The following is a 57,081-nucleotide window of genomic DNA, read 5'->3' as shown; positions in this document are numbered from 1 at the left end:
CGGCCGCGGAGCTTCGAGCGAGCACGGCCGCCGCCCAGCAGCGCCAACTGATCCGGCGCAACGCGGATCTGGCGATCGCGGCGGCGCAGCAGGCCGCCGCCGACGCGGAACGGCAGCGCGAACACCGCCGACTGTACGCGGAGGCGCGCACCGCCGACGCGGCCGCCGCGAACGCCGACCTGCGGGCCCGCCTCACCGACCTCGACTCCCTGCTGCTGTCCACGTTGGACGTCGATGACCACATCGACCTCGACCGGTTCAAGAAGCCGGTCGCCGCGCCGCCCTTCGACCCGGGACCGCTCGGCCGGGCGGCGCCCGAACCGTCCTGGCAGAGCTACGCCCCGCCGGAGCCGCGCGGCGTCGGCAAGATCCTCGGCGGCGATCGGATCCATCAGCAGCAGCTCGCCCAGGCGAAACGGGCCTTCCAGCAGGCCCAGGCGCAATGGGCCGAGCACGAGCTGCGCCGCACCCGCCAGCTGGCGGCCCGCCGCGAGCAGTACGAGGAGAACCGCCGCCGCTACGAGGCGAAGCTGGTCGCGTACAACGCGGAGGTGGACCGGTTCGCGGCGGCGGTGGCGAGCGCGGATCCGGCCGCGGTGGTGGAGTACTTCGCCATGGTGCTCGGCAACTCCGTGTATCCGGACGACTTCCCTCAGCACTTTCGGCTCGCGTTCCAGCCGAAGAAGCGGCGCCTGCTGGTCGAGTACCACCTGCCGCCGGTCGAGGTGATCCCGGTGGTGAAGGAGTACCGCTACGACCGGGTCCGCGACGACCTGATGGCCGTGCCGCGCGACGAGGCCGAGGTGCGGCGCCGCTACACGGAGATCATCGCGATGGTCACTTTGCGTACGGTGCACGAGATCGTCGAGGCGGACCGCGGCGGCCTGGTCGCGGAGGTGCTGTTCAACGGGATCGTGGACACGATCGACCGGCGTACCGGCCGCTTCGTGCGGCCCTGCCTGGTGTCGCTGCGCACCGAGCGGGACACCTTCGCGGAGATCAAGCTTCGCCGCGTCGATCCGGTCGCCTGCCTCAGGCACCTGCGGGCCGGGCTCTCGGACTCACCCGACCAGCTCGACGGCGTGACCTCGGCCCTCGACTTCGACCGCGAGGCCGGCAAGGACTTCACCGAGGAGTTCAACGTGCTGGCCGACATCGACCACCGCCCCAACCTCGCCACGATGCCCCCGGCGGAGTGGGAGCAGACCCTCGCCGACCTGTTCAGCAACATGGGCCTGGCGATGGGCGCCGCCACCGACGGCCGCTGGCAGGCGGTCGACCCGCGTCCCGTCTTCGGTGGGCAGGTGGTGATCCAGGCCGTCCGCGGGCGGGTCGTCCCGGCCGGCACGGCGGTCGCCCTGGCGGCCACGGTCGCCGACAGCGGCGCCCTCAAGGGCATCCTGGTGGCGACGGACGGCTACGAGCCCGAGGCGTACGAGGCGGTGGCGGGCCGTCCCCTGGAGCTGCTGGACGGGCCGGCCCTGCTGAACCTGCTGGCGGAGCACTCGGGGGTCAAGGCACGGATAGAGAAGGAGGAGGCTTAGGGGGTGATGCCGAGCTCGTCGATCCGCTGCCACAACGGACGCAGGGCCGCCTCCGGCTCCCGCGCGAAAATGCTCCCCCGGATCCGGACGAACACGCAGTTGCCCACCCGCTCCAGCACCGCCTGCCGCCGCATGTCGCTCGCCCACTGCTCCGGCCCGTGGTACGCGTCCCCGTCGCATTCGATCGCCAGCCGGCGGCCGTCCGGCGCGTTGAGGACGAAGTCGATGCGGTAGCCACCGATCCGGAACTGCGGGGTGGGCCGGTAGCCCCGGGCCGCCAGGTGGCGCAGCACCGCGCGTTCGAAACCGCTCTCGCAGAGCAGCTCCGAGTCGGCCCGCGCCCCGAATGTGGTCAGGTTCAGCGCGTAGTTCAGCAGCAGCGCGCGGGCGTCGTCGGCGAGCAGGGACTCGGGGCGTACCGAATGGAAGATCCAGAGTTGGTCGCGGGCCCGGGAGGCCGCGACGTTGACCCGGCGGTGATAGTCGCGCTTGGTGAACGCGGCCGGCCGGCCGTCGTTGTCCGAGACCACCATGGACACCAGCACCACGTCACGCTCGTCGCCCTGGAAGGTGTACGCGTCGCCGACCCGGAGCCGGCGCGCCTGGATCTCGTCCTCCCCAATCGTCTCCCGCAGCCTCGACAGCAGGTAGGACGCCTGGCCGCTGCTGCTCAGCAGGCTGATGACCCCGAGCGACCTGTCCCGATAGGCCGGGTCCGCCACGATCGCCGCGACCCGGGCGACCAGGGCCTCCGCCTCGGCCACGTTGACGTCGCCGAAGGACGCCAGGGGCTGGCGTACGCCATCGGTCACGAAGACGGCCTTGACCGGTTCGAAGGCCGGACGGTCCGCGCGCAGCGGCTGGATCTTGCCGTCGTAGTAGTGCCGCGACGAGAACTCGATGATCTGGGGCACGCACCGGAAGTGCTCGGTGAGCAGGATCCGCTCGGGCGAGCGCCGCACGGCGTGGTCGTACAGCGACGATTCGGGGTCGAAGTGCTCCGCGGACGGCACGTCGCCGAGGTGGCTGTGGATAAGCCCCGAGACCGAGCCGACGAAGCCGAGCTGCGGCCCGATCTGCTGGTCGTCGCCGACCACGACGGCCCGTTCGGCGAGCGACAACACCGGCAGGGCGAACAGGTCCGCCTGCGACGCCTCGTCGACGATCACGACGTCGAAGCGGGCGCCGCCGGCGAACTGCTCGATGGCGCGGTCCACCGACATGACCCACACCGGCACGGCCTCCACAGCGGACTCCATGGCCCGCTGGGCGTGCGCCTGCCAGGCGGCGGCGCTGCGTCCGGTGCCCTTGCCGATCTTGCGCAGCGCGGTCGTCCAGTCGGCCAGCGCGGCACGCCGCCGGTCGTCGAGAGCGCGGGCGACCTCGAGCCAGGCCGAGGCGACGACGAGGTCGCCGGTGAGCGTGCGAATCCGCTCCCGGCCCTGCTCCACGCGGCGGTTCAGCACCGCCGGGTCGACGCTGCCCACCACCTGGTCGAACCAGGTCTGCGCCTGCCGCCACCGCCACGCCCGCGCACAGGCGGACGCCGAGACGGCCGGCACGATCCCGTCCTCGATCTGCGCGGCCCACTCCGGCGCAGCCGCGGCGAGCCGGTTCCGCAGCTCGACGTAGCGGGACACCCGCGGCCGCAGGGCGCGCAACCGCTCAACCTCCGCCACCTGCTCGTCCCAGCCCTCGAGCGTGCGCCACGCCGTGGCCAACGCCGGCCAGGGCGCGAGGCCGTCGGCCACCGCCCGATCGGCGGCGTCCAGCCGATCAAGAACGAAGACCACCGGGCCGTCGTCGAGCAGGGCCGCGATCTCCGCCAGCCGGGCGGCGTCAAGGTCAAGTTCTTCCTGGGGTACGACGGCAGCGAGCCGGGCCGAGAGCACGGGCCACTCCCGGGCGTCCCAGGCCAGCGACTGCGCCGCCTCGGCCAGCAGGCTTCCCGCCCACACCTCGGGATCGCCCTCGCGCGGCGGGATGCCGAGGCGCGGAATCCACTCGGACCAGTGCCCGCCGAGGCGCCGCTGCGCCTGCGCGCGCCGCACCCACGCGGAGGCGACGTCCACATCGTCCACGGATCGCAGCGGTTCGTCGTCGACGCGCACCTCGTCGGCGATCCTCCACAGCGACGCCTGGAGCAGCCGGTTGACGCCCTTGCCGGCCGCGAACCGCTCGCGCAGCTCGGCGAGGCCGGCGAGCAGCCGCTTCGGCTCCGCGCCGAGCTGCGCCGAGGCGACGACCCGGTGACCGGCGAGCCTGCGGGCTAGGTCGGCCAGCGACTGCTGCAGTGCCTCGGTGGCGGTGACGTGGTCGGTCCACACTGCCGCCCAGTGCGGGTCGGCGAGCAGGCGGCCCAGCCGGTCCGTCCACGTGCCCTCGCGCCGGCGTAGCCACGTCACCGCGTCCCGGAGCCCGTCGAGCAGCTCAGCCAGGGCTTCCGAGCCGTGTGCCCGTACCGAATCGGGGTCGACGCCGGCCGACGCCAACCGTGACACCCGCTCGGCGGCCGCCGCCCGGTCGGCCCGGTTCTGTTTCGCCTGGGCCGCGTCGGGCAGGGCCGCGACCTCGGGCAGATCCCGTGGCGCCGCCGCCCGGTCCGCCGGCGAGAGCGTGGCGGCCGACTCCAGCAGCTCGGCGAACTCGTCCGCGGTCAGCGGCGGCGGCGCGTAAGGATCGACGGCGTCCGGGATGCCGCCGTGCACGGCGGCATGTTCCCGCAGCCAGGTGCCCACGTCGGCGGGCGACAGGTCGACGTCGTCGATGGAGAAGGTGGCGGCCTCGCTCTCCGCGATCGCGCGCAGTCCACCCAGCGCCCGGGCGAGATCCCGCTCGGCCTCCTCGAGCCGGCGGGTGAGCCGCTCGACCCGCGCCGCCTCGGCGGGCTTGTCCAGCGTGGCGGCCCGGTCGGACAGCTCGCGGGCGGCGAGCTGCAACTGCACGAGCTGGTCGGTCGTGCGCCCCAGAACGGCCAGGCACAGCGCCCGTACCTGCTCGGGAAGCCCGTCGCGGAGCACCCGCAACGGATCCTCCTTCTGCGCGACCACCAGCACCCGCTTGCCGTTGGCCATGAGATGGCAGATCAGGTTGCGGATGGTGTGCGTCTTGCCGGTGCCCGGCGGACCCTGCACCGCGACGTTGCGGTGCAGGGCGAGCCGCCGGGCGATGGACTCCTGCGCCTCGTTCGTCGGCAGCGGCATGAGCAGTCGCTCGCCCACCCGCTGCCACTCCTGCGGCCGGTCGTCGGGCATCCGCAGCTTGCTCGGCTCGTGCGCGACGATCGCGGCGAGCGCACCGACGCTCGCGAGGTCGCCAGCGAGCAGACGGTCGCGCAGGTTCTCCAGGAAACCCCGGAGCAGCCGTTGCTTCGGCCGCGCGAACAGCACGCCGGTGTCCACGATCCGCGGCCCGACGCCCGCGTCGCCCGGCGACACGACGACTCGGTCGTAGCCGAGGCGGCCGAGCGCCCGCTCGAACAGCTCGCGCCGTTCGACGTCGTCCCAGAGGTCGACCTCGAGCGTGCCGGCCGGCCCCGCCAGCGCGACCAGCTGAGCGAGATAGCGCTCGTCGAGTCCGGCGAGGGCGTCGGTCTGGAGCCGGGACGGGCCCTGCGGGGAGACGGTGATCAGCGAACGGTCGGGCGTGTACTCGATGATGATCGGCGTCGCGACCAGCGGGTAGCGCACCCGCTGCCCGTCGACGACCGTCTCGAGGATGCCGTGGCCCCACACCAGCTCGGTGGTGGCGGCCGACATGTCGATCTGGTGCATCAGGTCGAAGAGGCGGCGGTGCAGGCCGCGGGTCTGCTCCGCGCCGCGGCTGAGGAGAGACCACGGCCGCCACACCTCGTCGCGCCAGGCCGCGAACCCGCCATCCCCGACCGGCCCTGACTCCCCGACCGGCCCTGACTCCCCGACCGGCCCTGACTCCCCGACCGGCACGGGTCCGTAGGCCAGCACGGGCTCGTCGGCCGGGGTCACCTCGGTGAGCCGGCGGCGCAGCTCGGCCGGGACCGGCGGGGAAACCGGCAGGTCGGGCAGGCCCACCCGCAGCCACGTCGTGTCATCCCCGGCCGGGCCGACTCCACAGGCGGGATGCGCGGGGAGGTCGTCGAGCCACCACGCCTCCGCCGGCACCGTGCGCGCCGGACGCTCCAGGTGCGCCCGCACGCCGAGCAGATAGTCGGCGACGGAGACGGCCCGGTCCCGGATGACGGTCGGCGACTCTGGCTCGGGCATTCTTCGCAGACTATCCGATGTGCGCCGCCGCACCCCGTGCCGCCGCGGTCCGCAGGATGTGGGCGCGGGACTCCTCGACCTCGGCGCGGAGCGCGACGAGGTTGACGTCGAGCACCTTGCCATCCCACTTGCGGGGCTCGCCGTCGATGAGGACCGCGCTGATGTTGCGGGCGTCGGCGCCCAGGACGACGGTGCCGATCGGGTCGTTCAGCGGCAGGTTGTTGAGGTCGTCGGCGCGGATGACCTGCAGGTCGGCCTTCTTGCCCACGGTCAGCGTGCCGGTGACGTCGCCCAGCCCGTTGGTGTGTGCGCCCTGGCGGGTCGCGAAGTCGAGCACGTCGTGGGTGGTGACGCGCCGCGGTTGCCGGTCGGTGCCGTACCCGGCGTTGACCGCGCGCATCCGCTGGATGGCGTGCAGCGCCCGCATCTGGGTGAACATGTCGCTGGCGAGGGCGACCTCGACATCGATGCTCAGACCCGGCCGTACGCCCACGGCCAGCGCCTCGTCCACCGCCGGAATGGCCGTCTCGAGACCGATCTGGGCGTCCGACGTGGGCGCCAGGGCCACGGTCGCGCCGGTGTCGCCGATCGCGCGCCACGCCCGCGACGTCAGGCCGGTGGCGTGGATCAGCGTGACGGTCGGATCCAGGAGCCCGTCGGCGGCCCAGCGCAGCACCGCCTCGGAGGAGCTCTGTCCGAACACGGCGTCGATGCTGACGCCGATGCCCAGCTCCCGGGCCACCCGTGCCAGCGACGGCCCGTACGCGATGTCCGGTCCGGCGATCTCGTCGGTGGCCAGCGCTCCCAGCCTCAGCGTGAGCAGCTGGTCCTTGCCGCCGAAGTACGTCTCCCGCAGCCGGGTCAGGTCGGCCGGCCACTGCCGGTCCCAGTCGCCGAAGTGCGGGGCCATGCCGGCGTGCACGCCCCGGATGCCGGTGTCCAGCAGCGCCCGGATCGCGGACTCGGAGTGCTCGCGGGACCGCGAGTTGTGTGAGAAGTCGAGCATGCAGGTGATGCCGCTGTCGATCGCGGTGAGGGCCGCCAGCCTGGTGCCGACGTACATGTCCTCGGGGCGGTAGGCCGGGGCGTAGGAGACGAGGGTGTCCGTCACGTACGCCATGAGATCGTCGACGTCCGGCATGATCCGTCGAAGTTGCGCCTGCCAGGCGTGGCGGTGTGTGTCGACGAAGCCGGGGGCGAGGATGGCGCCGGAGGCGTCGACCGTGATGGCGTCCTCGACGCCCAGGTCGGTGCCGATCGCGGCGATCCGGTCGCCCTCGACGAGCAGGTCGGCCCGGTCGAGTACGCCCAGCGCGTCGTCCATCGTGACGATGGTGGCGCCGGTGAACAGGATGCGACGCCGGCGGTCGCCCGCGTGTCGCCGAATGTGGTCAAGCATCAGCTGGCAGCTTTCTCGAGGATGTATTCGGCGTGGAACAGCTCCTCGCCGATGACGTCTCCGAAGGCGTAGAAGCCCGAGTCGTCGAGGTAGTCGATGCGGTCGCCGTCGACCCAGTAGCGGCCCGTGTACGCGTGCCGGCGCCCGCCCCGGGTCTCGTCGTAGCGGCCGTCCGGGCGCAGTTCCTGGTGCAGCCAGCCGGCACGGTCGACCCACACGCCGGTCCACGCCGGGTCCGGGCCCGCCGCACGGTCGAGCGGCTCGCCGTTCCAGATCACCGGCTGTCCCCGCGTCAGCAGCGCGCGGACGTCGCCACGGCTCAGCACCACCCGCCACCACAGGGTGCCCGGACGCGGCATGACCCGCTCGGGCACGACGAGCAGATCGGCCGGTCCCGGCTCGACCGCACCGACCTGGTGACCGCCCTGGCCTCCCGGCCGGGGAACCACGGCCGCCATGGCCAGGCCGGTCCCGTCGACCACCTCGCCGTCCGGACCGGTCCGGGTGACATGTCCGTCGTGCACCCGTACGTCGGTGATCACGGTCCCGCTCGGCGTAAAGACGCGCACGCCCTTGAAGAGCACAGGTCCTCCCTGGTTCGTCGGTCCCATCACGGTGCGCGAGTGCGGCGCGCGGTGCCAGGCCCCGCGTTCGTGGCCCTGACAGGGCCACCCACCGGCGGCGTCGCGGCCCTACCCTGGCTCGGGTGGGCGCGACGGAGATGGGCGAGTTCCTCAGGGCGAGACGGGCACGGGTGAGTCCCGAGGCGGCCGGACTGCCGCCGGGAGGCGGGCTGCGGCGGGTGCCGGGCCTGCGCCGGGAGGAGATCGCGGTGCTGGCCGGGGTCAGCGTCGACTACTACCGGCGGCTGGAGCAGGGCCGCGAGCACCGGCCGTCGACCGCCGTCCTCGACGCGCTGGCCCGCGCGCTCGACCTGGACGAGGACGCCCGCGCCCACCTGTTCCGCCTTGCCGGGGTGCAGCCGCCGTTGCTGCGTGCCAGACCCGCGCGCCGGGTCAGCCCTGAGTTGCTCAGGCTGCTCGGCTCGTGGCCGCACACGCCGGCGGTGGTCATCGACCGGACGCTCGACGTGCTGGCGCTCAACGAGCTCGCGTCGGCGCTCTACCGCGACTTCGACAGCGTCGACAACTTCGCCCGGATGACCTTCGTCGACCCGGTCGGCCGCGAGTTCTTCGTCGAATACGAACGGGCCGCCCAGTCCTGCGTGGCGAACCTGCGAATCGCCCAGTCCGACGACTCCCTCGACGCAGCTGTGGCCGAGCTGGTCGCGGAGCTGAGCGCGGCCAGCGCGCTGTTCGCCCGGCTCTGGGCCGGGCACGAGGTGCGCGGGAAGACGCGGGCGGCCAAACGGTTCCAGCACCGCGCGGTCGGCGTCCTGGAGCTCGACTTCCAGGCCTTCGAGGTGCGCGGCGCCCCGGGTCAGGAGCTCGTCGTCTATTCGGCGGCACCGGGGAGCGAGAGCGCACAGAAGCTCGCACTGCTCGGTTCACTCGGCGCGACGGACCGCGCCGCACGCCGCTGAAAGCCGTGCGCTCTTCGAGAAGCCGTGATCAGGGGAACTGCATGCGGCGTGGTCGCGGGATCACCGGCGGCGGGAGTGGCAGGTCGTCGAGGTGGCTCCAGTGCAGCGCGCCGTTGTCGGTGGACTTGAGCTCGCCGAGGCAGGCCCGCAGCAGCCCCAGGTTCGGCGCGCCGGCGAAGCCGGCGATCACCACCTCCGGGGTGGGCACGATCCGGGCGATCGCGGCACAGATCTTGGCCACCTCGCGCTCGTCGACGGCGTCGAGCGGCAGGGGGGCCTCGGCCTGCGACCGGCGCCACGGCGGGCCGAAGCGGCGCAGCAGCTCACGGGCGAGCCGGCCGAACGAGCGGCCGACCTGGGCGTCGCGCATGGAGTCACGGGCGGACTGTCCGTAGCACCAGGGAACGACGACGTGCCCGTTGATGACCACGAGCTGATAGACCGACTTGGGGACGCTGATGATCTCAGCGCCGGGAAGTGTGCCGAGGAAGAGCACGAGTTCTTCGTACGGCAGGGGCCACCGCGGGTTGGCGAGGACTCGTTCCGTCGTCTGCGTCGTCGCGGGGTGTGCGTTGACTTCACGGTCGATGGCCGTGCTGAAAGCCTCGGGCACCCGGGTCCAGAGCTCGGCGGCGACCTTGTCACCGAACTGCTCGACCACCCACTCGCTGGGACCGACAAGAACGTCTGGACGCATCCGGTACCACCACCGTCCGTGTCGCTGGCGCTACGTCTGGCTAGAAGAGTTCCATCTCCGGAGATCGACAGGAAGGGTCTCGCGCCGACATCTCAAAAACGTCCGTGAATGAACCTTGCGGAATGTTCAAACTGTTGCAAGGGCACCGGCGATGCAGGTCCGTGACCCGCGAACATGCAACTTGCACGGCGAACCGCACGTGCAAGTTGCATGTCAGCTCGTGGATCAGTCCTCTATTTGACAGTTAACCGGGCCCATATTTCGAGCGCATTGCGGCGGTGCGAACATCGTCGCGATCCTCGACGGACGGTGATCACCGGCGCCGCGAGAGATGGGCGAGCATCGCCTGGTTGGCCTCCCAACCATCGGGAAACTTCACCGGCACGCCCAACTGCACCGGCTCGGTCGACGGGTGCGCGTCGAGCAGTTCGGCGATGCCGGCCCGGGCCACCACCACGCACGCGTGCCGGTGGCGGGAGGTCAGCACGCACAGCCGCCCCGACTCCAGGTGGAAGGCGGTCGCGTCCTGCCGGCCGGAGAGCGGGTGGAGCACGACGGTCAGGTCGTACTCGCGGCCCTGGAGGCGGTTGGCGGTGTCGACGGTGACGTCGGCCGCCTCCGCGGGCAGGAACGAGCGGATGGCGGCCACCTGGTCGCGATGCGCCGCCCCGATGGCGACGCGCTCGGCGGTCAGCGGGTTCGTCCCCGCCTCCGAGACGGTGCGGCCGTCGCGGGACAGGGCGCGGACGGCCAGACCCGCGCACGCGGCGGCCGCCTCGGCATCCGTGCGCACGGTGAAGCGCGCCGGCAGCTCGTGCAGGCCCCAGCCCGTCGCCGCAGCGGTGTCGAGGACCTCATCGAGCTCCGAGGTGGCCGACCCGTCGAAGGTCAGGACGCGGTCGCCCGCCTCGGTGCCGGCGCGGAACCCGGTGAAGGGGTAGAAGGCCTCCGCGACCACGGGCGCCGCCGACGCCGGGAGCCGCCACGACACCGGCAGGCGATGCACCGGCAGCTCGGGGTTGTGCCGCAGCAGGACGGCCACGGCGCTCTGCATCGGGTCCCACGACAGGCCGGTCCAGCGGTCGACCTCCACCGTGGAGAACGGGTCGAGCTGGCCGGGGTCGCCCACGAACAGCGCGCGCTCGAAGCGGGAGGCCACGCGCAGCAACGCGTCGGAACGCATCTGGTAGGCCTCGTCCACGATGGCCCAGGGCCACGTGCCGTCGGTGACCGTCGCCCACTTCGCGGCGGTGCCGATGACCACCTGAGCCCCGCCGAGGTCGGCGACCTTGGGGGCGACCCGGCACGACGGATGCGCGCGGACCCGCTCGGTCGCGGCGTAGTCGACCGCCGACAGCCGGCCCACACCCAGCTCCGGCGAGGCGATGCCGAGCCGGGCGATGAGGTCGTCCACCTGCTCATTGGTCTGCGCCACGATCATCAGCGGCGTGCCCGACGCGGCGAGCACGCCGGCCGCCTTGACCACCAGGGTGCTCTTGCCCGCGCCGGGCGGCGAGTCGACGACGATGCCCCGATGCGGCGAGTTCGCGAGGTCGCGCAGCACGGCGTCGACGACCCGGGCCGCCTCGACGGCGGGACTGTTGCGTGAGGTCACGGTCACGGCGACCACCGTATCGCCGGCCCCCGGGACAATCCGCTAGGCGCAAACTTCACCTGAAGTGAGGAACGGATCGCACATCGGCCCGGCTGGGCGAGATGCGGCTACTTTGAGTGAATGACCGTATTCACGGGGGCCAAGGCCGTGGAGGACGGTGTGTACCGGCCGATCCTGCGACCCCGGCGGGGCGAGTTCGCCGCCCTGCATCACCTCGACGCGGCCGCCGCCCGGCGGGTCACCCCCATCATCGAGGCCTCGCCCCGCGAACGGCTGCTCCAACTCGTCCGCCAGCTTCCGCCGCGCACCGGCGCGATCGCCGTGGACCTCGGCGCCGTGCCGGACCCGGCGGACTCGCTCGTCTCCCCGCCGCTCGACCTCGCCGAGGACCTGGCGGCGCTCGGTGTGGCGATGCTTCCGGTGCTCCGGGCGAGCGACAGCCGTCGCCGCCTCGTGGAGAACGGCCTGGCCGCTCGCATGCACCTGATGCGGGCGGTCCTGCGGCTTCAGCCGCATGTCGACGTGCGCAACGCGGCCGAGGCCACCGCCACCACCGACCGGATGCTGGCCGCGGCGGGCCTCGAGGCGGATCGGGTCGACCTGCTGATCGACCTCGCCGAGACGGCCTGCGCCGCGCACGCCCACCGCTTCGAGGAGCGGGCCCGCCACGTGCTGCGCTGGGCCCGGGCGACGCCGTGGCGATCGGTCACCGTCGCGGCCGGCGCCATGCCGCCCAACCTCGACGACCTGCCCACCGACGAACCGGTCACGGTCGGCCGCCTCGACGCGCGCATGTGGTCCCGGCTGTGCGAGCCGGGCGTCGGCTACGCGGACTACGGAGTGACATCTCCGGTACGCCGCGACGGCATCAATCACCGCCAGCTCCCCACGCTGCGCTACACAACGGAGCGTGACTGGTGGATCTATCGCTGGGCCCGGCGCGGTGGTCGCAGCGACGACCGCTGCCACGACCTGTGCCGCACCCTCGTCGACTCACCGCAGTGGCCGACGGCGGGAGCCCGCTTCTCCTGGGGCGACGCGGAGATCGCCCGGCGAGCCCGCAGCGCTCGCGGCGGCGGAAGCCCGGCGAGTTGGATGGCGTGGAGCACCTCGCACCACATCGCCCACGTCCTGGCGACACTGAGCGGCCCTCAGTAGTACATTTGTGCTAATGCTGCTCGACGCCGCCCTCGCGTATGCCCGGCACGGCATCCCCGTCCTGCCGGTGCACACCCCCGCGCGGGACGGTTCCTGCTCCTGTGGACGCTCCGGCTGCGACCGGCCGGGCAAGCATCCCCGGCTGCGGCACGGGCTGAACCAGGCCAGCGTCGATCCGCACCGGATCGCGCAGTGGTGGACCCGCTGGCCGGAGGCGAATGTCGGGCTGCACACCGGAATCGTCATGGACGTCGCCGACGTCGACTCGCCGCAGGGCTGGCACGCCCTGCGCCACCTGCTCGGCGGCGAGCTGCCGGCGGGGCCGCAGGTCCGCACCGGCAGCGGCGGGTGGCACTTCTGGTTCCGACCCGCGGGCTTCGGCAACCGGGTGCACCTGCTGCCGGGCGTCGACTGGCGCGGCCGCGGCGGATACGTGATAGCTCCCCCGTCCCGGCACGCGCGGGGCACGTCCTACTACTGGGTGGTGCGGCCCGGAGCCGGGCCGCCGGCGGCGCCCGACGCCCTGCGGGAGCTCATCGCCGGGCCCGATCCGCCGTTGCGCGCCGACGGCCGCGGCACCGCGCCGATCGTCGACCTGACGATGATCACCTATCCCGAGCGGTATGCCGCCGCGGCGCTCGAAGCGGAGACCCACCGGGTCGCGCACGCGGCGGTCGGCACGCGCAACGACACGCTGAACCGGGCCGCGTTCGCACTGGGTCGCCTCGTCGGGGCCGGGATGCTGGACGCGGCGACGGTGACGCGTGAGCTCAGGGCCGCCGGGGCATGGGCCGGACTCGGCCGCGACGAGATCATCCGGACGCTTCGGTCGGGATTGGACGCGGGACGCCGGTCATCGCCCCGCCGGAGTGCCATCGACCAGCGTCGCTTGGCGTGATCCCGGCACTACCGCAAGGATAGTGAGCGTGACCGATGCTCAGACGCCCAAGCCGTACGCCGTGGAGATAGCCGTCAGCGCCAGCCGGGACAGGGTGTGGGAGGCCGTCACCCAGCCGGCCGTGCTGCGCCGGTGGTTCGGATGGGACTACGACGCGCTCGACGCCGAGATCCGCCACATCTTCGTGGACGAGGCGACGTTGCTGGCACCCGAGCGGATGGGCTGGGCCGACGGGTCCTATCTGGAGGTCACCGGCGACGACGACGGCGCCGTCGTGCGCGCGGTGCGCGACGGCGGGCGCGCCCGAGACGCCGACCGCTACGACGCGATCGAGGAGGGCTGGCGTACCTTCCTCATCCAGTTACGCCACCTGTTGCAGGAGAAGCCGCAGGGCGCGCGCCGCACGATCTACCTGACCGGCATCGCGACCGGACGGCAGGCGCTCAGGCTGGCCGGCGGCACCGCCGCCCGGTCCGGGCGGCGGGTCGCGTGGCTCGTCGACTCCGACGGTCACCTCGTGGTGGTCGCCGGCCGCCAGGAGCTCGGCTGCCCCGAGGCCGGGCGCTTGGAGATCATCATCTCGACGTACGGGCTGGACGACGCGGCGTTCGACGTGGTCCGCAAGCGCTGGGCCGAGCGTTGGCTGCCCCTCGCCGGTGAAGCGCGGGTCACGACAGCAACGGATCCTGCTCCCTGAGCGCCGGCGCGTCGAGTTCCTCGTCGTCGGGATCCCGTGGGGCGGGCGGGCCGCCGTGCGTCCAAGGGGTCTGGTCCGGGTCCGGGAAGGCGCCGCCCGGACGGTACGCCTCGCTGAGCGTGGTGAGCAGCAGCCGCTCCCCCACCTCCGGCACGCTGCCGGGCTCGGCGACCAGCTTGCGGCCCATGCCGCCGGACAGCTCGAGCAGCACCTCGGTGCCGGACCCGACCGGGGTCACCGCAATGACCGTAGCCTTCTGCGCGGGCCTCGCCGGCGACGTGAGCGCGGCGCCGGGCGCCACCCGTACCGGCTCGGGGGTGGCCACCATGATGCGGGGGCGCAGCACCGGCCGCTTGCCGCTGTCGTCGACGCGGTCGGCCTTGGCCAGGGTGACCTCGCCGGCGAAGGCCGCGCCCGTGAGCCGGTGCTCGGCCATCACCAGCGGGTCGTCGAAGGCGCGTTGGACGGCGTAGCGGGCGGCGGCGTTCTCCAGGCGGGCGAGCCGGGCGGCCGCCGCGACGGCGCCGTCCCTGCGGGGCTGCGGCGGCCCTCCGTCGGCGAGGTGCTGCACGAAGGCCGAGTAGGAGTCGCGGTCGGCGTCCCATCGCCCCGGCACCCGGGAGCCGCTCGGCAGCGGCCGCAGCAGGTCGAGCGCGCGCCACATCAGGGTCCAGGTGGGCCGCAGCTGGGCGCGCAGCACCGCGGAGAGCTCGGCGACGTCCGGCTGGGCCGACGACAGCAGCGGCGCCAGCACGTGGTTGTCGAAGGCCGGGTCGGTCGCGGGTCCGGGCGGTGGCGTCACCGCCGGATCCTCGGCCGCCGCCGCGGCCTCGAAGACGGTCCGTCCCGGTGGCGGGCACAGCCAGGCCATGAGGGCGGCGAGCTGGGCGTCCTCGGCGCTGCTCTGCCCGGTCGCCCAATGCGACGACAGCGCCTGTACGGCGTTCAGCAGCAGCGACGAGCCCGGCACCTCGGCCGAGGCGGCGAAGAAGGTCAGCCACCGCCCGAGCAGCGGCACCGAGGCGGGCACCGCGTACTCCCCCTCGACGCCGCGGAAGCGGGTGGAGCGCCCGAAGAGCCGCAGGAAGTCGACGCCGCCGGGGTTCGGCACCCACAGCTGCGGCGCGTCGGTGAAGCGGTAGCGCACGTCCCGGCCGCGGTCGACCGGCACGGGCTCGGCGACGGCGGCGAACGAGTCCACGTACGGCACGAGCACGTCGGCGAGCCGGGCGGCGAAGGCGAACCGGTCGTCGCGGTTACGCGGCTGGGCCACGACCAGCAGCTCCGGCTCGTCCTCGGCGGTGCCGACCAGGGCGGCCAGCGGCGCGTTGGCCTCGCCGGCCATCGCGTACGGAATCAGAACCAGCGGCCGTTCGTGCAGGTGCAGATGGCGCACGGTGGCGAGCGGCTGGGCCCGCCCGGTCGCGAACGCCTGCGCCCGGGCCAGGGCCGTCAGCGTGCTCACCCCAGCGCCTCGGCCCGGAGCCGGGCGGCGGCCCGCAGCAGCGCCGCCGCCTCGTCCTGGTCCTCGGCCGGCGTGCGGGTGCCGGCCGCCAGCGCCAGCGCTTCCTCGACCGTGTCGACGCCGCCGAGCGCGTCTCGCACGGGCCGCCCCAGCGCGGCTGTGCTTCCGGCGGCCTCGTGCCGGCAGTAGAACGCCAGCTCGCACGCCGACAGGCACTCGGGCGCGTAGCGGGCCTCGATCCGGCTCAGCGCGGCGGTCAGCCGATCAGGCGGTAGGGACGTGTCGAAGGTGAGCCCGGCCGGCAGGGCTTCCGCCAGGTCGGCGACCGAGGCGAGCCGGGTCAGCTGGCGGGTGAGCGTCGACAGCTGCTTGCGGACGTCGACCAGCGCCGCCGCGGGCCGCAGCGAGAAGTCGCGCGGGCAGACCAGGACCGCTTCATGACTGACCAGCGCGGGGTCGTGGCCGAGGTCGGCGAGCAGGCGGCGCAGCGCGAGGACGTACACGGCGGCCTGCACGGCGGCGGCCGACACCTTGGCGCCGTCCGCCTGGCCGTCGACGATCGCGAACGACTTGATCTCGACGACGTGCAGGCGGCCGCCGGCCTGGAAGGCGATGAGGTCCGGCTCCAGGAAGACCCGCCGGCCGGCGACGTCGAGGGTCAGCAGCGGGTGGTCGATCAGCGCGGCGCCGGCGGCGGCCGCGAGCAATTCCCGGGTACGCCCGTGGCGCGCTCCCAGCGTGGCGTCGTCATCCTCACCGAGGTCGTCGTAGGAGAAGCTGGGCTCCTGGAGGTGGAGCACCTCGCGCAACACCGCCAACAGCAGCGCGCAGTCGTCCCTCTTGAGCATCGCCTCGAAGCCGTTGCCGCGGGCGAGCGCGAACCGGGACTGCCCGAAGTTCCCCGGGAAGCCGATGCGCTCGGCCAGGCGCGGCTTGTCGACCCCGGCGGCGTCGAGCACGGCACGCCGGGAACAGCCCGGATTGGCGGTGAGCGCGGCGATCGTCCGGGCGTTGTGCCGTTTGGCGGGCACGCCGCCGCGCAGCCGGTCGAGCGCCGCCGTCACCCGCGTCCTCGCTGGTGGGGCAGGCTAGCGCCGAACAGCCGCTGCCGTTCGTCGAGCCTGTCCCACCGCCGTTCGACCGCCTCGGGGATCTCCTGGTCGGCGAATCCGGCGGCCAGGCAGGCCCGGGCGGCGTCGGCGAGCGCCCTCGGGTCGTGCACGAGGAACGCCTCGGGCCCGCCGGGAACGGCGTCGGCGAGGCGGCGCAGCAGGTCGAGCGCGGCCGGGCTCGCCTGCGCCCGGATGGCGACGAACTCGGCGATCCGCACGACCGCGGTCAGCACGTTGCTCTGGGCCGTCGACGGGGACAGCAGGCGCCGCGCGGGTGACCAGCCGGAGAGCGTCACCTGCCCGCGGGCCGCCGTCAGGTCGTAGTGCAGGGCCGGGCAGATCCGGTACGCGGCGAGCGCGTGCGGATCGTAGTGTCGCTCTTCGTCGCGCAGCACGGCGGCGAGACCGGACATGGACAGGTCGCCGTCGAACAGCGCGGTGTGCACGTCCACGACGAGCCGGGCGGGTGCGGGGACGCCGAGAAGCAGCAGCGCGTGCCGGGCCTGCTCGCGGACGCCCGGCAGCGTGGTCGAACTGATCATGGCGGGCGCTTCCGTGGGTGGGGGTCCTGGGCGGATCGACCTTAGATCTTCGTACGGGGTGCGGGCAATGTCCGGTTGTCCGACGGCGTTTCACCCCCGGGAGGCGAATAAACCCCGCATATCAGACGGGGAGCGACGGGCGCGCTACGTTCGGAGTATGCCGAAGGCCATCTGGAACGACGAGATCATCGCCGAGAGCGACGACACCGTGGTAGTCGAGGGCAACACCTATTTCCCCCGCACCTCCGTGCGCGAGGACGTGCTGCGTCCCTCCGACAAGCACACCGTCTGCCCGTGGAAGGGCAAGGCCTCCTATTACACGCTGGAGTCCGGCGACCACGTCAGCCAGGACGCCGCGTGGTTCTTCCCTGATCCCAAGCCGGACGCGAAAGCGGTCCGGGACCGCGTCGCCTTCCGTAAGGACATCAAAGTCGAAGCCTGAGAAAGCGGCCGGCGCGGGCCTCGGCCCGCGCCGGCCACCCCTACCCGATCCTCGGGTGCGCCTCCTCGATGGCGGTCACCTCGAGATAGTCCAGCAGGTCCCGCTGCTCCTCGGGATCCAGCGTGGCGAACGCTTCGTACGCCGAGGCCCGCGCGTGCGGCGTCTCCGCCGCCAGCAGCGCGATGATCGCCGACCAGGCCAGCGAGACCCGGTCGAAGAGCCGCGCCTGGCGCAGCGAGGTCAACCGGCTCAGCATCGCGACCTTGGTCGCGGCATCGTCGTCGTGCGGGACCCGGTCCGAGAGCTCGAAGAGCGCCTTGCCCCGATAGGGGTGCTCCGCCTCGATCATGCGGGCCAGCTCGGCGTTGTCCATCCGTTCGACGGCGGGCGCGGGACCACGGCGCGGCAGCCTCGGCCGCGACTCGTCAGCGTGCACGGCTGTCCCGTCCGCTCTCGAAGCCGACACCGGGTGTCTGGTGCGGCAGTGTCGGCCGGCTCTGGAAGGTGGGGAACGGCGGCGCCGGCATCACCGGCGACTCGGGGGCATCCTCGGCGGCGCCCTCGTCGATCACTTCGTCCTCGCCGGGTTCCTGCACCCGCTCTCCCGCTTCCCCGGCATTACGCCCCAGCACTGTTTGTCCTCCGTTGCCGACTTTCTCCGGTGTTGGCGTCCTATGAGATCACGCCGGCGCAACCTGGGCGACCCCGGTCGCGGACACGCCCGGACATCACCCGACCCGACGACCGCCGTAATGTGGCGGCAACACATCGATCGTTGCATGCCGACAAGTGGCACCACCGGAACGAAGGTAGGCGGACGTGGACGGGCGCACGAGCACCATCGGTGCGACACCGGAGTGGCGGTCGGCGATGATCGACGTCTCCGGCCTGTCGCTGACCGAACTCGCGGCCGACGCCGAAGCGGACTTGCCGGACGAAAGCCCCCTCGCGCATTGCCTCCGCCGACTCGCCGGCGACCTCGCCCATCCGGGTGAGCCGATCGCCGGATTCAACTCGGCCCTGTAGGTAAGTCAGGCATGACCGGTTTCACCTCGGTGTCGGCCGCGCTGCCGCACCGCCTCAGCGATGCCGCGCTCACCGCCCTCGGCGCCGGGCGGCCGGACCGGGCGACGCTCGAGGAGCTGGGCCGGGCCCGGCTGAGCCGGCACCTCCTGCTGCTCCGCGAGATCGCCGCGACGGCGCGTACGGATGACTTCGCCGCCCTCGCCGCCGCCGAGCGCGCGGCGCCCCGGCAGGTCCGCGCGCTGCTGGCGCGGCCCCTCTTCGGCGTCTGGGCGGTCGGCTGCCTCACCGCCCTGCGCGCCGGCGCCGCACCGGACCAGGCCGGCGTGGCCCATCTCAGCGACCTCGCCGCCCGCGCCCTGACGCCGCACCCCCGGCGCGATCCGGGCCGGCGGCTCACCGGCGACCACGACGGGCTGCGCATCACGCTGCGCCTGGAGGACACCGACCCGCTGCGGGAACGGCTGGGACTGAAGCCCGCGCCCCCGCTCACCCCGGCCGAGCTCGCCCGTTGGCAGGAATCGTTCGACGCGGCGTGGCGGCTGCTCGTCGAGCGGATGCGGCCCGACGCCGAGGTGCTCGCGGCGGTCCTGGACAGCGTGATCCCGGTGCGGGCGGACCCGGCCGCCCGGGGCATCAGCGCCACCTCCGTCGACGCCTTCGGGGCCGTCGCCATGTCGGAGCCGGCCGACCCGGCCGCCTTCGCCGTCGGGCTGCTGCACGAGGCCCAGCACAGCATCCTCAACGCGGTGCAGTACCTCTTCGACCTGCTCGAAGCCCCGGACACCCTCGGATACTCGCCCTGGCGCGACGATCCCCGGCCCGCCTCCGGCATCCTGCACGGCGCGTACGCGTACCTGACCGTCGCCCGGTTCCGGCGTACCGGGCGGGACGACCCGCTGGCCCGGTTCGAGTTCGCCCGCTGGCGTGCGGCCGTGGCCGCCGCGGCGGACGGGTTGCGGGGCCTGACCCCGGCCGGCGAAAGGTTCGTCGGCGCCCTGCGCGCCGAGGTGCGGCCGTGGCTGGACGAGCCGGTGCCGGCGGACGTGCGGCGCCTCGCCGAGGGCGCCAACCGGGACCATCACCTGCGCTGGCGCCTGCGCCACCTGCACGTCGAGCCGGCGGACAAGGCGGCCCTGGCCAGGGCGTGGCGGCGGGGCGAGCGGCCGCCCACGGTCACGCCGATCCTGCGCCGGGCGCCGCGACGGGCGCTGGAGGCCAGTCCGCGACTCGACCTGGCCCATCGTCTGCTGCGGGGGCTGCCGCTCGAGGGCTCGGCGGGAGACGTCGCGTACGTGCGGGGGGACGAGGCGACGGCGCTCAGCGCGTACCGAAGGAATCCGGGTGAGGTGACCGCCTGGGCCGGGATGCTGCTGACCAGCGGCCTGAGCGCCGCGCCGGAGATCGCGGCGGCGGCCTACCAGGTGTTGCGCGGCGAGGATCCCGATCCGCTGGCGATCATCCGCTGGCTTTCCTAAAGTCGCGGGGCCCCGGGCCGATCAAGCTGCCCGTGGGAGGTGAATCATGAGTCGGACTGGCAAGACCATGGATCTCGTGCGTCGCAGCGTGGACGACGCCATGATTGTCGCGGCCCTGCTGCTGCTCGGGTGGCCGACGTTGATCGAGGACGCCGGCGTGGCCGGTGCTCTCGGCGGGCTGACCGCCGTCGCCGCCGTGAGCGTCGGAGTGATCCGACTGACCCGTCGCTGGCCGCTGCTGCGCTTCGTCCCGGTGGCCGTCGCGGTGCTCATGACCGGCTTCTGGTTCGGCCGGCACGGTGCGATCAGCCAAGCGCTGACCTGGCTCACCGTCGCGGCCGCCTCGATCATCCTGGCCCGCCAGTTCCTCGGCGCGCGCTCCAACGAAGGCCTGGTCCGCGACCTCACCCGGCAGCGGGCCCAGCTCGCCCGGCAGGCGTCCTGCGACCCGCTGACCGAGCTCGGCAACCGCAAGCTCTTCCTGGACCACGCCACCGACGCGCTGGCCGACGCCGACGACACGATGACCGCCGTGGTCCTGTTCGACCTGGACGGGTTCAAGGAGATCAACGACACGTACGGCCACGCCACCGGCGACGAGCTGCTGCGTACGGCCGCCTCCCGGCTCCTGGCCAACGTCCGGACCAACGACACCGTTTCCCGCCTCGGCGGCGACGAGTTCGTGGTCCTGCTGCCCCGCCTGACCGACGACCAGATCGCGGACACGGTGGCCAACCGCATCCTGCAGGACCTCGCACAGCCGCTGCTCATCGGCGACTTCGTGCTCACCATGCCGGCCAGCGCGGGCATCGCCATCACCCGTGGCAGCGGCCGGGCCGTCGACGAGGTCATGCGTGAGGCAGACCTGGCTCTCGACCAGGCCAAGGCGGAGGGCACCGGCATCGCCCGGCGCTTCGACCCGGCGCAGTTCGCCGCGGCCGAGGCCCGCCGCCGCGAGGAGGCGGACCTGCGCCGCGCCCTGGAGGCTGGCGAGTTCGAGGTGCACTACCAGCCCATCGTCGACCTCGACGGCGAGCGTACGGTCGGCGTCGAGGCGCTGATCCGCTGGAACCACCCCGAGCGCGGCATGATCCCGCCGATCGCGTTCCTCGACATCGCCGAGTCGCTCGGCCTGCTCCCCCGCCTCGGCGGCTGGGTGCTGGAGGAAGCCTGCCGGCAGGCCGCCGTGTGGCAGAAGGACAATCCGGGCTTCGAGCTCAACGTGAACCTGTCGGCGAGCCAGCTCGGCAACCCGAACCTGATCGAAGAGGTACGCAGCGTGCTCGAGCGCACCGGCCTTGCGCCGGAGCTGCTCGTGCTGGAGCTGACCGAGTCCGTCGCGCTGGTCGACCTGGTCGAGTCGGCGCGGGTGCTGGGCGCGCTGAAGACCCTCGGGGTCCGGATCGCGCTGGACGACTTCGGCACCGGCTTCTCGTCGCTGAGCCACCTCGGCGCCCTGCCAGTCGACGTCGTGAAGATCGACAAGTCGTTCGTGCAGGCGATGCAGGACTCGGGCGCGTCGGTGGCCGAGGCCGTGCTGCAGATCGCCCGCACCTTCAAGCTCTCGCCGGTCGCCGAGGGCGTCGAGGACGCCAACCAGGCATCCCGGCTGCGCGAGCTCGACTGCGCCCAGGCTCAGGGTTACCACTTCGCCCGGCCGATGCCGGCCGGCGACCTGACCGACCTGCTGGCCCGCCAGTCGGCCATCGCCGGCTGAGATTGCCCTACAGGACCTAGAGAGGCGGGGGCTCGATCTCCGTCTCCAGCCGGACGCCGGACAGCGCCCGCGTCATCATCGGGTGGCCCTCGCTGTAGACCTTCTGCAGCTCCTCGACGACGGCGTGGGCCGACTCGTCGTCACCGGCGTCCAGGGCCACGTTGAACGCGCACGCCAGGGTGTCCGGGTGATCGGCGCCGCGCACGGCGCGGGACCGGCTGAGGGTGTCGAGGGCGATCTCCCGGGCCCGCTGCGCCTCGCCGGTGGCGATCAGGTCGGCCGCGAGGCCGTTGGCGCAGCTCAGCGTGAACGGATGGTCGGGGCCGACGCTGCGCCGCAGACCGCCGAGCGCCTCCTCACCGATGGTGCGGGCCTCGGCGTGCCGCCCGATGGCGCGCACCACGCCGGTCAGATTGGCACCGGCGGCCACCGTGAACGGATGCTCGTCGCCGAGCACCGCGTGGTAGCGCAGGACGGCCCGCTCCAGCAGGTGGTGCGCCTCGTCGAGATCGCCGGCGTCGCGGGAACAGTGGGCCAGCGACACCATCGCGCCGAGCGTCTCGACGTTCAGGTCGCCGAACTTCTGCCGGTAGAGCTCCACGTTGGTGGTGGCCAGGGCCCAGGCTTCGGTACGCCCGGAGCGCCGTGCCGCCATCGCCGCGAACCGCCCGGCCCACAACGCCATCGGATGGTCGGCGCCCAGCGTGTCGAAGTGGCCGGCGACGGCGAGCAGCTCCGCCGCGCCCGCGTAGTCGCCGAGGCCGAAGAGGTCGAACGCCAGAGCGGCCCGCGACGACAACGTCTCCGGGTGGCCGTCCACGAAGATCATCTGCCGGTGCCGCAGCACCTGCTCGTCGAGCACCCTGGCACCCCGGAAGTCGCCGAGCAGCCGCAGGTCCGCCGCGAGGTTGTTGGCGCAGCGCAGCGCGGTCGGGAAACTCTCGCCGAACAGCCGCCGGTAGCGGACCAGGTTGTCCGCGTCGAGCTGCCGGGCCTGGCCGAAGTGCCCCTGCATCCGCAGGTCGGCACCGACGCTGTTGGCGGTCGCCAGGGTGATCTCGTCGTCCTCGCCGAGCACCTCGCGCTGCGAACGCAGGGTCTGGGCGTTCAGGGCCCGGGCGTCGGCCGTGCGGCCCACCGCCCGCAGGGCGTTCGCCAGGTGGAAGCTGGCGAGCAGCGTCTGCTCGTCGGTCTCGCCGAGGCTGTCGCGCCACCGGGCCACCGCCTGGGTGGCGAGGTCACGGCTGGAGTCGTAGTCGCCGCGGGCGTACAGGAAGCGGACGCAGTTGACGACGAGCTGGCGGATCTCCTCCGACTCGCCGCCGAGGACGTCGGAGTGGACCAGATGCGGGATGAGCGCCGCGTACCGCGGCCAGTGCGTCGGGTCGTCGGGGTCGCCCGGGTCCCCGGCGGCGAGCATCGCCCGCACCGATCGCAGCTGGGCGGCGTGCCGCTCCGAGCTGAGCTGCTGACCCAGCATGCCGCGGACCATGGGGTGCACGATCAGGCTCTCGCCGGGCGGGTCGAGGTCGGCCAGGCCGTACCGGCCGATCAGCCGGATCGCGGCCTTGAGCCGCCGCTCGATGCGCATCGTGTGGGCCAGCTCCCGCGACACCAGGCCGCGCGCCGCCCAGAGCAGCTCCCACGAGACCGGCGCGCTGGCGAGGAAGGCACTGAGCTCCAGCAGCTCGAACGCGGCCGGCGAGGCCTCGGCGAGCCCGTCGGCGGCCAGGCCCCAGGCGACCCGGATCGGGGTGGGAAACGCCAGCTCCCCGGCGCGGGCGTCGTAGCGTTCCAGGTAGTCGTCGACGCTCCATGCCGTCGCCGCGCGGACCGCGCTGGCCTGGTCGAGGGCCATCGGCACGTCACCGAGGTGGGCGGCGAGCCGCTCGGCGTCCTCGGCGGTCAGCTCCGGGTTGCGGCGGCGCAGGAAGTCCACGCTGTCCGTACGGTCGAACACCGGCACCGGCACGGCCTGCGCCACCTCGGAGGTCCACCGCGGATTGCGCGAGGTGACGAGCACGTGGCCGGCGCCGCTGGGCAGGTAGGGCTTGATGTCCTCGGGCCGGTTGGCGTTCTCGAAGACGACGAGCCAGTTGCGGTACGGCTCGCCGCGGCTCAGCGCGTCCCGCACGGCCCCGAGGGTACGGTTGATGTCGCGGGCCTCGGGAAGCTTCAGCTCACTCGCGAGCCCGACCAGCGCGGCCCGCATTCCGGCGGTCTGCTCCGCGGGGATCCACCAGACGAGGTCGTAGGTGTCCGCGTAGCGGTAGGCGTATTCCACGGCCAGCTGGGTACGTCCCGTACCACCCAGTTGGTGATCGGCGGATGGCAACAGCACGACCGGTCCGTTGCCGAGCAGTCCGCGCGTGTCGGAGAGGAGCTCCTCGCGCCCGACGAAACGCGGATTGCGCGGCGGCAGACCGCCCCTGATCGGCACGCCGCCCCTCCCCCCTGGTGACCTCGCACTCTACTGTCATGCTGCCGATTACCGTACGTGGAATCCTCGCCACTACGGAAGTTGAGGGTTATTCACGACCTTCGAGGTCATGGACGATCCTCACCGCCTCAACGGAAGGCCCCCCGTGACGGACGAACCTGTGACCAGCCTCGATCGCGACACCGACGTGACCACCGTCGCGCTGCGGGGCGAGGTGGACGTGCTCAACGTGGACCAGGTCCGGGTCGCCCTCGTGGAGGCACTTGAGGCCCGACCGAGGGAACTGGTGGTGGACCTGTCGGAGCTGTCCTTCATCGACTCCACCGGCCTGGGCGCGATCATCTTCGGCTTCCAGCGCGCCCGCGACGAGGGCATCGACTTCACCCTGGCCCGCCCGACCAAGGGCGTGCACCAGATCCTGGTCCTCAGCGGAGTGCTCGAGGTCGTCGCGCTCCAGCAGTAAGGGGCCGCCCGGCAACCCGGACGGCCCCTACGGCAGGTCGGACGCTCAGCCGGCCCAGGCGAACTCCCGGGCGGGCACCCGCACGGACCCACCGAAGTTGCGGTCGACGGCGGCGGCCTCGGCGGCGCTCGGGTAGGCGTTCGTGCACGACACCGGCGCGCTACTGCCCGACATGAGATCGGAGCACAGTCCGGTGCGGCGATCCGGCAGGCCGAGAAGGTGGCCGAACTCGTGCGCGGCGATCCGCGGCGGGTAGTAGCCGTCGTTCACGGCCTCCCGCCCCATGTACCAGCGGCCGTTGCCGAGCGAGGTGGTGTAGGCCCGCGGCCAGCCGTTGTCGGCGTACACGCGAATGTTGGGGGTGCGCCCGGCCGGGACGGGCTCGAGCCGGACGTTCACGACCCGGCTGTTCCAGATCTGCGCGCCCTGGTGGACCACGGAGACGAACTCCCGGGCCTGGCTGGCGTCGTAGTACAGCACGCGGGGAGCGGCGGCCTCGGCGGCGGCGGGTTCGGCGACGACGACCTGCAACCCGGCGGTCGCCAGCACCGCGAGCAGCGTGGCGGCCAATCTCTTGAACAGCATGGGGGGACCTCCCGGGGGACGGGGACGGGGATGTCCACACCGTATCCAGGGATCGACATCTGCCGATGACGCTACGTCATACCGGTTGTCGCCTCATGGTCACGTGATGTCCGCCGGCGTCAACGGGCCGGCGAGGCAGCCGGGAAGGCGAGGCCGATTCCCGGCCCCGCCGGGCCGCCGTCGCGGGTCCGCTTGCCGGCCAGCAGTCCGCACGTTCACCCGCCGCTTCCGCGACGAGACCGGCACCAGCCCACGGCAGTGGCTGTTGCGGCAGCGGGTGGCGCACGCCCGACTCCTGCTCGAATCGACGGACCTGAGCGTGGACGCGGTCGAGCGCCGCTGCGGCCTGGGCAGCGCCACGGCACTGCGGCAGCACTTCCAACAGTCTGTCGGCGTCGCGCCCAGCGCCTACCGCCGAACGTTCCGCCACCCGTGAAACGCACGCTCAGTTCGCGGCGGAAGTGTCCGATGGGACAGACATAGCCCCCGACGCAAGCGTTTCGTGAGGATGTCATGGACCAGACCTTCCGCCCGTTGATCGATGCCCTGAAGCAGATGGGCATCGACGAGGACGCGGTAGACGCGGCGGCCGAATCCGCCGAGCGCAGCGGCAAGTCCGTGCGCGCGGTCCTGATCAGCGAAAAGATCGTCACCGAGGAGCAGCTGACCGAGGCGGCCGCGTACGCCTTCGGCCTGAACACCGTCGATCTGGTCGGCTATCCCCTCGAACCCGCCGCCCTCAAGCGCATCCCCCTCTCCGTCGTCCTCCGGCACCGGGTCCTGGGCCTGAACATCGTCGACGACGAGTTGGTCGTCGGCGTGACCGACCCCGGCGACGTCGTGGCCCTCGACGACGTTCGGGCCGCCACCGGCATGACCGTCCGCCCGGTGGTGGTGGCCCGCAGCGAGGTCCGCCGCATCATCGAGCGCCTGCAGCGCGAGGCCAGCGACCTCGGCGACCTCGCCGACACCTCGGACGACGACCAGTCCGGCATGACCGCCCAGGCCACCAGCGCCGACGACGCGCCGATCGTGCGCTATGTCAACAGCCTGATCGAGCAGGCCATCCAGAACCGCGCCTCCGACCTGCACCTGGAGCCGACCGAGGACGGGATGCGGGTGCGCTACCGCATCGACGGCGTGCTGCACGAGCTGGACACCGTGCCCCGCGGCGTCATGTCGGCGCTGACCTCCCGTCTGAAGATCATGTCGGGCGTCGACATCACCGAGAAGCGGGTGCCGCAGAACGGCCGCATCACCGTGGTCATCCGCGACCGCAAGGTCGACCTGCGCACGGCGACGCTGCCGACGGTCTGGGGCGAGAAGATCGTGCTCCGGGTGCTCGACACCGGCGGCATCGACCTCGACATGAACAAGCTGGGCTTCACCCAGCACAACCTCAACCGCTTCGCGGAGTCGTTCAGCAAGCCGCACGGCATGGTCCTGGTCACCGGTCCCACCGGTTCCGGCAAATCCACCACCCTGTACGCGACCCTGGGCCGGATCAGCAAGCCGGAGATCAATGTCATTACGGTAGAAGATCCCGTAGAGTTCCGTTTGCGCGGTATCAACCAGGTACAGGTCAACGCCAAGGCCGGTCTCACCTTCGCCGCGGTGCTCCCGGCGATCCTGCGCTCCGACCCCGACGTCGTGCTCATCGGCGAGATCCGGGACTCGCACACCGCCCAGATCGCCACCGAGGCGTCGCTGACCGGCCACCTCGTGCTCTCGACCCTGCACACCAACGACGCGCCCGGCGCGGTCACCCGCCTCACCGAGATGGGCATCGAACCCTTCCTCGTCGGTTCCTCGCTCGACTGCGTGCTGGCCCAGCGGCTCGCCCGGCGCCTCTGCGACTGGTGCAAGGAGGCGTACGCGCCGACGGAGGAAGAGCTGGTAGCCGCCCGCTGGCCGGTCCAGGACCTCAAGATCCCCGAGGCGCTGTGGAAGCCGATCGGCTGCCGCGACTGCGCCAACACCGGCTATCGCGGCCGCATCGCGCTGCACGAGGTCATGCCGATCTCCGCCGAGATCGAGTCGCTCACCATCCGCCGCGCCTCCTCCGGCGAGATCCGCGAGGTGGCGATCGACCAGGGAATGTACGACCTGCGCTCGGACGGCCTGGCGAAGGCCGCCGGAGGCCTGACGTCCGTCACCGAGGTGTCCCGTGTCGCGGTCTGAGGTCACCCCCACGCCCAGGCCGCAGGGTACTCCGCCACGGCCGACGCCACCCATTTCTGCCGAAAAACGTCCTCAACCGGGTCATCACGATGCCGAATGAGGAAGGCGTCAAATGACCATCGGGAGATTGTCGGTGCAGCAGATGTACACGCTCGACCACTCAGTACCGCAGCAGGCCGCTCCGTCCGAGCCCGCCGCGGATGATCTGGCCGTGCTCGACCAGATGCTCGTCACCCTCGTCGAGTCCCGCGGTTCCGACCTGCACCTGACCGTCGGCTCCCCGCCGATGATCCGGGTCGACGGCGGGCTCCGCCCGCTCCCCGGGTACGGCAAGCTCAACTCGGCGGACACCGCCCTGCTGTGCCGCGCCGGTGTCACCGCGGCGCAGTGGCAGACGTACCAGCAGGAACACGAGCTCGACTTCGCCCACAGCATCGTCGGCGTCTCCCGCTTCCGCGGCAACCTCTACATCCAGCGCAACTCCTGCGGCGCCGTCTTCCGGGCCATTCCGCACACGATCAAGCCGCTGGACGAGCTCGGCATGCCGGACTCGGTCTCCCGCTTCGCCCACCTGCCCCGCGGCCTGGTGCTGGTGACCGGCCCGACCGGCTCCGGCAAGACCACCACCCTCGCCTCGGTGCTGGACCTGGCCAACCGCAGCCGGGCGGCGCACATCATCACCATCGAGGACCCGATCGAGTTCCTGCACCCGCACAAGCGCAGCGTGGTCAACCAGCGCGAGGTCGGCGCGGACACCCACACCTTCGCCCAGGCGCTCAAGCACGCCCTGCGCCAGGACCCCGACATCATCCTCGTCGGCGAGCTCCGCGACCTCGAGACGACCGCGACGGCCCTGACCGCCGCCGAGACCGGCCACCTGGTGCTGGCGACGCTGCACACCCAGAGCGCCACGCAGACCATCGACCGCGTCATCGACATCTTCCCCCCGCACCAGCAGCTCCAGATCCGCGCCCAGCTCGCCGCCAGCCTCCAGGGCGTCGTCACCCAGGCCCTGGCGCCGCGCGCCGACAACAAGGGCCGCGCGGTGGTCTGCGAAATCCTCACCGCCACTCCCGCGATCCGCAGCCTCATCCGGGAGGGCAAGTCCCATCAGATCCCGTCGTTCATGCAGGCCGGCGGGAACGACGGGATGTTGGCATTCGACCAGCACCTGGCCGAGCGCGTCCGCGAGGGCATCGTGACGGTCGACTCCGCCCTCGAGATCTGCCACTCCGCCGAGGAACTGAAGCGCTTGATCGGAAGGGTGTGACATGCCGGCAACCAAAACCTTCCACTACAACAGCATCGACGCCACCGGCCGCAAGACGAAGGGCACGGTAGAGGCGGCGAACGCGGCCGCCGCGACCCAGATGCTCAAGCAGCGCGGCGAGACGCCGCTGGACATGTCCGAGGCCGGCCAGGGCCTCAACATGGACATCAAGATCCCCGGCATGGGCGGCCGAACCTCGCTGAAGGACCTGGCGGTCTTCGCCCGGCAGTTCGCCACGATGACGGCGTCCGGCATGTCCCTGCTTCGCTCGCTGGCCATCCTCGAGGAGCAGACCTCGGCGGCCACGCTGAAGAAAGCGGTCGCCGAGGTCCGCGCCGACGTGTCCGGCGGCGTTTCGCTGTCGACAGCGATGGCTAAGCACGACCGGGTCTTCCCGCGCCTCATGGTCGCGATGGTCCGCGCCGGCGAGGCCGGCGGTATGATCGACCAGGCCCTCGAGCAGGTCGCCGAGAGCCTGGAGAAGGACACGGCGCTCCGCGGAAAGATCAAGGCGGCGCTGACCTATCCCGCGATCGTGCTGGGCTTCACCTTCCTGATGATCGGGGCGGTCCTCAAGTTCATCGTCCCGATCTTCGAGGAGATGTTCCACAATCTCGGCGGCGAACTCCCGGGCATCACCCAGTTCCTCGTCGACGTGAGCCACAACATGTTCTGGATCGCGCCGACGTTTCTCACCGTGACGATCACCAGCGCAGTCCTCTACAAGCGCCAGCTTCGCACGAGCGCCGACTTCCGGTTGAAGGTCGACACGCTCAAGCTGCGGCTGCCGGTGTTCGGCTCCCTCCTGGGCAAGCTGGCGATGAGCCGGTTCTCGCGCAACCTCGGCCTGCTGCTCAACGTGGGTGTCCCGGTGATGCAGGCACTCACCGTGGTCGGCGAGACCACGGGCAACGAGATTGTCAACAGGGCCATGGCAGACGTCCAGTCCGCCGTCCGCGACGGCCAGCCGATGTCGTCGGCCCTGCGCCACCACAAGGTCTTCCCCACGATGGTCACCCAGATGATCGAAGTCGGCGAAGAAAGCGGTCAAATCAGTCAGATGCTCGACAAGGTTGCCGATTTCTATGACAGGGAAGTCGACAGCGCCGCCGAGTCCCTCGCCGCCTCGATCGAACCGATCATGGTCCTCGTCATGGGCAGCGTGGTAGGTGGAATGGTGATCTGTCTCTACCTACCGATGTTCACCATCTACCAGAACATCCAGGGCTGACGCTCTGGAAGCAGTACCCGACCGGTCTCCGGTCGACGTCGGGCGCCCGAGCCCGGACAACCGATCCCCGCCCCACCCTGACGCCACAACGGAGGCAGCACCCATGCAGGACATCATCAGCCGGCTGCGCGCCAAGAAGGACGACGAGGGCTTCACCCTCATCGAGCTTCTGGTCGTCGTCGTCATTATCGGCGTGCTGGTCGCCATCGCCGTGCCGGTCTACCTGAACTACCGCGAGGGCGCGGCCGACAAGTCCGCCCAGTCCGACGTCCGCGGCGCGATCAGCGCGATCGAGCAGTTCTACTCCAAGAACGGGAACAAGTACCCGGACTCGATCTTCGGGGCCAACGACGGCTCTTCCACCGGGAAAGAAGCCCTCCCGCTCCAACTGGCACCCGACCCGGAGGACGGCACGATCACCCTGTCGGAGAACACGAGCCTTGGCTACGTGCTGGACCCAGCGGGCTCGGGTGCCAGCACCTACCTGATCTGTGCGCAGAACGATGGCGGCACCGACAACGTCTGGTACCTGTACGACAGCAGCAAGGGCGGCTCGGTCAAGGAGATCAAGAGCACGACCATGGGTACCGACGACTGCTCCTGATCTCGTACCTGTGGGCGGCGACGCCCGCCGTCATCCAGCGACCGCGACACCGAGGAGGACCGACCATGCCGCAGCCCCTGCTGCTCAGCATCGTCGGCCTGCTCGGTGTCGCGGTCGGCTCGTTCCTCAACGTGGTCATCCACCGCGTCCCGCGGGGGGAGTCTCTCGTGCGGCCGCCCTCGCACTGTCCGCGCTGCGGCAGCGCGGTCCGGGCCCGGCACAACGTCCCGGTGCTCGGCTGGTTGCTGCTGCGCGGCCGATGCGCGGACTGCAAGGCGCCGATCAGCGCCCGGTATCCCTTCGTCGAGGCGGCCACCGGGGCACTGTTCGTCGCGGTCACGGCTAAGTTCGGGTGGTCCTGGGAGTTGCCGGCGTACCTGTACCTGGCCTCGATCGCCATCGCCCTGACCGCGATCGACCTGGACGTGCTGCGGCTGCCCGACGCGATCGTGCTGCCGTCCTACGCCGTCGCGCCACTGCTGCTGATCCCGGCGGTGGTCGCCGGCGAGAGTTGGCACACCCTGGTCCGCGGCCTGCTCGCCGCGGCTCTGCTCTACGCGTTCTACCGGGCGCTCGCACTGGTCCCTCGCGGCATGGGTGGCGGAGACGTGAAGCTCGCCCCGCTGCTCGGCTTCTACCTCGGCTGGCTCGGCTGGAGCTCGGTGGCGGTGGGTGCCTTCGCCGCTTTCCTGCTAGGCGGGGTCGTCGCCGCCGTGCTGATGCTGCTGAAGGTGGCCGGCCGCAAGAGCCGGATCCCCTTCGGTCCGTACATGCTCGCCGGCGCCTTCCTGGCCGTGTTCGCGGCGGCGCCGATCGCCGACTGGTACGTGTCCCTGTTCCTCCCCACTGTCTGACCACCTACCCACCGAGGAAGGAACCGATGGCTGGCGTCACTCCGATCGGGCTGGACATCGGCTCGTCGTCCATCCGCGCCGTGGAGGTCCGCCGCGCGAAGGACGAGTTCGATCTGATCAACTTCGGCCAGGTCCCGCTACCGCCCGACACGATGCAGGGCGGAGTTCCGGTGGAGCCGCTCGCCGTGACGTCTGCCCTCAAGCAGCTCTGGACCGCCTGCAAGTTCAGGACCAAGCGCGTCGTGCTCGGTGTCACGAACCCTCAGCTCGTGGTCCGTGAGACGTCCGTGTCCAACCTGCCCGCCAAGGAAATGCAACGCTCGCTGCCGTTCCAGGTCCGTGACATGCTCCCCCTCGCGGTAGAACGCTCGTTGCTGGACTTCCGGCCCCTCGAGGAGCCCGGCCAGGACCCGACCGTCCGAGGCCTGCTCATCGCCATGCCCAAGGACCCGGTCATGGACCTCGTCCTGGCCATCGAACGCGCCGGGCTGCACGTCGTCGACGTCGACCTCGCCTCCTTCGCCATGTTGCGTGCCGCCTCCCGGCTGGATGCGCAGGTCGAGGCGCTCGTCGACATCGGCGCGCAGATCACCAGCGTGATCGTGCACGCCGACGGCGAGCCGCTGATCGTGCGTACGGTCCCGCGCGGAGGCGCCGAGATCACCGAGAGCATCGCCACCCGGCTGGGAATCCCGGCGCCGGAGGCAGAGGCACTCAAGTGCCGCTACGGGCTGCACGGCGACGAGCGTCCCGACGCGGCGACCGCGGTCACCGACGCGGTCCGCCCCCTGATCAGCGAGCTGCGCAGCTCCTTCACCTATCTGGCCTCCGGCGAACGGCAGAAGCAGGTCACCCGGGTCGCGCTCTGCGGCGGCAGCGCGCTGATGCCGGGGCTGGCGGAACACATCCAGAAGCAACTCGGCGTCACCGTCGTCTACGCCGACAACGCGAGCCGGCTCCGTGACACCCGCAAGGCGAGGCAGCGGGGCTTCGACAGTTTCCTGCCCGCCGCGGCGGTATCGATCGGACTCACCTTGGGAGCGACGTCCTGATGGCCACCACGCTGATGCCCGTGGACCCGGCCGTCTCCCCCCAGCGGGTCAACCGGCTCTTAACGATCTCGGCCAGCCTGTTGCCCGATGAAGTCGTCGCCCGGCGCCGGACCCGGCGGATTCGGCTCTTGATGATCGCCGTCGTGGTCATCGTCGCCGCGGCCTGCGGCGCCTGGATCTTCCACGCGAACCGCCTGGAGCAGCAGGCCGACCGTGATCTGACCGCGGCGATGAGCAAGGTGGCAGAGCTGCAGCTCAAGAAGGGCACCTACGCGCCGGTGGTGAAGCTCCGCAACGAGGGTGACGAGCTCAAGAAGCAGCTCGGTACGGTCATGGCCAACGACCTCGACTGGGCCGCCCTGCTGCACCTGTTGCGCACTACCGGGCCGGACACCGTCGTCGTCACGGGCATCACCGGTCAGCTCGACGAGCCTTCCAAGGGCAAGAAGGACAACTCGTCGAAGTCACTGCCGAGCACGAGCAAGTCCGCGTCCATCGGCACCATGACCGTCACCGGCACCGCTCCTGACAAGAAGACCGTCGCCGCCTATGTGGACGCACTCGCGCTGAAGGCCACGATCGCGAACCCGTATGTCACGAGCGTCTCCAACAGCGGTGAAGGTGACAAGAAGGAAGTCACTTTCAGCATCGACGTCCAGATCGCTCAGGACGCGCTGTGCGGCCGGTTCGGTAAGGCCTGCAAGTCCGGAGGTAAGTGATGCGAACCGGACACGCTGACCGGCTCTGGCTGGTTCTCGGACTCTTCGCCGCAGGAGTGCTCGTCGCCATGACGTACTTCACGGTCGTCAGCACGACCTCCGCCGACACCCAGAGTCTGGTCGATCAGACGGCGGACGCCGCAACACAGCGGATCAAGCTGCTCAAGGAGATCGACGAGCTCGAGAAGACGAAGAAGAACGAGCCCAAGCTGAGGACGACCCGGGACGCCTACCGCATGGCGCTGCCGTCCACCTCCGGCATACCGGCCTTCCTGCGCCAACTCCAGGCCCAGGGCGGTGACGTCGGCGTCGACGTCAGTGGCCTCACGGTCGGCGCGCCGGAGGAGATCGAGGACGCCAAGGGCGTCTGGGCGATCTCGATCGACCTCGCCGCGGAAGGCTCCGCGGAGCAACTCGGCGACTTCATCAACCTGTTGCAGGGCAGCAGCCAGAAGCGAGCGGTGTTGATCGAGTCGGCGAACTTCACCGCCTCGGACGAGCCGAGCGAGGATGGCGCCAGCTCCCCGAGCCAGCTCAACCTGTCGGTGCAGGCGTTCGTTGCCCCGCCGGTCGGGGCCGGCGCCCCCTCGATCACGACGGACTGAGGCGATGGACGATGTCGAGGGCGCGATGCAGACACCGGACGGCGCGTGGCGGGTGGAAGTGGTACGCCGGCAGCGCGCCCGCTGGTACCGCATCGTGCACGGCGACGACGTCCTCGACTGGCTCTCGATCGCGGCCGTCGAGCGCATTCTCGACGAGGCGGGCGTCGACCGGCGCCAGCTCGTCGAGATCAACCCCTCGGCCCCGCCACCACGCCGTACGGCCTGATTTTCCCCGAAACCTCAGCTCTGTATCAGCTCTGTACCAGTGAGGACAGCAATGCCGACCGACAGCGCGGCTGCCTCGTCGCCACCCGGCGACGAGGGTATGTCGCTGCTCGAGGTCATGACGGCCCTCTTCGTGATCAGCACGGTGATGGCCGGCGTGGCTCCCTTCCTGATCACTTCGGTGGCCCTGAGCTCCCGTCAGCGCGGCGATCAGGTAGCGATCCAGGTCGCCATCGACGGGCTGGAACGGGCCCGCGCCATCCGAGCGAACCTCCTGCCGAAGGGCCGCGGCGAACTGGCCGCACAAAATCAGTGGAACGCCGCTCCGCCGAAGGTCGACGCCCTGCTGAAGCACATGCAGCTCGCCGCGGACGTGGCGTTGCCAGGCTCGCTGGACGGGGCGCAAGCACCCCTGCCGACCGAATCCGTTCCGGTCACGATCAACAACATCGAGTATCTCCAGGACTTCTACCTCGGACGCTGCTGGCAGAGCAAAGCTGTCGCCGCTCCCCCACCGGGCGGCACGCCGGCGGAAAGCAGCTGCGACAAGACCGCGAGCGGCGTGCCGTTCTACCGCGTCGTCGTCGGGGTCCGCTGGAAGCAGGCCGGATGCAAGGAGGAGTACTGCGCCTACGCCGCATCCATCCTGATCAGCGATGCGGATGATCCCCTCTTCGACACCGTGCAGCCGCCGCCGAAGGTAGTCGACGATCCCAATCTCCAGGTTGTCTACAAGGACAACAACGCCGGATATCAGGTTTCGTACCAGGTCAAGTCGACCGGAGGCCGCCTGCCGTTGTCGTGGGGCTACACCGGGACCCTGCCGCCGGGGCTCACCTTCGACCCCGACTCCGGCCTGATCAGCGGCAAGCCCACCACGACGGGCACGTACGACCAGGTCAAGGTCAAGGTCACCGACAAGGACGGCCGGAGCGACGACTCCCTCTTCAAGTGGCTCGTCGTAGACGACCTCGTCCTGACCACGCCGGCCAACCAGTCGACCCGCAACAACGTCGCCGTCGACCTCCCCCTGACAGCAACCGGAGGGCGGACGCCCCTGACGTGGAAGGCCAGCAACCTCCCGGCCGGCCTGACGATCAACTCGGCGACCGGCCGCATCACCGGGAGCACGGCAATGACGGGCGCTCAGACGTACTACCCCGTTGTGGAGGTGACCGACTCGGGAGCACCGCGCACCACATCCGTCAGTTTCACCTGGTACGTCGGACCCGTGACGACGACGACGCCTCTGACGCTGGCCAACTTCATGCCGCCTCCGGCGCAGAAAGGCGCGTCCGTCAATTACAACCTGGTCGCTGCGAACATCGCCAAGGGCGGCGTGCCGCCGTACACCTGGTCAGCCGTGAATCTGCCGGAGGACCTGAAGCTGGACTCAGCTACCGGCGTGGTCGACGGGAGCATCAACTACGCCTCCCGCTACATCGTCACGCTGACCGTCACCGACAAGATCGGACAACAAGCGAGCACCGACGTGATCGTCAGGGTGACCACAAAAAAGGGTAGCGATCTGACGGTGGAGTCGCCGAGCGGCACCCCCATGACCAGCCCCGCCGGCAAAGCCATCACCGCGTTCGATGCCGAGTTCGACGGCACCGAGGGCAAGTCCATCGTGTGGACGGCGACGGGCCTGCCGGACGGACTGAAGATCACCACCGCGGGCCGCATCAGCGGGACGCCGACCAAGCCGGGCACCTATCGCGTCACCCTCAAGGTGACCAACCACAAGGACGACGCCGCCTACATGGTGTTCGACTGGACCGTGACATGACGCGCCGTGAGGTGTCGCCGGTCCGGGACGACGAAGGCTCCTCGCTCACCGAGATCATGGTGACCATGGGGATCATGAGTGCGGTGATGGTCGTCTTCACCGGTGCCATCCTGCAGGTGTACCGCACCGTTCAGGCGACGGACACCCTGACGGACGCGCAGGCGCAGCTCTCCGTCGCCTTCCAGCGCTTCGACCGCCACCTCCGCTACGCCAGCTGGATCAACAAACCAGGTGTGCGCCACGAGGGGAGCGCGGACACCTGGTACGTGGAGTTCGCCGGTGTGAAGGGCGAGAAATGCCGGCAGCTTCGACTGGAGCTGGGCCCTGATCCGGGCTCAAACAGCCCCATCGGCCAGGGCCTGCTGCAACTTCTCGAGTGGACGCCGGGCAGCCCGCCCGCCCCGCACACCCCAGGAATGACCATTGCCTCACAAGTCGACACGACGAACATCTCCCGCCAAACGACCCCTACCGGGACCAAGATCGCGCCATTCGAGCTACACAAGGCCGACACCAAGCCCTACGCCACCGCCGCTGAGGGCAGCCAGTTCGTCCCCGAGTTCGACCGGCTGCGCATCCGTCTGAGCACCAAGGTGGCGGCCGGCGCGGCGGCGATCGACATAGCGTTCACCGCCCTGAACACCGACCGCGACACCCCGGACACCAACGACTGCAGCGAAGGGAGGCCCACATGAGGACAAGCCGCAGCCGCGACACCGGATCGATGCCGATGGCCATGTTGGTCGGCGTGGTCTCCATGGGCCTGACCGCCTCCATCGTGCCGGTCGTGCTCCAGAACCTGACCACCACGCGCACCATCGACGAGCGCACGGAGTCAATCGACGCCGCCAACGCGGGCCTCGACGCGGCCATGGCCCAGCTCCGCGCGGCGTCCACCGGCGCGGGCGCCACGTTGGCCGGCAACCTGGCAGGCCTTCCTCCCTGCGAGATCACCGGCGTCGAGGCCGCCGACGGCCTGCGGTACCGCGTGAAGATCACCTATTACGGTCTACCGGAGGACGCCGACGACGAGTCGACCGCGGTGGAAATGCCCTGCCCGCCGACCGAGGTGCCGACGAAGGCGGTGCTGACTGTCACCGGCACGGGCGCGGCGGACGCGACCCTCGTCGAGGGCGCCGCGGCCACCCGAACCGTCGAGGCCACGTACAAGTTCAAGAGGACCTCCTCGAACACCGCCGGCGGCCTGATCCGGCTCGCCACCGCACCTCCTGGCACCCCCCACGTGTGCATGGACGGCAGCGACGACCCGGACACCACCAAGCCGACGTTGACGATAAAGGAGTGCAAGACGGGCGGCGCCAGCGAACAGCGCTTCGTCTACACCAAGGAACTCAGCATCAGGCTGATGTACTCGGAGTCCACCGAGAATCCGACCGGCCTGTGCCTGGAGGCCGATTCCCAGACGATCGGCGCGGTCGTGCGCTTGCAGAAGTGCCTCGGCCGGGTATTCACGCAGCAGTGGAGCCTGGACGACAGCTCTCGGTTCCGCGGCACCGCGAACGATGGGGCCGACTCGAACAACCTCTGCCTGAGCGCCCAAACCACCGAGACCGGCATGATCGTCGCCCTCAACGACTGCAAGGGCGAGTACGACAAGGACATCTGGCGCCCGGATCCCGCGGCGGGAGCCGGCGGCGCGGGCATCGAGACCGGTCAGCTCGTCAACTTCAAGCAGTTCAGCCGCTGCCTGGACGTCACCGGCTTCGACGTGAACGCGAAGTACATGATCGTCTGGTTCTGCAAGCAGGCACCCAACGGCAACGTCCGGTGGAACCAGCAGTGGGAGCTTCCCCCACTGTCACTCAGCAAGGAAGACCAGCAGAAGGGACGTTTCCGCACCGCCGGCAAGGACAATCCCGGCTTCTGCCTGCGGGAGCCGCCAGAGCCCTACGGGTACGTCACCCTGGAGGCGTGCGGTGCCCGGGTGGGCGGGATAGACCCGCTCGACACGCCCAGCTACCTGAAGTGGACCATGTACGGCGACACCAAGAGTCCGGTGACGAGCTACAGCGTCGTCAGCAACCGAGGTGAGTGCCTGGTGGCGACCGACCTGACCGTGGCGGTGCCTGACGCGCACTTTGACGGCACCGCCAAGGTGAAGACAGCCCGTTGCACCACCTCGCCACTGCAGAAGTGGAACGCACCGGGCTCCTTCAACGGGGACAAGACGCTGAGCGGCACCACGGAGAAGTGACCACCCGGGCGGAAACACAGCGTTGAGTGACGGTGTATAGGCTCTCCGTATGTCCTACACGGTTCCGCCGACCCGTACGGCCGCCGTGGTGCGTCAGCTCCGCAACGAGATCGTCACGGGCGAGCTCCCGCCCGGCACGCTGGTCAAGGACGCGGAGCTCGCCGCCCGCCTCGGGGTCAGCATCACGCCGGTGCGGGAGGCGATCGCCCAGCTCTCGGTCGAGGGTCTGATCGACATCGCGCCGAACCGCACGCGTCACGTCACCAAGGTGACGCAGAAGAACGCGCTCGAGCTGATCGACGTGATGAGCGTGCTGGCCGGCGCCGGTTTCGAGTGGGGGGTGGAGAATCTGACCGCCACCCACCTCGATCTCATGCGCCAGCGGCAGAATGAGTTCGTCGACGGGCTGCGGGCCGGCAATGTGCTGGCGGCCGGGGCCGCCGGCGCGGATTTCAGCACGATCGTGATCCTCGCCAGCGGCAACCGCGAGCTGCAGTCCATGGTGGATCTGGTGGTCGCCCGGACCCTGCGGATTCTGGCGATGGGCGCGGAGAGCGACCTCTGGCAGACCTGGATCACCGGTCACGAGGAGGTTCTCGGGCTGCTGGAGCGCGGTGAGAATCAGGCCGCCGTCGCCCGCTACAAGCAGATCTATGCGGACTTCCGCGTCAAAGTCGAGCACGAACTCCTGGCGGAGTAGACCGCTAGATCGCGGTCAGTGCCGGCAGCAACGGACCGATCAGATCAAGAGCATTCCGGCGTACGGCGTACCGCGCGATTCCCCACCGTTGTTTGTTGCGACGCACCGCCTCGACGATCTCGTCCTCGGTGCCGACGAGCAGGAACGGCACTTCGCGGAGCTCGCTGACGCTCATACCCTGGCGCTCGGCGTGCTCGCCGAGGACGGCCTCCGGGTCGTCGGTGATCTCGACGATTTGGACCAGCGCCTCGAGCACCGCGTCGCCGCCCTCGCGGGCCAGGGCGACCTGCGCGTCGATCTCGGCGAGCCGCCACCGGGCCTCGTGCTGGTGTCCGTCGGATTTCGTACGCCCGAAGCCGGTGAGCCCGACGACGTCGGCGTGCTCGCCCGCCCAGCGCAGCAGGCGGGAGTTCGCCGTGCCGATCAGCAGGGGGATCCGCTCCTGGACCGGCCGGGGATGTTCGAGGAAGGCGTCCAGCATGGTCAGGCCGGGCTCGGCGACGGTGACCTTCTCGCCGGCGAGTAGCCGTACCGTCGCGTCGGCGACCGCGAGGCAGCGATCGACCCGGCCGTGCACGCCGGGCCGCACCCGCCCGATCGCGTCCCATTCGGCGGGAGTGTGACCGGCGCCGAGGCCGAGCAGGGCGCGACCGCCGGAGACCACGTCCAGGGTGGCGACGTCGGCGGCCAGCAGCATCGGTTCCCGCACGCCGGCGTTCGAGACGTACGAACCGAGTTTGATCCGCGTGGTGACCGCGGCCGCCGCGGCGAGCGCGACGAACGGTGCGGCGCACGAGCCGGGGTGGTCGGCGGCGAGCAGGGTGTCGAAGCCGGTGGCCTCGGCCCGGCGGGCCGTCTCGAGCCACTCCTGTGCGTCGACGGGCTGGACGTGGAGCGCGAAGTCGGCCATGGCGCCATTTTGCCGTTCCCTGTTTCGGCAACGATGATTGCCTCTGCGTCGGGTGGCCCGCGAGCCTGGCGTCATGACCCCTTCCCCACGATGGGCGGTCGTCGGCCTGGCGTTGTCGATGCTGCTGTCCTCCATCGGTACGAGCGTCGCGAACGTCGCCCTCCCGACGCTGGCGGAGGCTTTCGACGCGTCCTTCCCGGCGGTCCAATGGGTGGTCCTGACCTATCTTCTGGCCATCACCGTCGCGATCGTCGGCGCCGGCCACCTCGGTGACACGCTGGGCCGCCGCCGGGTGCTCTCGGCGGGGACAGCCCTGTTCACCGTGGCGTCGATCCTCTGCTGCCTGGCGCCGACGCTCGGTGCGCTGATCGCCGCGCGGGCCTTGCAGGGCCTGGGCGCGGCCGTCCTGATGGCCCTCACGATGGCGCTGGTCCGCGACACGGTTCCCCGGGCGAAAATGGGCGGCGCCATGGGCCTGCTGGGCACGATGTCGGCGGTCGGCACCGCGCTCGGCCCGTCGCTGGGCGGCCTGCTGCTCGCCGGTCCCGGCTGGCGGGCGATCTTCGGAGTCCTGGCGCCGCTGGGAGTCCTGAACCTGGTCCTCGTCCACCGTCACCTTCCGGCCGACCACCGGCGAACGGCGCAATCCACTTTCGACGTACGCAAGACGCTCCTGCTCGCCCTCGCGCTCGCGGCCTACTCCCTGGCCGTCACGATCGGCGCCGGTGTGCTCACCGGGGTGCTGCTGGCGGCCGTCGGCCTCGGCCTGTTCGCCCTACCGGCGCTTCGGCGGAGGATGGTGCGCGATCCGGCGTTGAGCTCCGGGCTGGCCGCGAACACGCTGGTTTCGACGGTGATGATGACGACGCTGGTGGTGGGCCCGTTCTATCTGTCCCGCGCGCTCGGCCTCGACGCGGCGGTCACCGGGCTGGTCATGTCGGCCGGCCCGGTCATCTCCGCCCTCACCGGGGTTCCCGCCGGCCGCGTCGTCGACCGGCGTGGAGCCCCGTTCGCCGTCCTCGCCGGACTCGTCGCCATGGCCGCCGGCACGATCGCCCTGACGACCCTCCCGGCGATGTGGGGCCTGACGGGCTACCTCGCGGCGATGGCCGTGTTGACCCCGGGCTACCAACTCTTCCAGGCCGCCAACAACACCGCCGTCATGCTGGACGTCGCTTCCGACCGACGCGGCGCGGTGTCGGGCATGCTGACGCTGTCGCGCAATCTCGGCCTGATCACCGGGGCGTCGGTCATGGGTACGGTCTTCGCCCACGCCTCGTCGACGCTCGACCTCGCGGCGGGTCCCGGGGACGTCGCCTCGGGGATGCGGGTCGCCTTCGCCACCTCGGCGGCCCTGATCGGGGTCGCGATAGTCGTCTCGCTCGCCGGCCGCGGACCGACGGCCGGGGTGCGCGGGCGAAAAGCCGCCTCCTCGCGCACCGCGGCGGTCGGCGCTCGCGGTTGACCGGTCGTTTCCCGCCCGCGCGTTACCGCCCCGTCCGCGAACGCTGTCCGTTTTCCCCGGGCCCGTTGGGCTCAGATTCGGTCATTTCACGCCGATATCTTCCTCGCGGGGCCCCGCAACGCGCGGCTCTCGGACGCGAGGTGGGGCGGGACGATGAGCGGCGGGCTGGGCATGACCGGGCGAGCCGTGGACGCACCCGAGCTGACCGGCCTGGTGATCGAGGAGGTTCTCGGTCGAGGCGCCGCCACCACGGTTTTCCGGGTGCGGCACGGAGAGTCCCAATACGCCCTCAAGCAGGCTCGCCACGTCACTGACGCGGGATCTTTGATCACGTTCCGCCGCGAGGCGGCGCTGCTGGCCGGGGTCGATCATCCCGGCGTGCTGCGGCCCTGTGCGGTCGGGCTGTACGAGGGCCACCCCGCCCTCGTCACCGAGCTGATCGGCGGCCAGACCCTGGCCGACGTGCTGGCCGACGGGCCGTTGCCGGAGAAGCGGGTGCTGGCCCTCGCCGTCGAGCTGGCCGGCGCGCTCGCCGCGGCGCACCGCACCGGGCTGGTGCACCGCGATCTGAAGCCGCAGAACATCATGCTGCCGCCCGCCGGGCCGGCCACCCTCATCGACTTCGGGTTGGCCGCGGCGGACGGCGGGGAGTCCGCCGACGCGGTCGGCACGTTCCGCTACACGGCCCCCGAGCAGGCCGGAATGCTCCGGCGGCCGGTCGACGGCCGTTCCGACCTGTATTCGCTCGGCGTGGTGCTGTTCGAGTGCCTGGCCGGTCGGCCGCCCTTCGACGCCGCCGATGTCGGCGAACTGCTGCGGTTGCATGCGGTCGCCGCCCCGCCCGACCTGAGCGCCCTGCGTCCGGACGCGTCCGGCGAACTGGTCGCGGTGATCCACCGGCTGCTCGCCAAGGATCCCGACGACCGGTTTCCCGACGCGCGCGAACTCCTGCTCGCCCTGCGCCGCTGCGGCGGCCAGCGCGGCGGGGACGGGGGCGCCGCCGAGGTGCCCGCCGCGGAGCTGCCGCTGGTGGGCCGGGACGCCGAGTTGGCCGCGCTCACCGCCCACTGGGCGGCCGCGGCCGGCGGGGCTGGCGCCATGGTGCTCGTGCACGGTCCGACGGGCGCCGGCCGCACCCGGCTGGCGGCGGCGCTCGCCGAGGCCGTCACCGACGCCGGGGCGGTCGCGTTGCGGGCCCGCAACGCACCCGAGCCGGAGGCCCCGCTGGCGGCCCTGCGTGCCGCGCTGGAACGCTATGCCGACGGGGTGCGCCGGCTGTCCGGGCCGGAACGCGACGCCGCCCGGGACCGGCTGCGGGCCGCCGCCGCACCGGCCGGCGCCGCGCTGGTCCGTACCGCCTCGCCGGCCCTCGCCGACCTGCTCGGCGACGGCACCGACGCGGCGGGACAGGGCCGGGACGAGCAGTTCGCGGCCGCGCTGGCCACCTTCCTGACCGAGCTGGCCCGGGGTTGCGGTGGCCTGCTGCTGGAACTGGACGACGCGCACCACCTCGACGCTCCCACGCTGCGGGTGCTGACCGCGATCGCGGACAGCATCGCGGACGTGCCGCTGCTCGTCGTGCTCACCGCGCCGGACGGTGCCGACCTCAGCGCTCTGCGGGCCGCCTGCGGTGCCGCGCTGGACGCGACGGTCCCGGTGCCGCCGCTCGCCGAGTGCGCCGTCGCCGCGCTGGTGGCGTCCCGGCTGCCGGGCGCCAGCGCGCCGACGGAGCTGACCTCGCACATCGCCGCCCGCAGCGGCGGCCTGCCGTTCGCCGCCGTCGAGTATCTGCGAGACCTGGTCGACGGCGGCCTGCTCGTGCCGCACTGGGGCACGTGGCAACTGGCGAGCGAGGGGTTGGACGCGCTGCCCGCCGGCGGCGGCTGCGAACTGATCGTCGCCCGGCTGGACGGGCTCACCGCCGGGCAGCGGGCGGTGCTCGCCGTGGCCGCCGTGCTCGGCAACCGGTTCCGGCTGGATCTCGTGGCCGCCACCGGCCACCTGCCGCCCGACCAGGTCGCGGCCGCGATCGGCGCCGCCGCGGCGCGCCGGCTCGTCAACGGCGGCGCGGCGGGTCGGTACACCTTCGTCCACCCGGGCGTCCGGGAGGCGCTCCTCGCCGAGCTGCCCGCCGACGACACGCGGCGGCTGCACCGCTGGGCCGGTGAGGCGCTGGAGGCGCTGGCACCGGCCGAGCGCGAGCTGGGGCACGCCTACGCGGTGGCCCGGCACCACGCCGCCGCCGGGGCGGAGAGCGGCGCGGAGGCGCAGTACCGCAGTGCGGTCGCCGCCGGCACCCAGGCGCTCGCCGACCAGGCCCCGGCCGACGCCGCGGGCTATCTGGAGGCGGCCGTCGCGGCCGCCACCGAGCTGGGCCAGCCGGTGCCCACGGCCGTAGCGCACGCGCTGGCCCGGGCATACCTGCGTACGGGCCGGTTCGCCGAGGCCCGCGACGGGCTGCACCGGGCCATCGCCGCCGAGCCCGACCCGGGTGCTCGGGCCGAGCTGTGGGCCACCCTGGCCGAGCTGGAGCACACCTCCTGGGCGGACGCGCCCTCCGTCGAGGCGGCCACCCGGGCGCTGGCCGAGCTGGGCCACCCGGTGCCGCGCCGAACCCTGCCGCTGGTGCTGTCGGCGCTCGGCGCCGCGGTCGCGGGAGCGCTGGTCCGGCGCACCGGCATCGGGGCCGGCACGGTGACCGGGCAGCGTCGCGAGGACTTCCACCGCCGCGCCGAACTCCTCGACGCCGCCGCCTACGGGTCGACGATCGGGCTGCGGATGATCCGCGCGGCGCTCTACGGGATGCGCTCGCTGTACCTGGTGAACCGCCTCGGACCCGGCGTGGCGTACGCCCGGGCGTACGGAATGCTCGGCTTCTTCTGCGCGCTGGCCGGGCTGCGCCCGATCTCCCGGCGTTGCTTCGCCCGGGCCGGCGACGCCGCCGCGGCGGCGGGCGATCCGGCGGTGATGGCGTACATCTCGTGGATGCTCGGCACTGCCACCCACCTCTCCGGCGGCGACGACGGCAGCTCGTGGGAACGGTCGATTCACCGCGACTCGCGCTGGCTCGCGCCGGCGCAGTTCCTCACCGGCTATGGCTGGATGGGCATCCGGCAGCTGCTGCGCGGCTACGCCGGCGTGGCCGACACCGTCCACCAGCGCGGGCTGGCCCTCCTGCCCCCCGGCACCACGCACCTGACCGCGGACTTCTTCTCGCTGCTCGGGGCGATGACACCGGCGTTGCAGGGCCGGCACGGCGACGCCGCCGAAGCCCTGACCGCCGTGCGGAACGCCGTCGCGCACGGCGCGTCGGTGTCGCAGCGCGCCAACATCGCCGTCGCCAACCTGTTCCTCGCGCTGGAACAGGGTGAGTTGGGTGAACCGTTCGACAACGCGGTGGCCGAGTTCGAACAGCTGCGGCTGACCCGCAAGGAGATGTTCGTCTTCCACCACTGGTTCTTCGTGTTCCGCGCTTCCGGCCGGCTCGCGCAGGTGCGCACCGCCACGGACGCGGACCGGCCGGCCCGGCTCGCCGCCGCCCGGGTGGCGGTGCGCGAGCTGAAGAGCATCGCCCGTACCCCGCTGATCAAGGCATCGCACGACGCGGCGCGGGCCGCGCTCCTGGAGCAGTCCGGCCGGCCCGAGGCGGCGATCGCGGCCGCCTACCGGGCGGAGGCCCGGTGGTGGTCGCTGGACGCGCCGCTGCTCGACTTCGACCTGGCCCGGATCCGAGCCCGGGCCATGCGCCGGCTCGGCCGGGTGACGGAGTCCGAGCGGCAGGCCGAGGTGGCTGCCCACCTGGCCGAGACGCACGGCTGGGAACACCGGATCCGCCAGGTACGCGCCGAGTTCGGCGTCGACCGGTCCCGCTCCGCCGAGCGGTACGGCCACTCCGGCACCCGAATCGCCGACCCCCAACGCAACCGGCGGCTGGAGGCTCTGCAACAGGTCAGCGTCGCGGCCGCCACCGTCCTCGACCCTGACCAGCTGGCCCGCGTGGCCCTCGACGAGACGCTGCGCATCCTCGGTGGCGAGCGCGCCCTGCTGTTCATGCGGGACGAGGACACCGGCCGGCTGCGCCGGTTCGCCGGCCGGGACGCGGAAGGGGCCGACCTCGACACGGTCACCGATTACGGTTCCACCCTGATCCACCGGGTCCAGGACACCGGCGAGGCGGTCGTGGTGACCGGCACGGACCAGGGCGCCGCCCTCGGCTCCCGCAGCGTCGTCGCGCACGGCCTGCGCAGCATCATCGTCGCGCCCGTCCTGCTCGGTGGCCGGCTCACCGGCGTGGTGTACCTGGACAGCCGGCTCGCCCGCGGCGTCTTCACCGAGGACGACGTCGAGGTGCTGACCGCCATCGTCAGTCACGTGGCTGTCGCCCTGGAGACCGCCCGCGCCGCCCAGCTCGACGTCGCCGTCCGCACCGCCCGCCACCAGCAGGAGCTGGCCGAGCTGCTGCGCACCAGCCTGGCCGAGCTGAACTCGCTGCACCAGCCGCGACAGGTTCTCGACCGGCTGTTCACCACCCTGGCCGAGAACGCGGCCGCCACCGGAGGCATGCTGCTGCTGCCCGACCCCTTGGACGGCATCCTCACCGTGGCCGACGTGTACGGCGACACCGACGCCGACCATCTGGGCGGTCGCCACGAGGGGTTCGACGTCGCCGACGCACCCGAGGCCGGTCGGGTGCCGGCACCGCTGAGCGGCGTGCTGAATCCGACCGACGCCGCCCTCGTCGTCCCGCTCGTCGCCCGCGACCGTCTGGCCGGCGTCGTGATTCTCACCGCGGCGGCCTTCGACGACAGCCAGCGCGACGTCTCGGCCGCCCTCGCCAGCCAGGGCGTCAGCGCGTACGACAACGCCCAGCTCTTCAGCCAGGTGCAGGAGCTGGCCATCACCGACGGCCTCACCGGCATCGCCAACCGCCGGCACTTCCACGACCTCGCCGGGAGCCTGGTCGAGGTGGCCCGCCGCGGCAAGCGGCAGCTCGCCGCGGTGATGCTCGACATCGACCATTTCAAGCACGTCAACGACGCGTACGGGCACGGCGCCGGGGACGACGTCATCACCGAGGTGGTCCGCCGGGTCGCCGCCGGCATCCGGTCCTCCGATGTGCTCGGCCGTTACGGCGGCGAGGAGTTCGCGGTGGTCCTGCCCGACCACGCGGGCGCCGACCTCGAGGTGGTCGAGCGGATGCGGGCGGCGGTCGAGGCCACGCCGGTGCGGACGCGCGTCGGCCCGGTCGCGGTGACGATCAGCGTCGGCCTGGCCCGCCTCACCGCCGCCGACGACGGCCTGGACGCGCTGCTGGCCCGCGCCGACCACGCCCTGTACCGGGCCAAGGAGGGCGGCCGGAACCGGGTCGCCCTCGACTGACGGGGCCCGAACCTCACCAGAGGAATTCCAGTCCTTCGACCGTTCCGCCGGGCAGCAGGGCACGCCCGGTGTACTGCCAGCTCTCCACGACGCGGTAGCGGCGGCCGTGCGGAGCGTCGAGGTCGACGGGTCCGCACGTGTGCTTGAGCACGAGGTCGGTGAACGTCAGGGCTTTGCAGACGTACGGCCCGGCGACGACGTCGTCGGTCTGCGCGTCCCGCACCGACAGGGACACGTCCGCCTGCACCCCGGGCGTCGCCTCGATGTGCCCCACCACCCGGATCGCACTGCCGACCGAGTGACACGGCTTGGCGAGCACGGGATGACCGATGTCCCAGGTGTACGCGTCGCCGCACTGCCACGGGCCGAAGCGGACGAGGTCGCCCACCTTCCCCGGGTCGACGGAGACGGCGGCGTTCGCCGGTCCGACCGACACATCCTTCGCGGCGCCGGAGCCGTACCGCCGCCCGTCCGCGCCGCCCGCCGGCACGGCTCCCGCCGCGATGGGCGTGGCGATCACGGGCACCTGGGACGGTTTGACCGCCGACCCGCCGCCTGGCAGGTCACCGTTCGGGGCGGCGCCGGCCCGGGGCGCGGCGGCGGCGGAAGACCCCGCCGCTTGCAGAGCCCGCGAATACCATGCGCCGTAGCCGGCGACCGCGGACGACAGCAGGACCACGGCGATCAGGGCGGCCATCGCGCCCGGTCGGCGCCACCGCCACGTGCCGGGCCGGTTCCGCGGCGACCTCGGCCGCGGGTTACCGGGCGCCGAGGGGTGCCGGGCGGGGCGCAGCGGAGACGGTGCCGGGCAGGGCGCCGGGTAGGGCGGCGGGTCGTCGCTGGCGTCCGGCTCGGCGACGGGCCCGGGCAGCGCCGGCACGCCCGTCAGGGTCCGGGCCAGACTCGAGAGGGTGACCGCGAGCTCGACGGCCGTCGGTCGCTGCTCCCGGTCCTTGTTCATGCACGAGCTGATCACCGACCACAGCTCGTCCGCGATCCCCGCCGGGCGCACCGGCTTCTCGTCGAGGTGACTGCGCAGCACCGCCATCGGGTCACCGGCGTACGGGGGCCGCCCGACGACGAGCTCGTAGAGCACCACACCCAGCGCGTAAACGTCGGCGGATGGGGTGGGGTCACCGCCGCTGATGGTCTCGGGTGCCATGTAGTGGGGCGTCCCGATGATCGCCTGGGGTGTGGTGAGGCCGGGCGCGTCGAGGATCCGGGCGATCCCGAAGTCGGTCAGCCGCACGTCCAACCGCCCGCCGTCGTCCCGCAGCAGGATGTTGTCCGGCTTGACGTCACGATGGACGACGCTGATCCCGTGCGCCTCGGCCAGGGCCGCCGCCACCTGGGCGAGCAGCCGCGCCGCCTCGCCGGCCGGCAGGGTGCCTTCCCGGCGCAGATGCTCCCGCAGGCTGCCGCCGGCGACGAAGTCCATGACCAACCCGAGCGACTCGCCGGCGCTGAACAGATCGCGGACGCCGACGATGTATTCGTGGCGCAGCATCATCAGGATGGTCCGCTCCTGCACAAACCGGGTCACCAGCTTCGGCTGGCGCAGCATGCCCTCGTGCAACAGTTTGACCGCCACATGTTCGCCGGACGTACGCTCCATGCCCCGCCACACCGTGCCGGTGGCACCCTGCCCGACAGGGCAGATGAGGATGTAGGAATTCCCCACGCACCGTCCACTGAGATCGACGGTCGCCGGTTCATTCCAGCCACGACCGTTGACGGCCGAATTCTGCTGCACGTGTCGTCCATTCCTGCGCGGGCGAAAGGCACGATGATCGGGGGTCGGACAGACCCGGGGCAAGGAATCGATGCCCGAAGTTCCATAGCGGGACAGCTGACGCGGATGCCCGTTACCCGCCGTCGCACTTCTCGTTGGTCCCTGAATCGGACGCCATCCATCATGTGACTCACGTCACATGATGGCGTATTCCCCGTACCCAAAAAAAAATCGCACCGTCTTCATTTCTGGAAGACGGTGCGTTTGCCTTGCTCAAAGGGTGGAGCTGAGGGGACTCGAACCCCTGACCCCCACACTGCCAGTGTGGTGCGCTACCAGCTGCGCCACAGCCCCTTGCCGCGTCCGGTCGCCCGGGCACAGAGGGAATAGTACACACCCTTGGGCCCCCCGTTTGCGGGGAGGTCCTCAGTTCAGCGACACGTCGGGCGGAAAGTGCGCCACCGCCGCGAGGATGTCGCCCTGGCGGCGCAGGACCATCGCCCACAGGTCGTCGGGGCGGTTGACGAAGGGGTCGCCCGGCAGAGCGTCGAAGACGAACCAGGAGCCGGCCGTGATCTCCTCCTCGAGCTGACCCGAGGACCAGCCCGAGTAGCCCGCGAAGACCCTGATGCCCGCCACGCTCTCCCGCAGCCGGTCCGGGTCGGCGGAGAGGTCGACCGTGCCCAGGGCGCCCGCGACCTGGTGGAACCCGGACACCCGGGTCTTGATCTCGGGGCGGGTGCGGGCCAGGCAGATCGCCGATTCGGGCTGGACCGGGCCGCCCTCGAAGAGCACCGCCGGGTCGCCGGCCAGAGTGCCCCAGTCGCCCAGGACGTCGGAGACCGGGACCTCCGTCGCCCGGTTCAACACCACACCCAGGGCGCCGCCGGTTTCGTGTGCGACGAGCAGCACGACCGTACGGTCGAAGTTGGGGTCCTTCAGCGTCGGGGTCGCGACCAGCAGTTGACCGGTCATCGACTCCACAGACCGACCTCCGACGCGCTGGTCTTCACTGAACACGACAGCCTCGCTCTCCCGCCATGCTTGGACATTAGCTTGCTGTTCGGGCCACCGATAAGGTCTGCGCATGAACGAGCGACACCCAGAGGCGGAGATCGGCGTCATCGGCGGATCGGGCCTCTACGCCCTGCTGGACGGCGCGACGGAACACGAGGTGTCCACGCCGTACGGTGCGCCCTCGGACCGGATCACCGTCGCCGACGTGGGCGGCCGGCGGGTGGCTTTCCTGCCCCGGCACGGCCGTGACCACCGGTTTCCGCCGCACAAGATCCCCTACCGGGCCAATCTGTGGGCCCTGCGCTCCCTGGGTGTACGCCAGATCATCGCGCCCTGTGCCGTCGGCGGCCTGCGCCCCGAGCTGGGCCCGGGCACCTTCGTCGTCCCCGATCAGCTCATCGACCGCACCAGCGGCCGGGAGCAGACCTACTACGACAGCGGCGCGGTGCATGTGTCGTTCGCGGATCCCTACTGCCCCGCCGGTCGCCGGGCCGTGCTGGCGGCCGGGGAGCGGGTCAGCCCGGTCGACGGCGGCACGATGGTGGTGGTCGAGGGTCCCCGGTTCTCGACGCGGGCGGAGTCGCGGTGGTTCGCCGCGATCGGCGGCTCGATCGTCAACATGACGGGCCACCCGGAAGCGGTGCTCGCTCGGGAGCTGGAGCTCTGCTACACGGCCATCGCCCTGGTGACGGACCTGGACGCCGGCGTCGAGGGCGACCACGGGGTCACCATGTCCGAGGTCTTCCGGGTCTTCACCCAGAACACGGCGAAGCTGCGCGAGGTCCTCCTGGACGCGGTGACCCGGCTGCCGACCGACCGGAAATGCCCCTGCGCCACGACGTTGGAGGGCATCAAGCTGCCGATCGACCTGCCCTGAGCCCGTCACCCAATTGGGTTACTCTGCGCAACCCCTTCCGCGAGTACGGTATACGGCACGTAACCGTTCAGCGGTGAGGAAGGTCTGTGTCCGGGTCAGCGCTCCTCGATCAGGTCACTCGCGGTGATCACGTCTGTTGGATCGTCGACGACGAGGCCGTGCGCCTCGACACGCTGGCCGAGGTCGTCCAGGCCGGGTTGCGAAAGCGCGAGAGGGTCATCTACACCGGCGACGATCCCGAGGGGATTCTCGCCGCCATCGAGTGCCGCGGCGTGCCAACCGCCGAGGCGCTCGCGGCCGGCAGCCTCCGCGCGTCGACGCCGGAGTCCTGCCTGACCTCCGGCGGCGCCTTCGACCCCGCCGTGGCCATGAGGCTCCTGCGGGAGGAGAGTGACAAGGCACGCCAGGAAGGATTCCCAGGCCTGCGGCTCATCGCCGACATGTCCTGGGCGAGCCGGTCGGTGCCGGGCGCCGAGCGGTTGCCGGGTTTCGAGGCCGAGCTCAACGTGCTCTTCGCCGAGGGCTACCTGCTGGGAATCTGCGCGTACAGTCGCCGGCTCTTCGATCCGTTGAGTCTGCGCCGACACACCAGCACGCATGCCGGTGCCGCCGGCACCGACATGCCGTTCGATCCGGCGTCCGCGCTGCGGCTGCGGCTCACCCCGCCGTACGGGCTGCGCCTGGCGGGCGAGGCGGACATCTTCAACCGGCAGGCGCTCGCGGCGGTGATCGAGCACCTGGTGGACCAGGATGACGGCTCGGTGGCGGAGATCGACGTATCCGACCTGCGGTTCGCCGACACCGCGGCCGGGCGGATCCTGGCACAGGCGGTGGATCGCCGCGCGGGCGGACTCCGGCTCGTGGGCGCCTCACCGGCCCTGTCCCGGCTGCTCGACTTTCATGGCGACCGGGGAGCACTCGCCTCGGACACGGACGCCGAGGCGGACTCCGCATGACCGACTGCACTCGCGTGTGCGAAGAGGGACTCAGCGAATGACCGGCCACAGGTCCGTTGCACGCTTCGACCATCCGGCGCTGCTGTACCGCGGCGAGCAGGAGTATCTCGCGGGCACCACCGCGTTCGTCCGCGCCGCCATAGCCGACGGCGACCCGGTCATGGTGGCCGTCCCGGGGAAGAACCTCGACCTGCTGAAGGCCGCCCTGACCGACGTCGCCGACCGGGTCGTCTTCGCCGACATGGCGGTGGCCGGCCGCAACCCGGGCCGGATCATCCCGCGCGTGCTGCTCAGGTTCGCGACCGACCACCCGGGCCGCCGGGTATCGATCATCGGAGAACCGATCTGGCAGGGCCGCACGGCGCTGGAATACCCGGCCTGCGCCGCGCACGAGGCGTTGATCAACGCGGCCTTCGTCGACCGCGACGCCGCCATCCTGTGCCCATACGACGCCGAGCGGCTGGACCCGTCGGTGGTCGAGGACGCCTGGCGCACCCATCCGACGATGATCGAGTTCGGTGGCCACCGCGTCAGCGACCGCTACGCCGACCCGTTCGACACGGCGGACACCTTCAACCAGGAGCTCCCGGCCTCACCCGCCGACGCGGAATTCCTCGTCTACGGCGACCACTCCTCCCTGGCGGCGGTCCGATACTTCGTCCGCCGCAACGCGGCCGCCTCGCTGTCCGCGGACGAGACCGAGGAACTGGTCCTCGCCGCGAACGAACTGGCCGCCAACACGGTCGAACACACCTCGGGCCGCGGACGCATCACCATCTGGACCGAGCCGGGCGTCCTCATCTGCCAGGTCGACGACGCCGGCCACCTGGCCGACCCCCTCGCCGGCCGCCTCCTACCCCCGGCACACCACCAGGCCGGCTACGGCCTGATCCTCACCAACGACCTCTGCGACCTGGTCCGCATCCACACAACCCCCACCGCCACCACAATCCGCCTCCACAAATACCTCTGATACCTCTGACCGCCCCCTCGCCGCAGACGCGACAACAGTCAACAATCCACAGATGGGCAGCCCCGAGGAGCTTGAGCAGCGCATCGCGGCGATGGAAGCCGAAATCGCCAGCGTCCGCCGGGAGGCCGCAGCGGCGCGTGCGCTCACGGCCGGAGCGAACCGAGACGTAGCCGGCACAAAGGTCGATAAACGCTCCGAGGCGGGCCGCAGGCGCCAGCAATGCGCCGCAGGCGCCAGCAATGCGCCGCAGGCGCCAGCAATGCGCCCGCGCATGCGCTCACAAGCGTGAGCAAGCCGAAAACCGCGCCCACCGCACCGCGGGGCCTCCGGGGGCTCGGCCCCCGGAGCAGACAAGACGAGGCCCCCGGTCCGCGCTTTCCGCGGACAGGGGGCCCCTGGGACTCGTGGAGGTGCCGGGAATCGAACCCGGGTCCTTCGTTGCTTTGTCAGGGCTTCTCCGAGCGCAGCTCACTGTGCCTCTACTCGGCCCCACCAATCACGTGAGCAAGTTGGTGTGACGGGCCCAGTCGCTGATTAATCTCGCCGCACGATCCCCGCGACCGGAATCGATTGGCCAACCTCCTAGCTGATGCCGGAGATCTGAGCCGGAGGTGTGCTCAGTCCGACAGACTTGCTACTTACCTCAGGCGGCAAGAGCGAAGTCAGCGCGGGAGTTATCCTTGGCGCTTATAAGTTTCCGACGACCGATTCTCGAGACGACGTCGGCTTCCTCGGCTCGCTTCCCCTGTCTCCACGTACGAAGTCGAAACCAGTCACCCCCTCGTAGGGCCGCCGCGACTGCGGCTGCCGTACAAGCCTAACGTGTCCGCGCCGGAACTTCATTCCGGTATCAGCCGACGCGGCAGGGCGTGCCGTTCACCGCGCACCCGGACGGGCGGACGCCGTCGCGGGTCTGCTTGGTCGCCTGGAAGCCCACGATGGTGCTCGCTCCGGGTGCCAGGGTGCCGCCGGTGATCGTCCAGGTGTCGCCGGAGTGGCTGAGCTCGCCGTTCCACACCCCGGTGAGCTGGACTCCGTCGCCCGGGGCGTAGGTGAGGCTCACGCGAAAGTCGTCGGGAGTGGTGCCGGTGTTGGTCACCTGGATCGCGACCATGAAGCTCCGTCGTCCCTCGATGCTGGTGCGGTAGTCCGCGGCCAGGGTTGCGGCTGGGGCCGGTGGGGACTTCGTCCGGGTGGGTGCGAGGGCAGGCGGCTTGGTGGTGGCGCGTTCCGTCTTCTTCGGTACGGGTGACGCGCTCGTCACGCGGGGCGTTGCCGAGGGCGTACGGGAGCTGGGGCCGGCCGAGACGATCGGCAGCGCGTGGGCCGCGATGGCGGTGGCCGACGCGGAGGGCTCGATCAGGATGGGGGTCCGGTCCCGGGTCGGCCCGGCCGCCCGGATGGCGACCCAGGCGACCAGGGCGAGAAGTATCGCTGCGGCGGCGACGGTGAACGAGTACCGGGGTAGGCCGAACTGTCTCACGGCGTGTTTGCCGGGCAACGGCGGTCCCTTCGCGCGGGTGGGTGGGCCGCGGCGAGGTTACCCGTCGATCCACGCCCGCACGTCGGCGGTCCCGTCGCGAGGGTGCGTGGGCCACCCGGAATTGCCCGTCAGTCCATGCCCTTGCGGCGGCGCCCCAACGCTCGGTTGATTTCCTTGCTGGCGTCGCGGGCAGCGAGGTCCTGGCGCTTGTCGTACGCCTTCTTGCCCTTGGCCAGCCCGATCTCGACCTTCGCGTACCCATTGTGGAAGTAGACCTGGAGCGGGACGAGGGTGACGCCGTCGTCGCGGAGCTTGCCCATCAGCTTGTGGATCTCCTCGCGCTTGAGGAGGAGCTTGCGGGTGCGGCGCGGCTCGTGGTTGGTCCAGGTGCCCTGGGTGTATTCCGGGATGTGCATTCCGTGCAGGAAGATCTCGCCCTGGTTCTCGTGGCCGAAGGCGTCGACCAGCGAGGCCCGCCCGGCGCGCAGCGACTTGACCTCGGTGCCGGTGAGCACCATGCCGGCCTCGTAGGTGTCGAGGATCGCGTAATCGTGCCGCGCCTTGCGGTTCGAGGCCACGACCTTGCGCCCCTGTTCGCGCGGCATGTTCGACTCCCTACCCAGTGACATCAAAAAGGCCCGGCCGTTCGGCCGGACCTTTGCATCCTAGGGCCACCCTGGCGCCGGGTCAGCACAGGCAGCGCGGCAGATAATTCGCCGGATTCTTCGGTACGCCGCCGAAGCGCGTCTCGAAGTGCAGGTGGAAGCCCGTGGACGCGCCGGTGGTGCCGACCCTGCCGATGACTTCGCCGCGGCGGACGTACTCGCCGTACCGAACCAGGATCCGGGATTGGTGTCCGTAGCAGGTGGTGAAGCTACGGCCCTGTTTTCGGCCGTGGTTGACGCAGGTGTAGTTGCCGTATCCGCCGTTCCAGCTTGCCTGGACGACCCGGCCGCTGGCGGCCGCGTGGATCGGGGTGCCGCCGCCGGCGGCGATGTCCATGCCCGCGTGCAGCTGCCACACCCGGTAGTAGGGGTCGTACCGGGTGCCGAAGTCGCTGGTCTTCCAGCCGTGTACGGGCATCTGCAGCGCGCCGCCGGTGTAGGAGCTGCCGCCGTTCTTCTCGTCCCAGCTGCGCAGCGCGTCCTGGATGCGCGCCTCCTCGGCCTTGGCCTGTTCGTATTTGGCGAGCACGGCGGCGCGTTGGGAGCGGGCGAGGTGCAGGGCCGCCTTGCGGCTCTGCGCGAGCTTGATGACGGCAGCCCGGGCCCGCCGGGCGGCCGCCTGGGCGTCGCGTGCCGCGGCGAGCTTGTCGCCGGCTTCGCGCTCGGCGTCCTCGGCGGTGCGCTTGGCGAGTCCGGCCCTGTCCTGTGCCGTACGGGCCGTGTACCGCGCCCCGACGAACTCCTTGAGGCCCTCCTGCTGCTTGCGCATGACCTGGCTGATGAGGCCGAGGCGGTCCATGGCGTCCTGCGCTCCCCGGGCGCCGACGAGGAGGTTGACGGCGCTGAAGTTTCCGCCCATGTACGACGTGGCCGCGATGTCGTCGACCCGCCCGCGGGCCTGGTCCACCCTGGTCTGGGCCGCGTCGAAGGCGGCGGCGACGCGGTCGTAGGCGCGGCGTGCGGCGTCGGCCTTGCGCCGGGCTGTCGCGGCCTGCACCGAGGCCGCGGCGACGACACCGCGCGAGGTGGCGACCTTCTTCTGCGCCGAGGGGAGGGCGGCCGTCGCGGTCTCCAGGCGCCGCGCGGCGTTACGGGCGGTCTCGGTGGCGTCCTCGAGGATCGCCTCGGCCCGGTCGACGGCCCGGCTCGCCCGGCGGGCGTCGTCCGAGGGGTCGGCGTGCACCGCGGCGGGCGCGGTGGCGAGGAGCCCGGCGGTGCAGAGCACGCTCAGGCACCCGGTCAGGGCGGCACGGAAGCGGCGAAATCGTCGTCTCTTGGGCTCCACGAAGAGTCACCGTACCCCGACGTTCCGCAGTTATCCGGTGAAATCGTGCAGAACGGCGATCGCCGCGCATCCCGGATGAGATGCGCGGCGATCGGTGCTTCTCGCCCGTCCGGGCTCAGACCTTCAGATAGAAACGCAGGGTGACCCACGCGGTGATGGCGCTGACTCCCGAGCCGACCGCCGCCAGCAACGGCAGCATCAGCCAGACGTCGGAATTCTGCATCGGCGTCAGCACGTTGGCCAGGGCCTGCAGGCGGCCGTCGAGCAGCACGATCTTGAGCGTGAAGATCACACCGAAGCCCAGGATCGCGCCGATGAGTCCGGCGACCACCGCCTCGAGCACGAACGGCGCCTGGATGAACCAGTTGGACGCGCCGACGAGCTTCATGACGGCGACTTCTCGGCGTTTGCTGTACGCGGCGACCTGGATCGTGTTACCGACCAGCAGAAGCGCCGCCAGGGCCATGAAGGCGGCGACCCCCAGCGACATCACCTGGACCGTGTTGAAGATCTTGAAGATCTTGTCGAGCAGCTCGCGCTGGTCCACGACGTCCTGGACGCCCGGCTGGTTGTTGAACTGATCGGCGAAGGCCTTGTACTGCTCGGGGTCCTTGAGCTTGATGCGATACGACTCGGGCAGGCTGTCCGGGCGGACCGACTCCACGAAGGTCGGGGAGTTCCGCCAGAGCACCTTGAACTTCTCGTACGCCTGCTGACGCGTCTCGTACTCATGGGAGGCGACCAGGGGGTTGGTCTCGATCATCTGGCCGAGGGCGGTCCGCTGGGCGTCGTTGACGTCCTCGCGCAGGAAGACGGAGACCTCGACCCTCCCGAAGTAAAAGTCCTTCATCTGGTCGACCTGCATATACATCAACACGCTGGCGCCGAGCATGGTCAGCGACACCGTCATGGTGATGATCATGGCGATGGTCATCGTGACGTTTCGCCACAGACCGACCAGCACCTCGTTGAGGACGTACTTGAAACGCATCGGGGGTTCCTTCCGGGACTCCGCGTTCGAAGATCAGGAAAGCTGAGGGGGCGGGGCCCGGTGTGTCAGCCGTAGACGCCGCGCGCCTGGTCGCGGACGATGCGACCGCTCTCGATCTCGATGACCCGGCGGCGCATCTGGTTGACGATGTTGGAGTCGTGGGTGACCATCACGACCGTCGTACCGGTCCGGTTGATCCGGTCCAGCAGGCGCATGATCTCGATCGACGTGTCGGGGTCCAGGTTGCCGGTCGGCTCGTCCGCCAGCAGGATCAGCGGCCGGTTGACGAACGCCCGCGCCACCGCGACGCGCTGTTGCTCACCACCGGAGAGCTCATGCGGGTAGCGGTGCTCCTTGCCGCCGAGACCGACCAGCTCGAGCACCTCGGGCACGACCCGACGGGCCACGGCCTTGGTCTTGCCGATGACCTCCAGGGCGAAGGCCACGTTCTCGTACGCGGTGCGGTTCGGCAGCAGGCGGAAGTCCTGGAACACACAGCCGATCGAGCGCCGGAAGTGCGGAATCTTCCACGACCGCATCGTGGTGACATCCTTCGCGTTCACCACGACCTTGCCGCGCGAGGGGGACACCTCGTGCAGCAGGAGCTTGATGATCGTCGACTTGCCGGAACCGGAGGGGCCGATGAAGAAGACGAACTCACCCTTCTCGATACCGACGCTGACATCGTCCAACGACGGCCGAGACGCCTTCGGATACGTCTTCGTCACGTTCTCGAGCTGAATCACGGGTGGAGAGTCTACGCGGTGTAACGGAAACGCCAAGCCCGCCGGTGGTCGGTTTTCGCGTCCGTGAGGGCAGATCTTCGCCCACAGCGGGCGCAAGA

49 protein-coding genes, 1 tRNA gene, 1 other RNA gene and 1 pseudogene (1 of these 52 only partly in view) are annotated in these 57,081 nt (G+C 71.2%); 30 read left to right on the top strand and 22 right to left on the bottom strand.

All coding sequences use genetic code 11. The annotated features are described in order from the left end of the window. A protein-coding gene (locus AB0M36_RS15285) for a restriction endonuclease (protein ID WP_364157221.1) crosses the window boundary here: on the top strand, window positions 1-1,544 show its 3' portion. It extends 43 nt beyond the left edge of the window; 1,544 of the gene's 1,587 nt are visible here — the last part of the coding sequence; its start codon lies beyond the left edge, outside the window; the stop codon is at window positions 1,542-1,544. On the opposite strand, the gene AB0M36_RS15280 is transcribed toward AB0M36_RS15285, so the two are convergent. Genes AB0M36_RS15280 through AB0M36_RS15270 form a run of 3 tightly spaced genes read right to left on the bottom strand, consistent with a single transcriptional unit; the run spans window position 1,541 to window position 7,768 of the window. Continuing rightward, window positions 1,541-5,785 (bottom strand): AAA domain-containing protein, encoded by a 4,245-nt coding sequence (locus AB0M36_RS15280; protein WP_364157219.1) that lies wholly within the window; start codon window positions 5,783-5,785, stop codon window positions 1,541-1,543. The genes AB0M36_RS15285 and AB0M36_RS15280 overlap by 4 nt on opposite strands. A 10-nt stretch (window positions 5,786-5,795) precedes the next feature. Then, window positions 5,796-7,184, bottom strand: coding sequence for an amidohydrolase family protein (locus AB0M36_RS15275; protein ID WP_364157216.1), 1,389 nt, complete (start codon window positions 7,182-7,184; stop codon window positions 5,796-5,798). After that, entirely contained in the window at window positions 7,184-7,768 is a 585-nt protein-coding gene (locus tag AB0M36_RS15270; RefSeq protein WP_364157213.1) for an Atu4866 domain-containing protein, read from the bottom strand. The genes AB0M36_RS15275 and AB0M36_RS15270 overlap by 1 nt, the downstream gene beginning before the upstream one ends. Window positions 7,769-7,890: 122 nt before the next feature. Here AB0M36_RS15270 and AB0M36_RS15265 point away from each other — a divergent pair, with 122 nt between their 5' ends. After that, complete coding sequence (locus tag AB0M36_RS15265; protein WP_364157212.1) at window positions 7,891-8,727, top strand: helix-turn-helix transcriptional regulator; 837 nt, start codon at window positions 7,891-7,893, stop codon at window positions 8,725-8,727. Window positions 8,728-8,755: 28 nt separating this feature from the next. On the opposite strand, the gene AB0M36_RS15260 is transcribed toward AB0M36_RS15265, so the two are convergent. Beyond that, the gene (locus AB0M36_RS15260) at window positions 8,756-9,424 is read right to left on the bottom strand and encodes a hypothetical protein (RefSeq protein ID WP_364157209.1); all 669 of its coding nucleotides are present in this window, start codon (window positions 9,422-9,424) and stop codon (window positions 8,756-8,758) included. A gap of 313 nt (window positions 9,425-9,737) precedes the next feature. Continuing rightward, complete coding sequence (locus tag AB0M36_RS15255; RefSeq protein WP_364157206.1) at window positions 9,738-11,054, bottom strand: AAA family ATPase; 1,317 nt, start codon at window positions 11,052-11,054, stop codon at window positions 9,738-9,740. A gap of 105 nt (window positions 11,055-11,159) precedes the next feature. Here AB0M36_RS15255 and AB0M36_RS15250 point away from each other — a divergent pair, with 105 nt between their 5' ends. The 3 genes from AB0M36_RS15250 to AB0M36_RS15240 are packed head-to-tail and all read left to right on the top strand — an operon-like array spanning window position 11,160 to window position 13,792. Next, a complete protein-coding gene (locus AB0M36_RS15250; RefSeq protein ID WP_364157203.1) occupies window positions 11,160-12,197 on the top strand; it encodes a beta family protein in 1,038 nt (345 codons plus the stop codon). A 13-nt stretch (window positions 12,198-12,210) separates the two neighbouring features. Then, window positions 12,211-13,095 carry a bifunctional DNA primase/polymerase gene (locus tag AB0M36_RS15245; protein ID WP_364157200.1) on the top strand — a complete coding sequence of 295 codons (885 nt, stop codon included), beginning with the start codon at window positions 12,211-12,213 and terminating at the stop codon, window positions 13,093-13,095. Between the two features lie 28 nt (window positions 13,096-13,123). Beyond that, window positions 13,124-13,792, top strand: coding sequence for an activator of HSP90 ATPase (locus tag AB0M36_RS15240; protein WP_364157198.1), 669 nt, complete (start codon window positions 13,124-13,126; stop codon window positions 13,790-13,792). On the opposite strand, the gene AB0M36_RS15235 is transcribed toward AB0M36_RS15240, so the two are convergent. The 3 genes from AB0M36_RS15235 to AB0M36_RS15225 are packed head-to-tail and all read right to left on the bottom strand — an operon-like array spanning window position 13,764 to window position 16,911. Next, window positions 13,764-15,257, bottom strand: coding sequence for a hypothetical protein (locus AB0M36_RS15235; RefSeq protein WP_364157195.1), 1,494 nt, complete (start codon window positions 15,255-15,257; stop codon window positions 13,764-13,766). The genes AB0M36_RS15240 and AB0M36_RS15235 overlap by 29 nt on opposite strands. After that, entirely contained in the window at window positions 15,254-16,321 is a 1,068-nt protein-coding gene (locus AB0M36_RS15230) for a hypothetical protein (RefSeq protein WP_364157193.1), read from the bottom strand. The genes AB0M36_RS15235 and AB0M36_RS15230 overlap by 4 nt, the downstream gene beginning before the upstream one ends. Then, window positions 16,318-16,911: a hypothetical protein gene (locus AB0M36_RS15225; RefSeq protein WP_364157191.1), complete on the bottom strand. Its 594-nt coding sequence runs from the start codon at window positions 16,909-16,911 to the stop codon at window positions 16,318-16,320. The genes AB0M36_RS15230 and AB0M36_RS15225 overlap by 4 nt, the downstream gene beginning before the upstream one ends. A gap of 157 nt (window positions 16,912-17,068) precedes the next feature. Between AB0M36_RS15225 and AB0M36_RS15220 the strand changes: the two genes are divergently transcribed. Then, window positions 17,069-17,353, top strand: a complete 285-nt coding sequence (locus AB0M36_RS15220; protein ID WP_364157188.1) for a DUF427 domain-containing protein — start codon at window positions 17,069-17,071, stop codon at window positions 17,351-17,353. Window positions 17,354-17,393: 40 nt separating this feature from the next. Here the strand turns inward: AB0M36_RS15220 and AB0M36_RS15215 are convergent, their stop codons facing one another. Next, window positions 17,394-17,726 (bottom strand): hypothetical protein, encoded by a 333-nt coding sequence (locus AB0M36_RS15215; RefSeq protein WP_364157186.1) that lies wholly within the window; start codon window positions 17,724-17,726, stop codon window positions 17,394-17,396. A gap of 52 nt (window positions 17,727-17,778) precedes the next feature. Then, window positions 17,779-17,985, bottom strand: coding sequence for a hypothetical protein (locus AB0M36_RS15210; RefSeq protein WP_364157183.1), 207 nt, complete (start codon window positions 17,983-17,985; stop codon window positions 17,779-17,781). Window positions 17,986-18,172: 187 nt separating this feature from the next. Here AB0M36_RS15210 and fxsA point away from each other — a divergent pair, with 187 nt between their 5' ends. The 3 genes from fxsA to AB0M36_RS15195 are packed head-to-tail and all read left to right on the top strand — an operon-like array spanning window position 18,173 to window position 21,571. Then, on the top strand, window positions 18,173-18,379 hold the full coding sequence (fxsA, locus tag AB0M36_RS15205) for an FxSxx-COOH cyclophane-containing RiPP peptide (protein WP_364157181.1): 207 nt from the start codon (window positions 18,173-18,175) through the stop codon (window positions 18,377-18,379). Between the two features lie 11 nt (window positions 18,380-18,390). After that, window positions 18,391-19,854, top strand: a complete 1,464-nt coding sequence (locus tag AB0M36_RS15200; protein ID WP_364157178.1) for an HEXXH motif-containing putative peptide modification protein — start codon at window positions 18,391-18,393, stop codon at window positions 19,852-19,854. A 46-nt stretch (window positions 19,855-19,900) separates the two neighbouring features. After that, window positions 19,901-21,571, top strand: a complete 1,671-nt coding sequence (locus AB0M36_RS15195) for a bifunctional diguanylate cyclase/phosphodiesterase (protein WP_364157175.1) — start codon at window positions 19,901-19,903, stop codon at window positions 21,569-21,571. Between the two features lie 16 nt (window positions 21,572-21,587). Here the strand turns inward: AB0M36_RS15195 and fxsT are convergent, their stop codons facing one another. Then, window positions 21,588-24,011, bottom strand: a complete 2,424-nt coding sequence (fxsT, locus tag AB0M36_RS15190; RefSeq protein WP_364157172.1) for an FxSxx-COOH system tetratricopeptide repeat protein — start codon at window positions 24,009-24,011, stop codon at window positions 21,588-21,590. Window positions 24,012-24,156: 145 nt separating this feature from the next. On the opposite strand from fxsT, the gene AB0M36_RS15185 reads away from it, so the two are divergent. Further along, a complete protein-coding gene (locus AB0M36_RS15185) occupies window positions 24,157-24,474 on the top strand; it encodes an STAS domain-containing protein (protein ID WP_364157169.1) in 318 nt (105 codons plus the stop codon). 45 nt (window positions 24,475-24,519) lie between these two features. On the opposite strand, the gene AB0M36_RS15180 is transcribed toward AB0M36_RS15185, so the two are convergent. Further along, complete coding sequence (locus tag AB0M36_RS15180; protein WP_364157166.1) at window positions 24,520-25,059, bottom strand: snapalysin family zinc-dependent metalloprotease; 540 nt, start codon at window positions 25,057-25,059, stop codon at window positions 24,520-24,522. 196 nt (window positions 25,060-25,255) lie between these two features. Here AB0M36_RS15180 and AB0M36_RS15175 point away from each other — a divergent pair. From AB0M36_RS15175 to AB0M36_RS15110, 14 genes and pseudogenes are all read left to right on the top strand, one after another. Then, window positions 25,256-25,495 (top strand): annotated as a pseudogene (locus AB0M36_RS15175) (helix-turn-helix domain-containing protein); the annotation flags it as partial. 77 nt (window positions 25,496-25,572) lie between these two features. After that, window positions 25,573-27,240 (top strand): ATPase, T2SS/T4P/T4SS family, encoded by a 1,668-nt coding sequence (locus AB0M36_RS15170; RefSeq protein ID WP_364157163.1) that lies wholly within the window; start codon window positions 25,573-25,575, stop codon window positions 27,238-27,240. Window positions 27,241-27,352: 112 nt separating this feature from the next. Continuing rightward, on the top strand, window positions 27,353-28,510 hold the full coding sequence (locus tag AB0M36_RS15165; protein ID WP_364157160.1) for a type IV pilus twitching motility protein PilT: 1,158 nt from the start codon (window positions 27,353-27,355) through the stop codon (window positions 28,508-28,510). A 1-nt stretch (window position 28,511) separates the two neighbouring features. Continuing rightward, entirely contained in the window at window positions 28,512-29,741 is a 1,230-nt protein-coding gene (locus AB0M36_RS15160) for a type II secretion system F family protein (RefSeq protein WP_364157157.1), read from the top strand. A 103-nt stretch (window positions 29,742-29,844) separates the two neighbouring features. Then, complete coding sequence (locus tag AB0M36_RS15155; RefSeq protein WP_364157154.1) at window positions 29,845-30,345, top strand: prepilin-type N-terminal cleavage/methylation domain-containing protein; 501 nt, start codon at window positions 29,845-29,847, stop codon at window positions 30,343-30,345. 65 nt (window positions 30,346-30,410) lie between these two features. Then, window positions 30,411-31,199: a prepilin peptidase gene (locus AB0M36_RS15150; RefSeq protein ID WP_364157151.1), complete on the top strand. Its 789-nt coding sequence runs from the start codon at window positions 30,411-30,413 to the stop codon at window positions 31,197-31,199. Window positions 31,200-31,225: 26 nt separating this feature from the next. Beyond that, complete coding sequence (pilM, locus tag AB0M36_RS15145) at window positions 31,226-32,251, top strand: type IV pilus assembly protein PilM (protein WP_364157148.1); 1,026 nt, start codon at window positions 31,226-31,228, stop codon at window positions 32,249-32,251. Continuing rightward, window positions 32,251-32,970, top strand: coding sequence for a PilN domain-containing protein (locus tag AB0M36_RS15140; RefSeq protein ID WP_364157145.1), 720 nt, complete (start codon window positions 32,251-32,253; stop codon window positions 32,968-32,970). The genes pilM and AB0M36_RS15140 overlap by 1 nt, the downstream gene beginning before the upstream one ends. Beyond that, on the top strand, window positions 32,970-33,575 hold the full coding sequence (locus AB0M36_RS15135; RefSeq protein ID WP_364157142.1) for a hypothetical protein: 606 nt from the start codon (window positions 32,970-32,972) through the stop codon (window positions 33,573-33,575). The genes AB0M36_RS15140 and AB0M36_RS15135 overlap by 1 nt, the downstream gene beginning before the upstream one ends. A gap of 4 nt (window positions 33,576-33,579) precedes the next feature. Further along, window positions 33,580-33,801, top strand: a complete 222-nt coding sequence (locus tag AB0M36_RS15130; protein ID WP_364157139.1) for a hypothetical protein — start codon at window positions 33,580-33,582, stop codon at window positions 33,799-33,801. Window positions 33,802-33,852: 51 nt separating this feature from the next. Further along, a complete protein-coding gene (locus AB0M36_RS15125; RefSeq protein WP_364157136.1) occupies window positions 33,853-35,589 on the top strand; it encodes an Ig domain-containing protein in 1,737 nt (578 codons plus the stop codon). Continuing rightward, complete coding sequence (locus AB0M36_RS15120) at window positions 35,586-36,284, top strand: hypothetical protein (RefSeq protein WP_364157134.1); 699 nt, start codon at window positions 35,586-35,588, stop codon at window positions 36,282-36,284. The genes AB0M36_RS15125 and AB0M36_RS15120 overlap by 4 nt, the downstream gene beginning before the upstream one ends. Next, window positions 36,281-37,804 (top strand): RICIN domain-containing protein, encoded by a 1,524-nt coding sequence (locus AB0M36_RS15115; protein ID WP_364157131.1) that lies wholly within the window; start codon window positions 36,281-36,283, stop codon window positions 37,802-37,804. The genes AB0M36_RS15120 and AB0M36_RS15115 overlap by 4 nt, the downstream gene beginning before the upstream one ends. A 49-nt stretch (window positions 37,805-37,853) precedes the next feature. Beyond that, complete coding sequence (locus tag AB0M36_RS15110; protein ID WP_364157128.1) at window positions 37,854-38,504, top strand: GntR family transcriptional regulator; 651 nt, start codon at window positions 37,854-37,856, stop codon at window positions 38,502-38,504. Between the two features lie 4 nt (window positions 38,505-38,508). Here the strand turns inward: AB0M36_RS15110 and AB0M36_RS15105 are convergent, their stop codons facing one another. Then, window positions 38,509-39,414 carry an LLM class flavin-dependent oxidoreductase gene (locus tag AB0M36_RS15105; protein ID WP_364157125.1) on the bottom strand — a complete coding sequence of 302 codons (906 nt, stop codon included), beginning with the start codon at window positions 39,412-39,414 and terminating at the stop codon, window positions 38,509-38,511. 73 nt (window positions 39,415-39,487) lie between these two features. On the opposite strand from AB0M36_RS15105, the gene AB0M36_RS15100 reads away from it, so the two are divergent. Continuing rightward, window positions 39,488-40,879, top strand: a complete 1,392-nt coding sequence (locus AB0M36_RS15100; RefSeq protein ID WP_364157122.1) for an MFS transporter — start codon at window positions 39,488-39,490, stop codon at window positions 40,877-40,879. A gap of 153 nt (window positions 40,880-41,032) precedes the next feature. Next, window positions 41,033-46,258, top strand: a complete 5,226-nt coding sequence (locus AB0M36_RS15095) for a diguanylate cyclase (protein ID WP_364157120.1) — start codon at window positions 41,033-41,035, stop codon at window positions 46,256-46,258. A gap of 13 nt (window positions 46,259-46,271) precedes the next feature. Here AB0M36_RS15095 and AB0M36_RS15090 read toward each other — a convergent pair whose 3' ends face one another. The 3 genes from AB0M36_RS15090 to AB0M36_RS15080 all read right to left on the bottom strand — a co-directional run bounded on the left by AB0M36_RS15090 (window position 46,272) and on the right by AB0M36_RS15080 (window position 48,965). After that, window positions 46,272-48,011: a serine/threonine-protein kinase gene (locus AB0M36_RS15090; protein ID WP_364157117.1), complete on the bottom strand. Its 1,740-nt coding sequence runs from the start codon at window positions 48,009-48,011 to the stop codon at window positions 46,272-46,274. A 260-nt stretch (window positions 48,012-48,271) separates the two neighbouring features. Beyond that, window positions 48,272-48,344: transfer RNA gene (locus AB0M36_RS15085), tRNA-Ala, on the bottom strand. A gap of 72 nt (window positions 48,345-48,416) precedes the next feature. Continuing rightward, window positions 48,417-48,965 carry a YqgE/AlgH family protein gene (locus AB0M36_RS15080; RefSeq protein WP_364157114.1) on the bottom strand — a complete coding sequence of 183 codons (549 nt, stop codon included), beginning with the start codon at window positions 48,963-48,965 and terminating at the stop codon, window positions 48,417-48,419. A gap of 112 nt (window positions 48,966-49,077) precedes the next feature. On the opposite strand from AB0M36_RS15080, the gene AB0M36_RS15075 reads away from it, so the two are divergent. The 4 genes from AB0M36_RS15075 (at window position 49,078) to AB0M36_RS15060 (ending at window position 52,102) form a co-directional block, all read left to right on the top strand. Continuing rightward, complete coding sequence (locus tag AB0M36_RS15075; RefSeq protein ID WP_364157111.1) at window positions 49,078-49,884, top strand: S-methyl-5'-thioadenosine phosphorylase; 807 nt, start codon at window positions 49,078-49,080, stop codon at window positions 49,882-49,884. An 86-nt stretch (window positions 49,885-49,970) separates the two neighbouring features. Next, complete coding sequence (locus tag AB0M36_RS15070; protein WP_364157108.1) at window positions 49,971-50,840, top strand: MEDS domain-containing protein; 870 nt, start codon at window positions 49,971-49,973, stop codon at window positions 50,838-50,840. Between the two features lie 37 nt (window positions 50,841-50,877). Beyond that, entirely contained in the window at window positions 50,878-51,813 is a 936-nt protein-coding gene (locus AB0M36_RS15065; RefSeq protein ID WP_364157105.1) for a sensor histidine kinase, read from the top strand. Between the two features lie 52 nt (window positions 51,814-51,865). Next, the gene (locus AB0M36_RS15060; protein WP_364157103.1) at window positions 51,866-52,102 is read left to right on the top strand and encodes a DUF1192 family protein; all 237 of its coding nucleotides are present in this window, start codon (window positions 51,866-51,868) and stop codon (window positions 52,100-52,102) included. Between the two features lie 113 nt (window positions 52,103-52,215). Here AB0M36_RS15060 and ssrA read toward each other — a convergent pair. From ssrA to ftsE, 6 genes are all read right to left on the bottom strand, one after another. Next, window positions 52,216-52,594: a transfer-messenger RNA gene (gene ssrA, locus AB0M36_RS15055) on the bottom strand. A 69-nt stretch (window positions 52,595-52,663) separates the two neighbouring features. Next, window positions 52,664-53,314 (bottom strand): cellulose binding domain-containing protein, encoded by a 651-nt coding sequence (locus AB0M36_RS15050; protein ID WP_364157100.1) that lies wholly within the window; start codon window positions 53,312-53,314, stop codon window positions 52,664-52,666. A gap of 110 nt (window positions 53,315-53,424) precedes the next feature. Beyond that, complete coding sequence (smpB, locus tag AB0M36_RS15045) at window positions 53,425-53,901, bottom strand: SsrA-binding protein SmpB (protein WP_364157098.1); 477 nt, start codon at window positions 53,899-53,901, stop codon at window positions 53,425-53,427. Between the two features lie 82 nt (window positions 53,902-53,983). Then, complete coding sequence (locus AB0M36_RS15040) at window positions 53,984-55,246, bottom strand: M23 family metallopeptidase (RefSeq protein WP_364157095.1); 1,263 nt, start codon at window positions 55,244-55,246, stop codon at window positions 53,984-53,986. 115 nt (window positions 55,247-55,361) lie between these two features. After that, window positions 55,362-56,237, bottom strand: coding sequence for a permease-like cell division protein FtsX (ftsX, locus tag AB0M36_RS15035; protein WP_364157092.1), 876 nt, complete (start codon window positions 56,235-56,237; stop codon window positions 55,362-55,364). Between the two features lie 65 nt (window positions 56,238-56,302). Then, window positions 56,303-56,983 (bottom strand): cell division ATP-binding protein FtsE, encoded by a 681-nt coding sequence (gene ftsE / locus AB0M36_RS15030; RefSeq protein WP_364157090.1) that lies wholly within the window; start codon window positions 56,981-56,983, stop codon window positions 56,303-56,305. Window positions 56,984-57,081: the final 98 nt, after the last annotated feature.

It is taken from the genome of Actinoplanes sp. NPDC051346 (assembly GCF_040682215.1).
Classification (GTDB): Bacteria; Actinomycetota; Actinomycetes; order Mycobacteriales; family Micromonosporaceae; genus Actinoplanes.
The sequence above is the reverse complement of the archived record's forward strand: the minus strand, read 5'-3'. Positions and strand labels throughout refer to the sequence as shown.

Excerpts from the sequence above, each read along its gene's own strand:
- AB0M36_RS15150 (WP_364157151.1), top strand. The coding sequence starts at position 30,411 with ATGCCGCAGCCCCTGCTGCTCAGCATCGTCGGCCTGCTCGGTGTCGCG.
- AB0M36_RS15200 (WP_364157178.1), top strand. The coding sequence starts at position 18,391 with ATGACCGGTTTCACCTCGGTGTCGGCCGCGCTGCCGCACCGCCTCAGC.
- AB0M36_RS15180 (WP_364157166.1), bottom strand. The coding sequence starts at position 25,059 with ATGCTGTTCAAGAGATTGGCCGCCACGCTGCTCGCGGTGCTGGCGACC.
- AB0M36_RS15125 (WP_364157136.1), top strand. The coding sequence starts at position 33,853 with ATGCCGACCGACAGCGCGGCTGCCTCGTCGCCACCCGGCGACGAGGGT.
- AB0M36_RS15250 (WP_364157203.1), top strand. The coding sequence starts at position 11,160 with ATGACCGTATTCACGGGGGCCAAGGCCGTGGAGGACGGTGTGTACCGG.
- AB0M36_RS15220 (WP_364157188.1), top strand. The coding sequence starts at position 17,069 with ATGCCGAAGGCCATCTGGAACGACGAGATCATCGCCGAGAGCGACGAC.
- AB0M36_RS15130 (WP_364157139.1), top strand. The coding sequence starts at position 33,580 with ATGGACGATGTCGAGGGCGCGATGCAGACACCGGACGGCGCGTGGCGG.
- AB0M36_RS15275 (WP_364157216.1), bottom strand. The coding sequence starts at position 7,184 with ATGCTTGACCACATTCGGCGACACGCGGGCGACCGCCGGCGTCGCATC.
- AB0M36_RS15260 (WP_364157209.1), bottom strand. The coding sequence starts at position 9,424 with ATGCGTCCAGACGTTCTTGTCGGTCCCAGCGAGTGGGTGGTCGAGCAG.
- AB0M36_RS15135 (WP_364157142.1), top strand. The coding sequence starts at position 32,970 with ATGCGAACCGGACACGCTGACCGGCTCTGGCTGGTTCTCGGACTCTTC.
- AB0M36_RS15170 (WP_364157163.1), top strand. The coding sequence starts at position 25,573 with ATGGACCAGACCTTCCGCCCGTTGATCGATGCCCTGAAGCAGATGGGC.
- AB0M36_RS15065 (WP_364157105.1), top strand. The coding sequence starts at position 50,878 with ATGACCGGCCACAGGTCCGTTGCACGCTTCGACCATCCGGCGCTGCTG.
- AB0M36_RS15225 (WP_364157191.1), bottom strand. The coding sequence starts at position 16,911 with ATGATCAGTTCGACCACGCTGCCGGGCGTCCGCGAGCAGGCCCGGCAC.
- AB0M36_RS15100 (WP_364157122.1), top strand. The coding sequence starts at position 39,488 with ATGACCCCTTCCCCACGATGGGCGGTCGTCGGCCTGGCGTTGTCGATG.
- AB0M36_RS15280 (WP_364157219.1), bottom strand. The coding sequence starts at position 5,785 with ATGCCCGAGCCAGAGTCGCCGACCGTCATCCGGGACCGGGCCGTCTCC.
- AB0M36_RS15140 (WP_364157145.1), top strand. The coding sequence starts at position 32,251 with ATGGCCACCACGCTGATGCCCGTGGACCCGGCCGTCTCCCCCCAGCGG.
- AB0M36_RS15160 (WP_364157157.1), top strand. The coding sequence starts at position 28,512 with ATGCCGGCAACCAAAACCTTCCACTACAACAGCATCGACGCCACCGGC.
- AB0M36_RS15245 (WP_364157200.1), top strand. The coding sequence starts at position 12,211 with ATGCTGCTCGACGCCGCCCTCGCGTATGCCCGGCACGGCATCCCCGTC.
- smpB (WP_364157098.1), bottom strand. The coding sequence starts at position 53,901 with ATGCCGCGCGAACAGGGGCGCAAGGTCGTGGCCTCGAACCGCAAGGCG.
- AB0M36_RS15165 (WP_364157160.1), top strand. The coding sequence starts at position 27,353 with ATGACCATCGGGAGATTGTCGGTGCAGCAGATGTACACGCTCGACCAC.
- AB0M36_RS15215 (WP_364157186.1), bottom strand. The coding sequence starts at position 17,726 with ATGGACAACGCCGAGCTGGCCCGCATGATCGAGGCGGAGCACCCCTAT.
- AB0M36_RS15075 (WP_364157111.1), top strand. The coding sequence starts at position 49,078 with ATGAACGAGCGACACCCAGAGGCGGAGATCGGCGTCATCGGCGGATCG.
- AB0M36_RS15195 (WP_364157175.1), top strand. The coding sequence starts at position 19,901 with ATGAGTCGGACTGGCAAGACCATGGATCTCGTGCGTCGCAGCGTGGAC.
- AB0M36_RS15155 (WP_364157154.1), top strand. The coding sequence starts at position 29,845 with ATGCAGGACATCATCAGCCGGCTGCGCGCCAAGAAGGACGACGAGGGC.
- AB0M36_RS15115 (WP_364157131.1), top strand. The coding sequence starts at position 36,281 with ATGAGGACAAGCCGCAGCCGCGACACCGGATCGATGCCGATGGCCATG.
- AB0M36_RS15120 (WP_364157134.1), top strand. The coding sequence starts at position 35,586 with ATGACGCGCCGTGAGGTGTCGCCGGTCCGGGACGACGAAGGCTCCTCG.
- AB0M36_RS15110 (WP_364157128.1), top strand. The coding sequence starts at position 37,854 with ATGTCCTACACGGTTCCGCCGACCCGTACGGCCGCCGTGGTGCGTCAG.
- AB0M36_RS15060 (WP_364157103.1), top strand. The coding sequence starts at position 51,866 with ATGGGCAGCCCCGAGGAGCTTGAGCAGCGCATCGCGGCGATGGAAGCC.
- AB0M36_RS15095 (WP_364157120.1), top strand. The coding sequence starts at position 41,033 with ATGAGCGGCGGGCTGGGCATGACCGGGCGAGCCGTGGACGCACCCGAG.
- ftsX (WP_364157092.1), bottom strand. The coding sequence starts at position 56,237 with ATGCGTTTCAAGTACGTCCTCAACGAGGTGCTGGTCGGTCTGTGGCGA.
- AB0M36_RS15105 (WP_364157125.1), bottom strand. The coding sequence starts at position 39,414 with ATGGCCGACTTCGCGCTCCACGTCCAGCCCGTCGACGCACAGGAGTGG.
- pilM (WP_364157148.1), top strand. The coding sequence starts at position 31,226 with ATGGCTGGCGTCACTCCGATCGGGCTGGACATCGGCTCGTCGTCCATC.
- AB0M36_RS15080 (WP_364157114.1), bottom strand. The coding sequence starts at position 48,965 with ATGACCGGTCAACTGCTGGTCGCGACCCCGACGCTGAAGGACCCCAAC.